The organism is Azorhizobium doebereinerae UFLA1-100 (assembly GCF_000473085.1).
Taxonomy (GTDB): Bacteria; Pseudomonadota; Alphaproteobacteria; order Rhizobiales; family Xanthobacteraceae; genus Azorhizobium; species Azorhizobium doebereinerae.
This window is the reverse complement of sequence record NZ_AXBA01000026.1, coordinates 1-56,184: the sequence shown is the minus strand read 5'-3', so window position 1 is coordinate 56,184 and position 56,184 is coordinate 1. Positions and strand designations below refer to the sequence as shown.

General features: G+C 68.7%; 50 protein-coding genes and 2 pseudogenes (1 of these 52 only partly in view). 25 read left to right on the top strand and 27 right to left on the bottom strand.

Going from position 1 to position 56,184, the window contains the following annotated elements; genetic code table 11:
- From YU1_RS0118090 to YU1_RS0118075, 4 genes are all read right to left on the bottom strand, one after another.
- Window positions 1-863, bottom strand: the 5' portion of a protein-coding gene (locus YU1_RS0118090; protein ID WP_029005284.1) for an NAD(P)-dependent oxidoreductase. The gene continues 49 nt to the left of window position 1, outside the view; 863 of the gene's 912 nt are visible here — the first part of the coding sequence; the start codon lies at window positions 861-863; the stop codon falls past the left edge of the window.
- 3 nt (window positions 864-866) lie between these two features.
- Window positions 867-1,613 (bottom strand): SDR family NAD(P)-dependent oxidoreductase, encoded by a 747-nt coding sequence (locus tag YU1_RS0118085; RefSeq protein WP_029005283.1) that lies wholly within the window; start codon window positions 1,611-1,613, stop codon window positions 867-869.
- Between the two features lie 104 nt (window positions 1,614-1,717).
- A complete protein-coding gene (locus tag YU1_RS0118080) occupies window positions 1,718-3,007 on the bottom strand; it encodes an ABC transporter substrate-binding protein (protein WP_245263370.1) in 1,290 nt (429 codons plus the stop codon).
- A gap of 19 nt (window positions 3,008-3,026) precedes the next feature.
- Complete coding sequence (locus YU1_RS0118075) at window positions 3,027-3,821, bottom strand: HpcH/HpaI aldolase/citrate lyase family protein (protein WP_029005281.1); 795 nt, start codon at window positions 3,819-3,821, stop codon at window positions 3,027-3,029.
- 135 nt (window positions 3,822-3,956) lie between these two features.
- On the opposite strand from YU1_RS0118075, the gene YU1_RS30075 reads away from it, so the two are divergent.
- Together YU1_RS30075 and YU1_RS0118065 are read left to right on the top strand one after the other, a co-directional pair.
- On the top strand, window positions 3,957-4,649 hold the full coding sequence (locus YU1_RS30075) for a GntR family transcriptional regulator (RefSeq protein WP_051357002.1): 693 nt from the start codon (window positions 3,957-3,959) through the stop codon (window positions 4,647-4,649).
- Window positions 4,646-5,227, top strand: coding sequence for a cysteine hydrolase family protein (locus YU1_RS0118065; RefSeq protein WP_035715813.1), 582 nt, complete (start codon window positions 4,646-4,648; stop codon window positions 5,225-5,227). Before YU1_RS30075 ends, YU1_RS0118065 begins: the two co-directional genes overlap by 4 nt.
- A gap of 94 nt (window positions 5,228-5,321) precedes the next feature.
- Here YU1_RS0118065 and YU1_RS0118060 read toward each other — a convergent pair whose 3' ends face one another.
- The 9 genes from YU1_RS0118060 to YU1_RS30070 all read right to left on the bottom strand — a co-directional run bounded on the left by YU1_RS0118060 (window position 5,322) and on the right by YU1_RS30070 (window position 15,086).
- Window positions 5,322-6,353 carry an ABC transporter substrate-binding protein gene (locus YU1_RS0118060; RefSeq protein WP_084539960.1) on the bottom strand — a complete coding sequence of 344 codons (1,032 nt, stop codon included), beginning with the start codon at window positions 6,351-6,353 and terminating at the stop codon, window positions 5,322-5,324.
- A gap of 74 nt (window positions 6,354-6,427) precedes the next feature.
- Window positions 6,428-7,237 (bottom strand): ABC transporter permease, encoded by an 810-nt coding sequence (locus YU1_RS0118055; protein WP_051357001.1) that lies wholly within the window; start codon window positions 7,235-7,237, stop codon window positions 6,428-6,430.
- The gene (locus YU1_RS0118050; protein ID WP_051357000.1) at window positions 7,224-8,057 is read right to left on the bottom strand and encodes an ABC transporter ATP-binding protein; all 834 of its coding nucleotides are present in this window, start codon (window positions 8,055-8,057) and stop codon (window positions 7,224-7,226) included. The genes YU1_RS0118055 and YU1_RS0118050 overlap by 14 nt, the downstream gene beginning before the upstream one ends.
- Before the next feature lie 73 nt (window positions 8,058-8,130).
- Entirely contained in the window at window positions 8,131-9,003 is an 873-nt protein-coding gene (locus YU1_RS0118045; protein ID WP_051356999.1) for an HTD2 family dehydratase, read from the bottom strand.
- Between the two features lie 17 nt (window positions 9,004-9,020).
- Window positions 9,021-10,211, bottom strand: a complete 1,191-nt coding sequence (locus YU1_RS0118040; protein WP_029005275.1) for a CaiB/BaiF CoA transferase family protein — start codon at window positions 10,209-10,211, stop codon at window positions 9,021-9,023.
- Window positions 10,208-11,416, bottom strand: a complete 1,209-nt coding sequence (locus YU1_RS0118035) for a CoA transferase (RefSeq protein WP_029005274.1) — start codon at window positions 11,414-11,416, stop codon at window positions 10,208-10,210. The genes YU1_RS0118040 and YU1_RS0118035 overlap by 4 nt, the downstream gene beginning before the upstream one ends.
- 40 nt (window positions 11,417-11,456) lie before the next feature.
- Window positions 11,457-12,662: an FAS1-like dehydratase domain-containing protein gene (locus YU1_RS0118030; protein WP_029005273.1), complete on the bottom strand. Its 1,206-nt coding sequence runs from the start codon at window positions 12,660-12,662 to the stop codon at window positions 11,457-11,459.
- 218 nt (window positions 12,663-12,880) lie between these two features.
- Window positions 12,881-13,711: an N-acyl homoserine lactonase family protein gene (locus tag YU1_RS0118025; protein WP_029005272.1), complete on the bottom strand. Its 831-nt coding sequence runs from the start codon at window positions 13,709-13,711 to the stop codon at window positions 12,881-12,883.
- A 130-nt stretch (window positions 13,712-13,841) separates the two neighbouring features.
- Complete coding sequence (locus YU1_RS30070; protein ID WP_051356998.1) at window positions 13,842-15,086, bottom strand: CaiB/BaiF CoA transferase family protein; 1,245 nt, start codon at window positions 15,084-15,086, stop codon at window positions 13,842-13,844.
- A 358-nt stretch (window positions 15,087-15,444) separates the two neighbouring features.
- Between YU1_RS30070 and YU1_RS0118015 the strand changes: the two genes are divergently transcribed.
- The 7 genes from YU1_RS0118015 to YU1_RS0117985 all read left to right on the top strand — a co-directional run bounded on the left by YU1_RS0118015 (window position 15,445) and on the right by YU1_RS0117985 (window position 23,015).
- Entirely contained in the window at window positions 15,445-16,347 is a 903-nt protein-coding gene (locus tag YU1_RS0118015; protein WP_029005271.1) for a helix-turn-helix domain-containing protein, read from the top strand.
- 126 nt (window positions 16,348-16,473) lie between these two features.
- A complete protein-coding gene (locus tag YU1_RS0118010; RefSeq protein WP_029005270.1) occupies window positions 16,474-17,757 on the top strand; it encodes an MFS transporter in 1,284 nt (427 codons plus the stop codon).
- A complete protein-coding gene (locus YU1_RS0118005) occupies window positions 17,750-18,652 on the top strand; it encodes an amidohydrolase family protein (protein ID WP_029005269.1) in 903 nt (300 codons plus the stop codon). Before YU1_RS0118010 ends, YU1_RS0118005 begins: the two co-directional genes overlap by 8 nt.
- Before the next feature lie 64 nt (window positions 18,653-18,716).
- On the top strand, window positions 18,717-19,487 hold the full coding sequence (locus YU1_RS30065; protein WP_051356997.1) for an adenosylcobinamide amidohydrolase: 771 nt from the start codon (window positions 18,717-18,719) through the stop codon (window positions 19,485-19,487).
- 588 nt (window positions 19,488-20,075) lie between these two features.
- Window positions 20,076-20,405, top strand: coding sequence for a hypothetical protein (locus tag YU1_RS34235; RefSeq protein ID WP_210163766.1), 330 nt, complete (start codon window positions 20,076-20,078; stop codon window positions 20,403-20,405).
- 160 nt (window positions 20,406-20,565) lie between these two features.
- On the top strand, window positions 20,566-21,906 hold the full coding sequence (locus YU1_RS0117990; RefSeq protein ID WP_029005268.1) for an MFS transporter: 1,341 nt from the start codon (window positions 20,566-20,568) through the stop codon (window positions 21,904-21,906).
- A 140-nt stretch (window positions 21,907-22,046) separates the two neighbouring features.
- Window positions 22,047-23,015, top strand: coding sequence for a VOC family protein (locus YU1_RS0117985; protein ID WP_029005267.1), 969 nt, complete (start codon window positions 22,047-22,049; stop codon window positions 23,013-23,015).
- A 31-nt stretch (window positions 23,016-23,046) separates the two neighbouring features.
- Here YU1_RS0117985 and YU1_RS0117980 read toward each other — a convergent pair whose 3' ends face one another.
- On the bottom strand, window positions 23,047-23,859 hold the full coding sequence (locus YU1_RS0117980; protein ID WP_029005266.1) for a beta-keto acid cleavage family enzyme: 813 nt from the start codon (window positions 23,857-23,859) through the stop codon (window positions 23,047-23,049).
- Window positions 23,860-24,029: 170 nt separating this feature from the next.
- Here YU1_RS0117980 and mhpA point away from each other — a divergent pair, with 170 nt between their 5' ends.
- The 3 genes from mhpA to YU1_RS0117965 all read left to right on the top strand — a co-directional run bounded on the left by mhpA (window position 24,030) and on the right by YU1_RS0117965 (window position 27,400).
- Window positions 24,030-25,559, top strand: a complete 1,530-nt coding sequence (gene mhpA, locus YU1_RS0117975) for a bifunctional 3-(3-hydroxy-phenyl)propionate/3-hydroxycinnamic acid hydroxylase MhpA (RefSeq protein ID WP_029005265.1) — start codon at window positions 24,030-24,032, stop codon at window positions 25,557-25,559.
- 80 nt (window positions 25,560-25,639) lie between these two features.
- On the top strand, window positions 25,640-26,482 hold the full coding sequence (locus YU1_RS0117970) for a fumarylacetoacetate hydrolase family protein (RefSeq protein ID WP_029005264.1): 843 nt from the start codon (window positions 25,640-25,642) through the stop codon (window positions 26,480-26,482).
- Between the two features lie 123 nt (window positions 26,483-26,605).
- Window positions 26,606-27,400 (top strand): DNA-binding transcriptional regulator, encoded by a 795-nt coding sequence (locus YU1_RS0117965; protein ID WP_029005263.1) that lies wholly within the window; start codon window positions 26,606-26,608, stop codon window positions 27,398-27,400.
- A 94-nt stretch (window positions 27,401-27,494) separates the two neighbouring features.
- Here YU1_RS0117965 and YU1_RS0117960 read toward each other — a convergent pair whose 3' ends face one another.
- The 5 genes and pseudogenes from YU1_RS0117960 to YU1_RS0117940 form a co-directional block, all read right to left on the bottom strand.
- Window positions 27,495-28,196 (bottom strand): ABC transporter ATP-binding protein, encoded by a 702-nt coding sequence (locus YU1_RS0117960; protein WP_029005262.1) that lies wholly within the window; start codon window positions 28,194-28,196, stop codon window positions 27,495-27,497.
- A pseudogene (locus tag YU1_RS30060) lies at window positions 28,183-28,966 on the bottom strand (ABC transporter ATP-binding protein). Before YU1_RS30060 ends, YU1_RS0117960 begins: the two are co-directional and overlap by 14 nt.
- On the bottom strand, window positions 28,963-29,919 hold the full coding sequence (locus tag YU1_RS0117950) for a branched-chain amino acid ABC transporter permease (protein ID WP_029005261.1): 957 nt from the start codon (window positions 29,917-29,919) through the stop codon (window positions 28,963-28,965). Before YU1_RS0117950 ends, YU1_RS30060 begins: the two are co-directional and overlap by 4 nt.
- A gap of 2 nt (window positions 29,920-29,921) precedes the next feature.
- Complete coding sequence (locus tag YU1_RS0117945) at window positions 29,922-30,794, bottom strand: branched-chain amino acid ABC transporter permease (protein WP_029005260.1); 873 nt, start codon at window positions 30,792-30,794, stop codon at window positions 29,922-29,924.
- Between the two features lie 240 nt (window positions 30,795-31,034).
- Window positions 31,035-32,171, bottom strand: coding sequence for an ABC transporter substrate-binding protein (locus tag YU1_RS0117940; protein ID WP_029005259.1), 1,137 nt, complete (start codon window positions 32,169-32,171; stop codon window positions 31,035-31,037).
- A 380-nt stretch (window positions 32,172-32,551) separates the two neighbouring features.
- On the opposite strand from YU1_RS0117940, the gene YU1_RS0117935 reads away from it, so the two are divergent.
- Genes YU1_RS0117935 through YU1_RS0117910 form a run of 6 tightly spaced genes read left to right on the top strand, consistent with a single transcriptional unit; the run spans window position 32,552 to window position 37,445 of the window.
- Window positions 32,552-33,838 carry an aromatic ring-hydroxylating oxygenase subunit alpha gene (locus tag YU1_RS0117935; protein ID WP_051356996.1) on the top strand — a complete coding sequence of 429 codons (1,287 nt, stop codon included), beginning with the start codon at window positions 32,552-32,554 and terminating at the stop codon, window positions 33,836-33,838.
- Entirely contained in the window at window positions 33,838-34,371 is a 534-nt protein-coding gene (locus YU1_RS0117930) for an aromatic-ring-hydroxylating dioxygenase subunit beta (protein WP_029005257.1), read from the top strand. The genes YU1_RS0117935 and YU1_RS0117930 overlap by 1 nt, the downstream gene beginning before the upstream one ends.
- A 7-nt stretch (window positions 34,372-34,378) precedes the next feature.
- Window positions 34,379-35,218, top strand: coding sequence for an enoyl-CoA hydratase/isomerase family protein (locus tag YU1_RS0117925; RefSeq protein ID WP_035715803.1), 840 nt, complete (start codon window positions 34,379-34,381; stop codon window positions 35,216-35,218).
- Window positions 35,215-35,952, top strand: coding sequence for an SDR family NAD(P)-dependent oxidoreductase (locus YU1_RS0117920; protein WP_029005255.1), 738 nt, complete (start codon window positions 35,215-35,217; stop codon window positions 35,950-35,952). The genes YU1_RS0117925 and YU1_RS0117920 overlap by 4 nt, the downstream gene beginning before the upstream one ends.
- Window positions 35,953-35,998: 46 nt before the next feature.
- Entirely contained in the window at window positions 35,999-36,319 is a 321-nt protein-coding gene (locus YU1_RS0117915; protein WP_029005254.1) for a 2Fe-2S iron-sulfur cluster-binding protein, read from the top strand.
- Between the two features lie 4 nt (window positions 36,320-36,323).
- On the top strand, window positions 36,324-37,445 hold the full coding sequence (locus YU1_RS0117910) for a CaiB/BaiF CoA transferase family protein (RefSeq protein WP_029005253.1): 1,122 nt from the start codon (window positions 36,324-36,326) through the stop codon (window positions 37,443-37,445).
- Window positions 37,446-37,466: 21 nt separating this feature from the next.
- Here the strand turns inward: YU1_RS0117910 and YU1_RS30055 are convergent, their stop codons facing one another.
- Window positions 37,467-38,378: an alpha/beta hydrolase gene (locus YU1_RS30055; protein WP_051356995.1), complete on the bottom strand. Its 912-nt coding sequence runs from the start codon at window positions 38,376-38,378 to the stop codon at window positions 37,467-37,469.
- Window positions 38,379-38,452: 74 nt separating this feature from the next.
- On the bottom strand, window positions 38,453-39,778 hold the full coding sequence (locus YU1_RS0117900; protein WP_029005252.1) for a phenylacetate--CoA ligase family protein: 1,326 nt from the start codon (window positions 39,776-39,778) through the stop codon (window positions 38,453-38,455).
- Between the two features lie 303 nt (window positions 39,779-40,081).
- On the opposite strand from YU1_RS0117900, the gene YU1_RS30050 reads away from it, so the two are divergent.
- Window positions 40,082-40,783 carry a TetR/AcrR family transcriptional regulator gene (locus YU1_RS30050; protein WP_084539958.1) on the top strand — a complete coding sequence of 234 codons (702 nt, stop codon included), beginning with the start codon at window positions 40,082-40,084 and terminating at the stop codon, window positions 40,781-40,783.
- A gap of 22 nt (window positions 40,784-40,805) precedes the next feature.
- On the opposite strand, the gene YU1_RS0117890 is transcribed toward YU1_RS30050, so the two are convergent.
- Complete coding sequence (locus tag YU1_RS0117890) at window positions 40,806-42,026, bottom strand: NAD(P)/FAD-dependent oxidoreductase (RefSeq protein WP_029005251.1); 1,221 nt, start codon at window positions 42,024-42,026, stop codon at window positions 40,806-40,808.
- A 169-nt stretch (window positions 42,027-42,195) separates the two neighbouring features.
- Between YU1_RS0117890 and YU1_RS0117885 the strand changes: the two genes are divergently transcribed.
- The gene (locus YU1_RS0117885; protein ID WP_029005250.1) at window positions 42,196-43,641 is read left to right on the top strand and encodes a 3-oxoacyl-[acyl-carrier-protein] synthase III C-terminal domain-containing protein; all 1,446 of its coding nucleotides are present in this window, start codon (window positions 42,196-42,198) and stop codon (window positions 43,639-43,641) included.
- Window positions 43,642-43,658: 17 nt separating this feature from the next.
- Window positions 43,659-44,852, top strand: coding sequence for an acetyl-CoA acetyltransferase (locus YU1_RS0117880; RefSeq protein ID WP_029005249.1), 1,194 nt, complete (start codon window positions 43,659-43,661; stop codon window positions 44,850-44,852).
- A 75-nt stretch (window positions 44,853-44,927) separates the two neighbouring features.
- On the opposite strand, the gene YU1_RS0117875 is transcribed toward YU1_RS0117880, so the two are convergent.
- Entirely contained in the window at window positions 44,928-47,057 is a 2,130-nt protein-coding gene (locus YU1_RS0117875; RefSeq protein ID WP_342447002.1) for an FAD-dependent oxidoreductase, read from the bottom strand.
- Between the two features lie 131 nt (window positions 47,058-47,188).
- On the opposite strand from YU1_RS0117875, the gene paaG reads away from it, so the two are divergent.
- Complete coding sequence (gene paaG / locus YU1_RS0117870; protein ID WP_051356994.1) at window positions 47,189-48,019, top strand: 2-(1,2-epoxy-1,2-dihydrophenyl)acetyl-CoA isomerase PaaG; 831 nt, start codon at window positions 47,189-47,191, stop codon at window positions 48,017-48,019.
- A gap of 425 nt (window positions 48,020-48,444) precedes the next feature.
- On the opposite strand, the gene YU1_RS0117865 is transcribed toward paaG, so the two are convergent.
- The 3 genes from YU1_RS0117865 to YU1_RS33555 all read right to left on the bottom strand — a co-directional run bounded on the left by YU1_RS0117865 (window position 48,445) and on the right by YU1_RS33555 (window position 52,512).
- A complete protein-coding gene (locus YU1_RS0117865) occupies window positions 48,445-51,087 on the bottom strand; it encodes an AAA family ATPase (protein ID WP_029005246.1) in 2,643 nt (880 codons plus the stop codon).
- Window positions 51,084-52,205, bottom strand: coding sequence for a metallophosphoesterase family protein (locus YU1_RS0117860; protein WP_029005245.1), 1,122 nt, complete (start codon window positions 52,203-52,205; stop codon window positions 51,084-51,086). Before YU1_RS0117860 ends, YU1_RS0117865 begins: the two co-directional genes overlap by 4 nt.
- Window positions 52,206-52,296: 91 nt before the next feature.
- Window positions 52,297-52,512 (bottom strand): hypothetical protein, encoded by a 216-nt coding sequence (locus tag YU1_RS33555; RefSeq protein WP_156922235.1) that lies wholly within the window; start codon window positions 52,510-52,512, stop codon window positions 52,297-52,299.
- A 338-nt stretch (window positions 52,513-52,850) separates the two neighbouring features.
- Here YU1_RS33555 and YU1_RS0117855 point away from each other — a divergent pair, with 338 nt between their 5' ends.
- The 3 genes and pseudogenes from YU1_RS0117855 to YU1_RS0117845 all read left to right on the top strand — a co-directional run bounded on the left by YU1_RS0117855 (window position 52,851) and on the right by YU1_RS0117845 (window position 55,394).
- Complete coding sequence (locus YU1_RS0117855) at window positions 52,851-54,209, top strand: tyrosine-type recombinase/integrase (RefSeq protein ID WP_029005244.1); 1,359 nt, start codon at window positions 52,851-52,853, stop codon at window positions 54,207-54,209.
- A gap of 333 nt (window positions 54,210-54,542) precedes the next feature.
- Window positions 54,543-55,043, top strand: a pseudogene (locus tag YU1_RS34480) (IS5 family transposase); the annotation flags it as partial.
- A 132-nt stretch (window positions 55,044-55,175) separates the two neighbouring features.
- Entirely contained in the window at window positions 55,176-55,394 is a 219-nt protein-coding gene (locus YU1_RS0117845) for a hypothetical protein (RefSeq protein ID WP_029005243.1), read from the top strand.
- A gap of 12 nt (window positions 55,395-55,406) precedes the next feature.
- On the opposite strand, the gene YU1_RS34050 is transcribed toward YU1_RS0117845, so the two are convergent.
- Window positions 55,407-56,048: a DNA-methyltransferase gene (locus tag YU1_RS34050; protein ID WP_425339164.1), complete on the bottom strand. Its 642-nt coding sequence runs from the start codon at window positions 56,046-56,048 to the stop codon at window positions 55,407-55,409.
- Between the last annotated feature and the right edge of the window lie 136 nt (window positions 56,049-56,184).

The following is a 56,184-nucleotide window of genomic DNA, read 5'->3' as shown; positions in this document are numbered from 1 at the left end:
ATCACGCAGGGGAAATACCGCCCGGAGACGCCCTGCGTCCGGGCCGCCTCGTAATAGCGCCGGGCCAGCTCCACGGCCTTGGCATCGAAGCCGTGCTCCTTGGCCAGCGCGAGCAGGTAGTCGATGTCCTTCAGCACATATTCGGGCGGAAACGCCTTCTCCGGGAAGGCCCGGGGCAACATGGCCTTCATGCCGTGATTGCGCAGGGCGAAGCTGTCTCCCGAGCCCTTGGAGACCGCCTCCAGCAGGACCTGGGGCGCGACCCCCGCCCGCTCTCCGAGCACCATCATCTCGGCCAGCGCGACCACATGCTCGAACAGCAGATTGTTGTTGATCAGCTTCACCGTCTGCCCGGTGCCGATCTGACCGCAATGGGTGACATCGGTGCCCATGTGGCCGAGAAGCGGCCGGATCCGTTCGAAGACCTCCGGGCTGGCCCCCACCATGATGCTCAGTTCCCCCTTGCGCGCCGCCTCGCGCGTCCGGGCGACGGGCGCGTCGGCAAAGCCGATGCCGCGGGCGGCGAGCGCCGCCCCGACCCGGTGCGCCGCGCCGACCGACGTGGTGCTGAGATCCACCACCACCGAGCCCGGCCGGGCGGCGGCAAGGATGCCGTCGGGGCCCGTGCAGACCCGCTCCACTTGCGCGTCGCCGGGCAGGGACAGGAAGATCACATCCGCCGCGCGCGCCACTTCAGCAACGGAAGCTGCGACAGCGGCCTTGGTGTCCGACAGGTCCGCGAGCGCCGCGGCATTGAGGTCGAAGGCGGTCACCGCCCCCTCGTGCTTCTGGGCGAGGTTGCGGCACATCGGTCCGCCCATCACGCCCAGCCCGATGAATCCGATCGTTTCGTGCGAGGTCATTGTTCAATCCATCAACATGCCGCCATTCACGTCGAGCACCGTGCCGGTGATCCAGTTCGACGCGGGCGAGCAGAGGAAAAGAATGCTTTGGGCGATGTCGTCGGGCGTGCCGAAGCGACCGAGCGGGACGCTGCCGCTCGCCGAAGGCGGCGCCTGCCCCGTCACGTTCGCCCACATGGGCGTCTCGACGGGCCCCGGCGCAATGATGTTCGCATAGACGCCCTTGCCCGCCCCGGCCTTCGCGACCCACTTCATCAGGCCGTGGACCGCGGATTTCGCCGCCACATAGGAGGGGCCGGACGCGACACCGCCGATCTTCGCGGCGATGGAGCCGAGCGCGACGATCTTGCCGTAGCCGCGTTCCGCCATCAGCGGGTAGAGCTTGCGGACCGGATGGACGACCCCCATGACATTGACGTCGAAGACGGACTTCCACTCCTCATCGGTGGACTCCCACAGCGGCTTGTTCGAGATGCTGCCCGCGCAGAGGACGAGGATGTCGACGGCCCCGAACTCGGCGCAGACCTCGTCAATCAGCCGCTCGCTGTCCTGCTGGGAGGTGAGATCGCAACGCTTGTAGCCCGCCGCCTGCGCAAGATCCGCCTCCGCGACGATGTCCGTCGCCACCACCCTGGCGCCCGCCTCCGCCAGAACACGCACGACGGCCCTGCCAATACCACCGGCCGCGCCCGTGACGAGCGCGACCTGACCATCCAGACGCGGAGGGCCACTTACGGGAGATCCAGCCATAGACTGATCCTTGATGCATGGGTGGCCGCGATGGGTGAGCCCAGCGCGCGGGCGATGCGGCCGATCGCCCGCGGCACGAAGATGCTGCAAGCCTGCGGATGCAGCTAGGCCGGCTTGGCGTCGAACGCGACGGCCGGATAGGGGCGGAAGTCCCTCACCATGGTGAAGGCACCATCCCGCGCCTGGAGGATCGCCTCCTGGCGCGTCCCCCGATGGTCATTCGCCGTGAAGGTGACCTTCCGCGCGCCGCCCACCGAGGCATCGGTGAGCGTGTTGCCGGCGGCCAGCAGGTTCTCGCGCGTGATCGGCTTGCCGCTGTCGATCAGCGCCTCGAAGACCTTCGCGAACAGCGCCGCATTGCTCCAGCCGTTGAGGCCGAATACGCCGACCGGATCATCGGGATAGTATTTCGTAATGGCGTCCCGATACGCCTTGACCGCCGGATCCTCGCTCGTGACCGGCAGCAGCCAGGACGAGAAGTACACCCCGTCGAGCAGCTTGCCGGCGAGCTTGTAGGTTGAGGGGTCGGCGGTGAAGAACGGCGCGAACCAGTTCAACTTGAGCGCCTGCCGGTCGGCGGCCTTCAGGGCACCCGCCAGGTTCGCATTGGAGCCGAAGAGGATGGCCGCCTGGGCACCGGAATTGGCCACCCGCCGGATGTGGGGCGTGAAGTCCGTCGTCTTCACTTCGAACGGCACGGATTCGGCCGGCGCGAGCTTCTGCGCGTCCATATAGAGCTCGAACCCGCGCTTGGCGGATCGGCCGAGCTCGTCATTCTCCCAGAGCAGCGCGATCTTCTCGAGCTTCAGGTCCTTCAAGGCGTATTCGGCATTCGAGGCCGCCGACCAGCCGTAGTCCGGCAGCAGCGGGAAGACGTTCGGCTGCGAGAAGAACACCGAGGCGCCCCCGATCGGCCCGAACATGCCGAGGCCCGCCTCCTGGGCATAGGGGATCACCGCCACGTTCGTCGCCGTGCCCACGGATGCGACGAGGGCGAAGATCTTCTCGTCCTCGACCAGCCGCCGGGTCACCGCGACGCTGCGCGCCGGATCGTACCCGTCATCCATGGTGACGTAGCGGATTTTCCACCCCTTGATGCCGCCCGCCTCGTTCGCGGCGCGGAAGAAGGCCTCCGCGGCGTGGGTCAGGATCGCATAGAAGGGGACGGGGCCGGTGATCGGCGTGAACCCGCCGATGGTCACGGTCTTGTTCGCCGGATCAACCCCGATCGTATCCGCGAACGCGGATCGCAATGGCAACATGTGTGCGGAGATGGCAGCCGAAGCTAACAACCTGAGCGCTGCGCGCCGGTTCATGATGGCCTCCCTAGGACCATGAGCGGGCTTTTTTTGCCCATTGAAAGGAACGATAGTTGACCAAACTTTGCCGGTCAAACCGAAAGTGCATAATGCATTATTTTTGACCACCGGCGGCTGTGATGGCCCTCGCGCGCTCGACCACGGGCCGATCCACCATTTTCCCATCCACCGCGATCGCACCTGCCCCGCCCTGCGCCACGGCGTCGAGGATCCGCCGCGCCCAGGCGAGATCGGCATCGGACGGCAGGAATGCGGCATTGACCGGGGCGACCTGCGCGGGATGGATGCAGAGCTTGCCCCCATATCCCCTGCCCTTCGCCAGCCGGGCCTCGCGGCCGATGGCATCCTCATCCTTGAGCGCCGCACACACGCCGTCGATCGGCGGAACCAACCCGGCAAAGCGCGATTCGAGCGCGATCTGCACCCGCACGCCGTCGAGCGCGCCGTCGTCCAGGCCCGAATCCATCCCGAAATCCAGATTGCCGAAGGCAAGGCGCACCACGCCCGCCTGCCGGCAGACCTCCCGCAACCGCATGTAGCCGTCGACGGTCTCGACCAAAGCGATCAACCCGACCTCGCCGCCCAGAACGGCGTGGACAGCGGCGAGGCTTTCCGGATCGGCCTTAGGCACCATGATCGTCCGGATATCCGCCCGCGCCGCCATCTCGAGGTCGCGGGAAAACCATTGCGTACCAAATGGGTTGATCCTGAGGATACAGCGCCGGCTGCCGGGCCAGGCGATCACGGCATCCCGCGCCGGATCCTTGCGTTCGAACGGGACGGCGTCTTCAAGATCGAGGATGACGCCGTCGGCGCCGGCGGCCGCGGCCTTCTCAAAGCGCTCCGGCCGGTCGGCCGGGACAAACAGGATGGAACGGGCGGTTCGCATGATCTACCTCAATTATAATGCATCATGCATTATATGTTCTCCTTCTTCACCGGGCAACGATATGGTATGTCATTGCGTCAATGAGCCTCCGCTCCGGAAGGCTCGGGAACGGCAACGGGCGACCCAAGCACGACCATGGAATACCGGACAAAGGAAGAGCAGGTTGCGGACTTCCTGCGCGAAGGCATCATCTCGGGCCGCCTGCCGCGCGGCGCGCGCCTCAAGCAGCAGGAAATCGCCGACGAGCTGCGCACCTCGATCACCCCGGTCCGCGAGGCGCTGAAGCTCCTTGAGGCGGAGGGCTACATCGAGAGCAACTCCTATCGCGGCGCGACCGTGGTCCCGTTCGACGTCAGCGCGTCGACCGAGATCCTCAAGCTGCGCATCATGCTGGAAACCCAGCTCGTCGAAAGCGCCGCCCGCAATCTGGGATCGAACGAGATCGCCGAGCTGAGGGAGATCGCCAACCAGTTCGAGGCGGCGGCGAACGCGGGCGACAGCAGCGCGGCGCGCGGCATCAACTATCGCTTCCATCGCCGGATCTATGACTTCGCCCAGCTCCCGCAGACGCTGCACTTCGTGCAGGTGCTGTGGGCGCGCTACCCGTTCGATGTCATCAATCGCGTCGAGGGCCGCGCCCAGCGCGCCGCGGCGGAGCATGCGGAGCTGCTGCGGAATTTCATCGAGGGAGATGCCGGCGGCGCCATGCTCACCATGCGCCGCCATATCGAGTCCGGCTGGTACGAGTTCCGCCAGTGCTTCGACAGTGCGCGCGCCGCTCCTGCCGCCCAAGAAAGTGAAACCGCGGAGGAGAAAGTACCATCATGACGTCCACCATGTTTCTTGTCATGGACATGCTGAACGACCTCGTCCATGCGAATGGCGCCGGTGCCAAGACCTATGTGCCGCAGATGGCGGCACGCGACGTCATGGGACGCACCCGGGCGGCGATCGACAGGGCACGTTCGGCCGGCGCGCTGATCGGCTATGTCCGGGTGGGCTTCGCCCCCGACTATCGGGATTGCCCCCCTTCCTCCCCGGTGTTCTCGAAGGCGCGCGACAACGGCTTGTTCAAGCTCGGCACCTGGGGAACCGAGGTCCATGAGCAGTTCTCGCCGGCCCCGGAGGACTTCGATTTCGTCAAGCACCGGGTGAGCCCCTTCTACGGCACGGCGCTGGAGCCAGCCCTGCGCGCGCGCGGGATCACGCGCCTCGTCCTCTCGGGTGTCTCGACCAACGGCGTGGTTCACGCCGGCGCGCGCGAGGCGCATGACCGGGACTATGACTGCATCGTGCTGGAGGACTGCTGCGCCGGAGCGACGGCGGAGGAGCACGAGAACGCCCTGCGCTCGATGGCGCGCTTCGTGGCGATCCGCTCCAGCGACGAGGTGGACTTCGCTTCGTGAACCGGCGCGATCAGGCGCGGCTGGCCCGCGCCTGATCGCAGTCGACGGCTGGCCGTGCGCGGCGGCCTGCCAGCCGCCGTCCACGACGGTCCGGTCACACGCCGAGCAGCCGCGGGTCGATGACGTCCTGGTAGGACACGCCCGCCACGTCATGGCCGAAGCGCGCCATGAACTCCAGGTTCTGGTCGAACTGCCGCCGGCTCAATGTGGGAGGCACCGCGGCCGTCTTGCGTTGATCCGCAACAGCGCTCTCGATCAGGCGCAGATCCGTCTGGGCGAAGAACTCCTTCTGCATCAGGCGGCCCGCCTCCTGCGGATTGTCCTGGATCATCCGCGACGCACGCGCCAGGGCCCGCGTGAGCTTTCCGGCGATGTCCGCCTTGTCGGAAGTGTAGCCGGGACGGGCACATAGCGCGGTGTAGAGGAAGTTCTCCAACCCTGGCACTTCGCCCTGCGATGGGCGCGCGACCCATACGGCCAGCCCCTCCTCCACCGCCCGGTTGTTGGCCGGCGCGGTGGTATTGAAGCCGTCGATCTGGCCGGACTTGAGAGCGGAATACATCTGGTCGAGCTTGACCACCGTCAGGGTGACATCGCGATCCGGGTCCAGCCCCCCGAGGGCCAGCAGGTATCGCCAGAGCTTGTCGATCCCGCTGCCGCGCCCCGAAACCGCCAGCACCAGCCCCTTCATGCGGGCCATCCGCTCCTTCAGCGGCATTCCGGGTTCGATACCCACCTTCTTCGCCGCGGACACGCTGATGATCGCGTCGCTGGCATACTGGGACATCAGCGGTGCGAAGGCCTGGATCTTCTGGCCTTTCGCGGCCGCCAGGATCACATCACTCATGACCAGGCCGCTGACCTCGACGCTGCCGCCCAGCATGGCCGCGAGCGTGTTGGTGCCGCTTCCGGTATTGACCAGCGACACATCGAGCCCCTCCTCGGTCAGGATGTTGGCGGACTTGGCCACGAGCAGCGGCAGGTAGGCGAACGTATAACCGCCGATGCCGATCGTGAGGGGAATGCCTTTCGCGACCTGGGCCGATGCGGACCGGGTGAAGGGCGGAAGAGCGGCAACCGCCGTGGCCTGCCCGATGCCGCGAAGCAAGGACCTGCGAGAAATCATAACGACCCTCCCTCTCTGGTTTCGCGTTTCTTCAGCCGACAGGGCGGAAGTCGCCCGGCCGCTCCGCTCAGGGCTCAGCGCCAGCGGAAGATCCAGGCTTCAAGGCGCCCCAGCCCTTCATTGAGCAGGGAGGTGACCACCATGAGCGCGAACAGGGCGGCGAACACACCGGCGGTGTCGAGCTGGCCCGCGGCGTTCTGCGTGAGGAATCCGATGCCGGCGTTCGACGCCATCATTTCCGCCGCCACCGCGCCGACGAACCCGTATGGCAATCCAAGCTTCAGGCCGGTGAATATCCAGGGCATCGCCGCAGGAAGGACGACGCAGCGCTGGATGGTCAGGCGGTCGGCGCCCATGGTCCGCAGCGCCTCCACCATCTTGTGATCGACCTCCCGCACGCCGCTCAGGGTGCTGAAGAACACAAGGAAGAACACGCTGACCGCCGCGAGAACGATTTTCGGCGCCATGCCGATGCCGAACCACATGATGAACAGCGGCGCCAGCGCCACCTTCGGGAGGCCGTAGACCGCCGTCACGAAGGGATCGACCGTTCGGCGGATCGTATCGTTGGCGCCCGCCACGCAGGCCGCGAGCACGCCGGCGGTGGCCCCCATCAGGAAACCGGAAATCGTCTCCTTGAACGTGATCATCAGATTGTACTGCAAGGTGCCCGTGCGCACCCACTCGCTCAATCGCGCGAGGATGGCGCTTGGGCTGCTGATCCAGAACGGATCAGCCAGCCGACCGGACGCAAACTGCCAGAAGGCCAGGAAAGCCGCGGCGAACAGCAGGCGGTAGACCCAGATCCTGCTGACACGCCACGAGGAAGCTGCCATCCCGACGCGCGGCCGGCGACTGGGGGCGGCTACATCATTGCTGGTCATGCGGCTGTCTCCCGATGTCGGTCTCGATCGCCCCCCAGAGGCGGCGGTAGTGATCCTCGAACGCGGGCGCGAACCGGACGTCATGCACGCTGCGCGGACGCCCGATCGCGATCCGCTCGCCGAGCTTGACCCGCGACGGGCGGGGCGACAGTACGACCACCCGATCAGCGAGGGTGATGGCCTCCACGATGTCATGCGTCACGAACACCACCGTCTTGCGGGATTCGCTCCACAGCCGCATCAGCTCGGCCTGCAGCACCAGCTTGAGCTGGGCGTCGAGCGGGCCGAACGGCTCGTCCATGAGGATCGTCGACGGATTGTAGATGAGGGTGCGCGCGAGCATGGCGCGCTTGCGCATACCGCCGGAAAGCTGGCGGGGATGATGGCGCTCGAACCCTTTCAGGCCCACGCTCGCGATCATCGCGTGGACCCTGTCCCTTCGCTCGGAAACGGCCACGCCGCGGATCTCCAGCGGTACCGCGACGTTTTCCTCCACCGTTCGCCAGGGCAGCAGGCTGTCGTGCTGGGTGAGATAGCCGATCTCGGTGTTCACCCCGTCAACGGGCGCCCCGTTGCACGCAATATGCCCCTCGTCTGGCATATCCAGCCCCGCGAGCAGGTTCAGAACCGTGGATTTGCCGCTGCCGCTCGGCCCGACCACGGCAAGGAACTCCCCCTCCGCCACCACAAGCGAGAAGTCCCGCAGGACTTCCAGCGGCCCGCTCCGGGACTGGAAGACCTTCCGCACGCCCTTGAACTCGACCGCCGGCTTCGCGATCTCCAGCACCGCCACCGTTTCCGGTGCGTGACACACCTTCATTGGCTTTCCCTCTCCGATGAACAGGCGTGTTGGCCACGCTTCTGTCTGTTACAGGGCTCCCTCGACTTGCCTCCTAACGCGAGAAGAATGCAGTCGCCCGCATCGCCAGTTCGTCGCGTGGACCTTTCGCCCAGAGTTCGAGCGCCTCGTCGGGATTTTCCGAAAGCTTGGCCTCCAGCGTGAAGGACGCGTTGACGAAAAGCGGATGCACCCCGCGGAACTCGAAGCGCGTCAGGTCGGCGTCGGGCCGCAGCTCGCTTGCGAAGTTCTGGAGCAGCGTCGCCGTCAGCGGCCCATGCACCACCAAGGCCGGATAATTCTCCTCCCGGCGGGCATAGTCCCCGTCATAGTGGATGCGGTGGCCGTTGGAGGTGAGCGCTGAGTAGCGGAACAGCAGAACCGGATCCGGCTCCACGACCGTGCGCCATTGCGCTCCCGCCGGCGCGGGCGTCAGGGCGGGTGCCGGCGCACCGGGCGCGGCGGCCTCGCGATAGACGATGTCCTGCTCCTCGACGATGCACTCCACGTCGCAGCAGGTCGTGCGATGCACCACCGTGACGAACACGAGATGCCCGGCCCGTCCGGACTTCGCCTCCACCTTCGAGATGGTGCTGGTCCGAGTCGCGATCTTCCCGATGGTCAAGGGCTGGCTGTAGAAGACGCGGCCGCCCGCCCACATGCGCCGGGGCAGCGGCACGGGCGGCAGAAAGCCGCCGCGCCTGGGATGGCCGTCGACGCCAAGGGCGCTGCGCGGCACGAACGGATTAAAGAACAGCCAGTGCCAGCCCGGCGGCAGCATGTCGCCGGCCGCCGGAGACATGCCGATATCGAGCGTGGCGGCGAGGCCGGCCACCTTCTCCGCCGACAGCAGTTCGCTGACCGTCTCCTGGCGGCCCACCCATCCCTGCCAGCTTTCCGTTCCCGACGCCTCGATCACCTGGTTCATGCCATCCCGCCTGCCTGCTAGTGGATCACCTGGGCTTCAGCCAGCTCCGCCCGTTTCGCGCGCGACAGGCCGAGCAGTTCGCCAAAGACATAATTCTCGTCCTCGCCCAGTCGGGGCGTGCCTCGCTCCAGACCGGCCTCCGATTGGGAAAAGCGGATCGGAACCGACAGAGCCGCGCGGGTCTTCCCGTCGGTGTCCTCGACATCCACGACGGCGCCGCGGTCACGCAGATGCACGTCACGCGTGAGGTCAGCGGTGGTCGCCGACACCGAGGCCGGCACGCCGGCCGCCTGCAAGCGCGCGACAGCCGGCTCGGCGATCTGCGTCCCCGTCCAGCTCTCGACCTCGACATCCAGATCGGCCGCATGCTTCAGGCGGGATGCGGCGTCCCGGAACCGCGGGTCATCGCCGAGTTCCCTCCGGCCCATCACGCCCAGCAGCGCCGTCCACTCGGCGTCTTCCCGCACTGCGATGGTCAGCCAACGGTCCGCCTGCGATGTCGCATAGACGCCGTGGGGTGCCATTTGCAGGTCCCGGTTGCCCATGCGCGCCGGCGCGCCGCCCGCGGCCGCCAGCAGCAGGGCCTCCCCCGCGAGCGAGGACGCCACTTCGCGGGCGCTGACATCGACATGGCATCCCCGCCCCGTGGCCCGCATCCGGTAGAACGCAGCTAAGGCGGCGACGGCGGCGTTCATGCCCACCGAATGGTCCATCACGTGGCGCATCTCCACAGGCGGGCCATCGGCATATCCCGTCAGGAAGCCAAGAGCACCCCAGGCCCCGAACAGCGGCGCATAGCCCGCAAAGTGAGAATCGGGCCCCGTCTGGCCGGAGGAGGAGACGGAAAGCATGACCAGCGAAGGCTTGACCTGCGACAGGACATCGTAGCCGAGGCCAAGCCGCGCCATGACGCCGGGCCGAAAGCTCTCGGCGGCCATCTCGCTGATGGAGACCAGGCGCTTGGCAAGGTCCACCCCGCGCGGATCCTTCAGATTGATGCGAACCGAGAGCTTGTTCGACGCAACCTGGTCGAAACTCGCCGGGCCCATCCGCCCATAGACGGGATGGGGCTTGCGGAAGATATCGGGCCGCAGGCTGCTCTCGATCTTGATGCACTCGGCCCCGAGCTGGGACAGCATGTGCGTGCAGAAGGGTCCGGCGGCGTGGACGGTGAAGTCCGCGATCCTGAGGCCAGCCAGCGGTTTCATCGCGCGCCCACCGCCAAGCCGGCGGTCTCCCTTCGATTGGTGATGTGCAGGATGGCCTGATGTTCGCCCAAGGCCGGAGGCCCACCACGCAATCGAAGGGAAGCTCCGTCCAGGTGAAACGGCGCGACGAGAACGGGCGCAGGCGTGGCGCCTGGGATATCCACCCGCTGGAACAGGCCCCGCGCCTGCTCGTGCGCGCCGGCCAGCACGTCCGCCGGGCTGCTGTACTTGGCCATGGGCACGCCCAGCTTCTGGGCCCGCGCGACGACGTCCGCCGTCGTCTCGCCCTTGCTCCAGGCGCGTATCCGGGCGTTGATCTCCGCGCCGCGCCGGCCCCGCTCCAGCGGATCCTGAAGGTCAGGGGCAGTGGCCCAGTCCGGCCGGCCCATCAGCTCGACGAGCCCTGTCCACTGCCGCTCCTCCAGGGTGAGCAACTGGACATAACCGTCGGCGCACTCCAACACCCCGCCATACTTGAACGAGCGGGTGACCCGATGCTCAAGAGATCCGTCGCCCAGCCGCTGGATGGCGAACGCACCGACCGCCAGGGCCGCGTCCTGGATCGACACGTCCACCGCCTCTCCCTGCGCCGCCGACCTCGACAGCAGCGCGGCCAGGGCGCCGAGCGCGGCCACCACGCCGCCCTGCATCTCCGCGAAATGGCCATGGATCTTGATCGGCGGCCGATCCGGAAACATCTCGGCCGACAGGCCGTTGGGAAGGAGGAAGCCCTCGCCGGAGGCGTGAATGAGCGTGATCTCCTCGCCCCGCCATCCGGCGTTCGGACCGCTGGCCCCGAACGGGAGAACCGACACATAGGTCAGCGCCGGATTCCTCGCGCGGACACTCGCCTCATCCACGCCCATCGCCGCCCTCTGCGACAAGGGCACGTCGCAGATGAAGGCGTCCGCCGTCTCCAGCAGGCGATGAAAGCTCGCGCGTCCGGCCGGAGACTGCGGGTCGCAGACGACGCTGGACTTGCCGGCGGAGAGGTAGGCAAAGAGCGCGCTGACATCCTCCCCCTCTCCGGCAGGCCGCGGAAGAAAGGGAGGCCTGCGCCGGAGGGCGGAGCCCTCCGGCGGCTCCATCAACACGGTGAGCGCACCCAGGGTGGACAGGAGGCGGCCCGCATAGGCCGCTCCCGCACCCGATGACAGTTCGACGATGGTGAGGCCGTTGAGCGGCCCCTCGACGCACCCGTTCATTTGAACACCGCCACCGATTGGAAGACGTGAACGGACCGCTTCAGCGAACCGTCGGCAGATCGAGGTCGAGTTGCGCGCCATCGAAGAACACGCGGTTCTCCACGGCCCGGGACGGCAGCATGACCGTCGCCAGGCCCGGCGTGGTGAGTTCGCCGCGCTGGTTCTCGCCCCAGATCTCCAGGTCGACGAGGGCAAACCCGTCCTTCACATACTTGCGGGTGACCTTGCCCTTGCACCACGTGCAGTCGCCCATGGTGTTGAAGCGCCGCATCTGGGTGCGCACGCGCTTCAGGAAGGCCGCATCGCCCATCCAGTTGGTGACGAGGCTGCACATCCATGCGGAGCGCTGCGGCCCATAGTCATAAGTGCCGGGCACGCCCACTTCCTTGGCGACAGACTCCCGGTGGTGGCCGATGCCGGTGTATTCGATGCCGCCGCCCGCTTCGGGGTTGCGGAAGAAGTGCCCGGGATGTTTCACGGCCGACATCAGCACGATGCCGTGCGTGTGGCCGCGGCCACAGCCCACCAGGAAGCCCATCGTATCCATGAGCGACAGTGGGCCGCGCACGATCGGGGGCAGTTCCTCCCCTTCCTTGACGTCCTCCCAGTAGCGCACGTTGTTGCCGCGGATGCGCTCTTCCTCCCGCAGGATCGCTTCGTCGATCGCCTCGAACTCGTCCGGCGTGTATTCGTGGGTCTTGATGTCCTTGTACTTGCCCGCGTCGCGCGCCGCCTTGCGCTCGTGGCGCGTGCAGGTTCCGAGCGCGCGGGCCACCAGTTCGCCGCGCTGGTTGCTGTAGGTCGCCTCCACATACTGGAGCACGAGGCGGCCTGAGAATTCGCTCTTCTTCTCCTCGACGCCCACCACGCGCTCGATGGCGGTGATGCGGTCGCCGGGCCGGATATGGCGGAACAGCTCCCAGTCATTGCCGGCATAGAAGCCGTGCACCCCGGAGAGGCCCCAGCGCGTGCGGCCGATCCAGCCGAAGGCCATCGGGAACATGGGGTGCGCCACGTTGCCGCCGAGGCGGCTCTGGCGCCCGTGCTCGGCATCGCGGTACAGCGGGTTCAGATCGCCGATACCGTTGCAGAAATTGCGGATGGTGTCCGGGCTCGCGTCCTGGAGATACGGCCCCTCGGGCCGAAGCTGGAGCCCGATCATCTTCCGGGCATCGGCCACGGCCGCATCGGTGATCTTGCCCTCGGCCGGAGCGTGGCCGACATCCTTTTCCGTCACAGCGTCCATGTCTTTCTCCCGTTGCATCTCTTCCGGCGGCGGCGCGAACGGCCGACGCGGTTCTTCCTTCGCCGTCGCTGACGCGATCGGCGCTCGGGGCTTCCCGCCCTTGAATTCAGCTCACGAAACAGATGCTTAATGCAGAATGCATTCTTGCATCGAGGGCATGGTATCGACGGCGGGCTCCGCCGTCTTCTTCGTTCAGCCGTGTTCTGGTGCGCGCCTGGTCAGGCCGCCTTGTCGCTCGCGGCAGCATGCGGCGGCGCGTCGAAGCGGAGGACGAACCCCTCCAGCTCGGGGCGTGCGGCCGGATATTTCTGGAGGATCAGCGGATCGTGGGCGGGCAGCACATGGTCGTCGCTGTCGGCGAGCGCGCGGATGCGATCGTGGGCCCGCAGCATGTCGGCGATGGAATGCGCCACCGCGAAGGGCACGCCCCGCTCATATTCCTCGTAATAGTGCAAAGCATCCGATGCCAGGATGACCCAGCCACGCCGGGTGAGCACTCGCACGATCGACTGCCCCGCCGTGTGCCCGCCGACCACATGCACCGAAACGCCCGGCGCGACGTCGTGATCGGCGCCGTGCAGCTTCAGCCGGCCGGCATGGAGATACTGCACCAAGCGGGCGATCTCGTCGGATGCATAGGCATGCCGCATCCAGGGATGATGCATGTCGGGCCCGGTCACCGACTGCATCTCGGCCAGCGGCATCAGGAATTCGGCATTTGGATACTGGTCGACGTTGCCGATGTGGTCGTAGTGCGCGTGGGTGAGCACGACCAGGGTCTGAGCCGCCGGGTCGATGCCGAGGGCGCGCAGCCCGTCCGCCGGTTCACGCAGGAAGGTATGGCCGTTGCGCTCGGCCTTGGCCCGCTCCATCCCGGTATCGATGACCACCGTGCGGTCCTCGCCCACCAGCACCCAGGTGAAGAAGTCCATCGTCAACGGAGTATCGGGCGAAGCCTCGATGTTGAAGTTCTGCCCCCGCCGGCGCTTGGCGTTGGTCGCGTAGCGGATGGCATAGATGTCATAGGGCTTTGCCCCGACCTCGCTCATGGCGCCTTCCCTCTTATGTTCTTGTTTCCGCGGAGCTTCGCACGGCGCCGCGCATCTTGACCAGCCGCATCCGGGGCCCTGCATCCGCTCAGGCTCGTGGCCGCCGCCGCCATAATGCAGAATGCATCTCCTAGGCGGGTGCGGGCTGAGCGCGGACCTCCACCGACCGGATGGGGGCCCAGACCGGAGCACCGGGCTCCGGCTCGACCGCCGCGCCGGATGCCACCAGCGCATCACATGCCTCAGCGGAGAAGCCGAGCCCCGCCAGCGTCTCGCGCGTGTGCTCCCCGAGCAGCGGCGGCGGTCGTTCGGCCTGGGTGGCCGCGCCCCATTCGAACGGCAGGTCCGGCAGCACGAAGGGCAGGTCCTGGAAAGCGAAGCGGGTGACCTTGTGGCCATGCCGCGCCTGCGGCGCCTCCAGCACCCGCTCCATGGGCAGCACCTCCGTGAAGCCGAAGCCGGCCGCGGCCAGCAGCGCCGCCAGATTCGCGTAGGAGAACCGGCCCACCGCCTCCCTGACCAGAGCCTCGACCCGATCGCGCTGCTTCTTCCGCGACCTGAGCGTCGCATAGTCCGGATCCACCGGCTGCCTCACCGCCCGCCAGAAGTCCGCCCAATGACGGTCGGTGAGCATCACGAGATAGATCCAGCGGCCGTCCGATGTCTCATAGGCGCCATAGCCTGGCATGCTGAACTCGCCCGACGGCTCCGGGTCCGGCCGGCCGGTCAGGTGCATCTTGAGCTGGACGCCGGCATAGTCGCGCGCCGCCACATGCAGGCCGGTCTCATAGAGACCGACCTCGATCTTGCGATGCTCGGCGCCGAGACCGGGATCGAGCAGGGCGGAGAGGATGCCGATGACCGCGTAGCAGCCGGCGAACTGGTCGTGATACGAGGGGCCGAGCCGGCTGGGACGCCCGTCGACCCGGTGCGCATCCATGACCCCGGTCGCCGCCTCGGCGATGGGGTTGGACGCCAGGTCATCCGCCTGGGGGCCTTCGTTATAGCCCCGGATATGACAGTAGACGACCGCGGGATTGGCCCGGGCGCAGGCCTCGTAGGTCACACCCAGCCGCCGTGCGGATGCGGGCGCCAGGTTGTGAAGGACGATGTCGACGGTGGGGAGAAGCCGCTCCAGCGCTTCGCGCCCGCCCGGCGAGGCGAGATCCACGCACAGGCTCTTCTTGCCACGGCTATAGGCGATGTAGGTGCCGCTGGGGCCACCGCGCACGAGGCTGCGCGTCGGGTCGCCCGCGGGCGATTCCAGCTTGATGACCTCGGCCCCCATCTGCGCCAGCACGTGGCCCGCGAACGGCGCCGCCAGCATCGTGCCGATCTCCAGAACGGTCTTGCCGGCAAGACTGTCGCGCTTCATGGCCTTCTCCCCGGGCGCTCGGCTGGCTTGCGGCGCCCAGACAGCGCCGGCACCGCCGCGTTGAGATAGTGCATAATGCATTATCTACGAGGTTGTCAAACGCCCTCTGCGGATTTCGCCGCGGCCGGGCGGGCGGGCGCGGCAGGTGCCTTGCGTCGGGATCAGGGGACCGGCACTCACGGAGAAAGCCGGGGCGCGGCTGCGCCGGTTCCGGCGGGGCGCCGGTGACGGCGCCATTAGGAGGCGGGGCGCACGGCGGCTATAGCAGGCGCCCGCCGGCGGGCGGACCAAGCGTCCCTTGTGATCGGCGGGTTTCTATGCGGAGAATGAGGCCAGCGAAAACATGCGGTTGTCTCGGATGAGACTGGATCCACTCAAGCACGCGGAACGGGTGACCGGCCACCGGCAGTCGGCCCTGGTGGATCTGTGGTCCACGACCGGATTCGCCGCCACGCTGAGCGACGTCACCGGGCCGCATCTCTATGACTATGGCGACCTGCCGGTCGCCACCGTGGCGATCACGCTCTACGACGTGCGCCGCCATGTGCTGATCGAGAACGGGCGCGTGCGCCGCGACGGCCCGGTGTCCTGCGGGCAGTTCCGCATCGGCCTGCCCGGCCGGACGGTGGTGGTCGATGCCGTGCCGGACGCGAACGCCGGAAAGCTGGTGCTGCTCTATCTGGGCGATGCCCTGCTGCGCGACGTGGCCGCCGCCCACGGCAGCGCCACGCCCATCGAGCTGATGGACCGGGCCTGGGACGTGGACGACCCGATGCTCTCCCTGTGTGCCCAGCGGCTCGTGGAGGCGAGCACGCTGGCGGGCGAGGGCCGCTCGCTGCTGGCGGAACAGTTCGCCTATACGCTGGCCCTGCATCTCGCCGACCGCTATGCCGCGCCCAGGGCGTGCCCGACCGAGCCCGCGCCGGAACTCGATCGCGGCATGCCCGCCCGGATCGCCGACTTCGTGCGCGCCGACCCCGGCCGGGCGATCTCGCTGGCCGACATGGCCGGTGTCGCGGGCCTGAGCCCATCCGCCTTCATCCGCAGCTTCAAGCGCTCCACCGGGCTGACGCCGCACCGCTTCGTGGTGGAGCAGCGGGTGCGGGCGGCGCAGGACCTCATCGCCACCTCGAACATGCCGCTGGCCGAGATTGCGCTGGCCGTCGGCTTCTCCTCGCAATCGCATCTCGGCACCGCGTTCCGGGCGGTCACCGGGGTGAGCCCGGCGCGATTCCGCCGCCTGCGGCCCGGCGGCGAGTGATTTCCTGACAAGCCCCCGCGGCACGGCCCGCCGCGCGGCGATTTCCTGGCAGACAGCACCCGCCGCCGCGCGACACCTTCCTGCCCAAAGATGCGCCCGGCCGAAGGCGCGACACGGGAGGCAGACATGTCGACGACGCCGACGATCGTTCCGATCGAGAACACCAGCCTGACCGGCTTCTACAAGGACATGACGGTCCCGGAGAAGCGGACCTTCTGGGCCTGCGCCACGGGCTGGGCGCTCGACGGCATGGACTTCATGATCTACCCGCTGGTGATCGGCACGATCATCAAGCTGTGGAACGTGGACGCCGGCACGGCGGGCCTCGCCGGCACGGTGACGCTGCTGGCCTCGGCGCTGGGCGGCTGGGGCACGGGTTATATCGCCGACCGCATCGGCCGCGTGCGCACGCTCCAGTTCACCATCCTGTGGTTCTCCTTCTTCTCGCTGCTGTGCGCCTTCGCCCAGGACTTCAACCAGTTGCTGATCTGCCGCGCACTGCTGGGCCTCGGCTTCGGCGGCGAATGGGCGGCCGGCGCCGTGCTGATGGGCGAGACCATCCGCGCGCAGTATCGCGGCCGCGCGGTCGGCTCGGTGCAGTCCGGCTGGGCGGTGGGCTGGGGCCTCGCGGTGCTGGCGCAGGCGGCGCTGTTCTCCTTCCTGCCGGCCGAGCAGGCCTGGCGCTGGATGTTCGCCATCGGCGCGCTGCCGGCGCTGCTGGTGCTCTATCTGCGCGTCTATGTGAAGGAGCCGGAGGTGGCGGCGCAGACCCGCGCCAAGGTTGCGGCCCGAGGCGAGAGCCCCTCCATTCTCGAGATCTTCCACGGCCCGATCCTCAAGGTGACGGTGCTGGCCTCGCTGGTCTCCACGGGCTGCCAGGGCGGCTATTACGCCATCACCTTCTGGGTGCCGCGCTTCCTCACCACTGAGCGCAAGCTCTCCATCGTCGGCTCCACCGGCTATCTCGCGGCGCTCATCGTCGGCTCCTTCATCGGCTATCTGGTCGGCGCCTGGTATGCTGACCGCTACGGCCGGCGGAACCTGTTCCTGGTGTTCTCGCTCGGCGCCATCGTGGTGGTGGCGGCCTATACCCAGCTGCCGCTCTCGAACGAGGTGCTGTGGGTGCTGGGCTTCCCGCTCGGCTTCTTCGCCTCGGGCTATTTCTCCGGCATGGGCGCGTTCCTGACCGAGCTCTACCCCACCCGGCTGCGCGGCTCCGGCCAGGGCTTCTGCTACAATTTCGGCCGCGGCATCGGCGCGCTCTTTCCCTTCCTGGTGGGCTATCTCTCGCAGGCCACGACGCTGGCCAACGCGATCTGCATCTTCGCGGTGATCGCCTATGTGGTGTTCTTCGCCGCGGCCTATGCCCTCCCCGAAACCCGCGGCAAGGTGCTGTACGCCGATGCATGACGAAGGCTCCCGCCCCGCGACCGCCCCGGCCTGCCCGGGGCCGGCGCCCCACCCGCACGGGCCGACGCGCTACCGTGTGCCGGCGGGCGCGGTGGACACCCACGCCCATGTCATCGGCCTGCCGCCGGCCTATCCGTTCGTCGCCGGCCGCAGCTACACGCCGCCGGAGGCGACCGCGCAAAGCTATCTCGCCATGCTCGACGCCACCGGCATGACCTACGGCGTGCTGGTCCAGGTCAGCGTGCACGGCACCGACAACCGGGCGATGCTGGAGCCCCTCGCCGCCCACCGGGAACGGCTGCGCGGCATCGCGGTAATCCCGCTCGGCCTGCCCGACCGGGAGCTGGCGGCCCTGAAGGACGCCGGCATCGTCGGCCTGCGCCTCAATATCCTCTACGGCGGCGGCATCGGCTTCGAGCAACTGGACGCCTATGCCGCGCTCGCCCGCGAGATGGGATGGCATCTCCAGTTCCTGATCGACGCCGCCGACCTCGTGCCCCTGGCGCCCCGGCTCTCCACCCTCCCGGTGCCGTTCGTCGTCGACCATTGGGGACATTTCCCGGTGTCGCGCGGGCTCGACGACCCCGGTTTCCGGACGCTCTGCGCGCTGCTGCGCGACGGCGGCTGGGTCAAGCTGTCCGGCGCCTACCGCAACACGGTCGCGGGGCCGCCCTACGCCGATACGATCCCGTTTGCCCGGCTGCTGCACGAAGCCGCCCCGGATCGTTGCGTCTGGGGCTCCGACTGGCCCCACGTCGCCCATTGGCAGCCGATGATGAATGTGGGCGACCTGCTCGACCTCCTGGCCGACTGGGTGCCCGACGCGGCGGCGCGCGACGCCGTCCTCGCCGGCAATGCGCAGCGCCTCTACGGCTTTCCGCCCGCGGCCGTGTGACAGGCGCGGTGCGGGGAGCCGGCGGCACGGCTCCGGGCACGGCGCGCCCGCACGCCGGATCGGCTTGACGATTCGAACGGCCGATGATCTGGAGGGCGGGCAGAAGCTCCCGGACACGCACGGCGCCATGTTCCAGATCACATGCGAGCGCCCCTGGCTCGTCGCCCGGTTCACCCGGCCCCAGACGATGGTCAGCTGGTCGCTCAACCGGCCGGGTTTTGTCCAGGCCGAACAGGTGGCCTGGCTGGAGGTCGGCAACGAGGAACTGCGTCACGCCCCGGACCCGGTGGCATGGTTCGCGGCACGGCTTGCGGCACGCGGTTTGGCGGATGCCGTCGGCCTCATGACCGCCCGCGACGTTTCCCGTTACGAGCGGCAGTCCGCAGCCGTCGAGGACGTCCGGGCGGATTGCGTCGTGACCCTGGGGCTCAACAATGGAGAGCGGGTGGGCCAGCGGGTGGGCGCCCATCTGCATCCGCTGAATGCGGGGACCATCAACATCCTGTGCGCGGTGTCCGAGCCGCTGACGGAAGCAGCGCTTCTCGAAGCCGCATCCCTGGTGACGCAAGCACGCACGGTTGCCCTCTCGCAGGTCCGCTATCGCCGGCCGGGACGGACAGAGGCCGTGACCGGCACAGGAACGGACTGCATCGTCGTGAGCGCGCCGGCGGGTTCCCCCCGCACGTCGTTCGCCGGCATGCATACCGCAATCGGCGAGGTGATCGGCGCCTGCGTCCTGCGCGCGACGCTGGCGGCGGCAGCCAATTGGTGCGCCGAGGCTCCTCCCGACCGGTTTCCGCGCCGGAGCGACGGAGATGGTCGGCACGCTGTTTAGATATTTTGACACGGCCAAGACCCATTTCTGACACTCGGAGCGCCCGGCTCCGGGCGATGCGGCCAGTTGATCCGTTAGAAACGATCGGCGCGGAAAGATGGATTTCGCTGGCGATATGGCGTTACTCGGCGCGCCGACGAGCGGGTATCGAGCCGCCAGCCGCAGCAGGCTCAAGTTCTTTCGAGCGCCCTGGACAGGGGGCCGGCCCCGTTATTCTGCTTCCTGGGCGAGCATCGCCACGGATTGCCGGGCGCTGCGGTAACAGGGGCTTCAAGCAGGTGCGGCCGATGCTGGTCGCCGACGAGGCCGGTGCCCGGACAAACGGAATCCGAGAGGAATCCGAGAGGAATCCGAATTCACGTCGGTCTCACGATCGAAGCTCGGGTCATGGCAGCGCGACTATGTCTGCCAAGCCGGTATCGAGGCGTGGCGGACCAATGAGGTTCCAATCGATCCGACGACCAACCCGTTTATCGCCTGGCGATGAACAGCGTCTCCACCCTGACGTTGAGAGCCAGGAGCTTCGCATACAGGTCGCCGTTGTATGCCGGCGCGTCGTTGATCGCCCACCCTGCCGCGACGAGGAACATGCAGAGCACAACAGGCGAACGCGATGCCAATGGAACGACCTCACCGCCGACACTGACGCTCCCCGTCACGCACGATGACAGACCATCGCATCATCGATTGCAGCCGGCGAAGGTCCGGCAGGCGGACACGTGCGATTTTCCGCTGTTTCCGCAGGCCGCAGCCGCCTTAAACGAAGAGCATAAGAACATATGGGAGGACGGCATGGGTGCTCAATGCGCCTTCGGGCATGTGAGAGGTATTATGCTAAAGCGTCGCATCTTCGCGCTTTGCAAGCAGGCCTCGCCCCGACCCAGCAGCTTGTGTGTGCAGGTCAGCGACCTGTTCTGAATCTGGACCCCTGATCTTGGGAAGGAGGTTCGGCAGCGTGGCTCGCCATCTGCCGGAACGCTTCCGCTCGCGTCCCCATCGGCGCGGGCATGCTCCGGGCCCGGATCAGGATCGCGCATTCCGCCCCAAACAAGCAAAAGCAGCCGGAGGGCTCAAGGACATGACCATTTCTCAGATCGGCGCGACGCATGCGCCGGCCCGCCTCAGCCGGGACCAGTGGCGTATCATCCTGCTCGCCAGCCTGGGCGGGTCGCTCGAATTCTATGACTTCATCATCTATGGCATCTTCGTTCAGTATATTTCCGCGCAGTTCTTTCCCGTCAACGATCCCTATGTCTCGCTGATCCTGTCCTTCTCGGTGCTGGCGCTGGGCTTCCTCGCCCGGCCGTTCGGCGGCGCGCTGCTCGGCACGCTGGGCGACCGCTACGGCCGGCGGCCCGTGTTCATCGCCTCGCTGGGGCTGACCACCCTCGCCACCATCGCCATCGGCCTGCTGCCGGGCTATGAGCGCTGGGGCCTCGCGGCCCCGCTGCTGCTGGTGGCCTTCCGGCTGGTGCAGGGCATCTGCCTCGGCGGCGAGCTGCCGGGCGCGGTGACCTATGCGGTGGAGGCCGCCCCGCGGCGCGCCGGGCTTGCCTGCGGCTTCATTATCTTCTGCGTCAACGTGGGCGTGCTCATCGCCACCCTCGTCAATCTCGGCATCCAGTATGCGCTGCCGCCGCAGGACGTTGCCGCCTATGGCTGGCGCATCGCCTTCCTCTTCGGCGGCGTCATCGGCCTCGTCAGCTTCGCGCTGCGCCGCAAGCTCGAAGAATCGCCGGAATTCGTCAACCTGCACGGCAAGGCCGCCAAGCACCCGCTGGGCGAGCTCATGCGCAATCACGGCCGCGCGGTGCTGGTGGCCGCCGGCGTCGCGGCGATCATCGCCGGCTTCAACGGCATGCTCTACGGCTTCGTGCCGGCCTTCCTGGTGAAGACCCTCGGCTATCCCGCGCCCGAGGTGGCCCTCGCCATGACGGTGGCGCTGGTGGTCAGCTCGATCGGCCTGATGATCGCCGGCTGGGCGGGCGACTTCATGCCGTCGCGGCTGATCCTGCGGGCCGGCTCGCTGCTGATGCTGCTCACCGTGGTGCCGCTGTTCGCGCTGATGGCCAATCGGGGCGCCAGCATCATCCTCGTGCTGGGCCTCCTGTCGCTGGTCTTCTCCCTCACCAGCGGCATCTGGCCGAGCATCCTGGCCGGCCTATTCCCGACCAAGGTGCGCTTCACCGGCATCGCCCTGTCCTACAATCTGAGCGTCACGCTCCTGTCGGGCTTCGCGCCGCTGGCGGCCACCATGCTGATCGAGCGCACGCAGATGCCGGCGGCGCCCGCGCTCTACATCGCCCTGTGCGCGGCGGTCAGCCTGTGGAGCAGCTTCTTCATCGCGGATCGGGCCTCCGCGGCCGCTCCCGCGACCGGCGAGGCCCAGCTCAAGGCCACCGGCCTCCCGCCGCTCTGAGCCCTGTCCGCCCTGCGGACCCAAGCGAACCGGCGGGCGACGGCGCCCGCCGGTTCCGCCTAAGAGGACAGGCGCTCCGGTCGCCGCATGGAAAGGCCCACCGGAGCCGCCACCAGAACACCCAGCAGGAAGGAACCGCCATGGGCATCATCGCGCTCGGCTATCTCGGCATCCGCTCGGACAGGATGAGCGACTGGCACGACTTCGCCTCCGGCCTGCTCGCCATGCAGGCGATGGACGTGACCAAGGCGGCCCGCACCTTCCGCATGGATGACCGCCGCCAGCGCCTGTTCGTGGTGGACGAGGCCGGTCCGGTGCTCGCCGCCATGGGGTGGGAGGTGGCCGAGAAGTCCGACCTCGACCATTTCGGCGCCCGCCTGGAAGCGGCCGGAGCGATGGTGCGGCGGGGCACCCGCGCCCTCGCCGACCAGCGCTTTGTTGAAGACCTGATCATCTTCGAGGATCCCGACGGCAACCGCGTGGAGCTGTTCTTCAACCCCATGCGAGCCAGCGACCCCTTCGTGCCGGGCCGTCCCATCTCGGGCTTCCGCACCGGCGCCCTCGGCATGGGCCACGCGGTGCTGCACGCCGTGCGCATCGACGCGCTGCTGCCCTTCTATCGCGACGTGCTGGGCTTCCACGTGAGCGACTATGGGCTGACGCCCTACCCGCTCTACTTCTTCCATGTCAACGAACGCCACCACAGCTTCGCCATGGTGGGCTCGGGACAGATCGGCTTCCATCACTTCATGGTGGAGTTCCGCAATCTGGACGACGTGGGCCAGGGCTATGATCTCGCCCAGTTGCAGGAGGGGCGGGTGGCCTACACGCTGGGGCGCCACACCAACGACTACATGACCTCCTTCTATGCCCACTCGCCCTCCGGCTTCTTCGTGGAGAACGGCTGGGGCGGGCGGCTGATCGATCCCGCCACCTGGGAGCCCCACGAGACCTTCGCCGGGCCGAGCTTCTGGGGGCACGAGCGGCTGTATCTGCCGGAGGAGCCCCGGGCCCGCCTGCGCCAGATGCGCCTCGACGCCGCCGCGCACGGCATCCGGGCGCCGGCCGTGGCGGATTGCCCCTGGCTCTACGGCCAACTCGCCGGCTGAGCCCGCCGCCGCGCCGGGCCGGCCGGGGTGCTCACAGCCCCAGCCGCGCCCGCGCTTCCGGCAGCGACAGCGGCCGCAGCCCGAGCGCCTGCGCCGCTCCGGCGAAATGCGCCACCAGCGCCGCATTGTCGGGCGCCACCTGTCCATCCGGCAGGTGCAGATTGTTCTCGAACCCCATGCGCACGTCGCCGCCCAGCAGAGCGGCGGCCATGCAGCAGGCGCTTTCCGTGGGGCCGAAAGCGCACACCGACCAGTCGGGCGTATGCCGCCGGGCGGCGAGGAAGCCGAGGATGGCGGCCGGGGTGGACGGCGGACCGTCACCATAGCGCCCGAGAACGAAGAGTTGCGCGGCGTTGGCGAGCGGAATCGCCCCGGCCTCCGCGAGATGGTCGAAGCGCTGCACGTCGGCCGCGTCATAGAGGATGTATTGCACCGCCATCCCATCCCCCGCGCAGGCCGCGAGGAAGGCGGCCACCTCGCCCGCCAACGTGGGGTCGCTGAACAGCTCGCGCACGGCCACGGAGAATGCCTCCGGGCGCAGCGTCCGCACCAGCGCCATCTGCTCCTCCGGCCGGTAAAGTCCCACCGCCTCGGTGGTGACCTGGAGGATGAGGTCGCCGGCGCCCCGGTGCCGGATCTCGGCGATGGCCTCCGCATAGCGGCCGGCATCGAGGCTGTGGCGGCCTTCGTCGTCGCGCACGTGCAGGTGGATCGCGCTCGCCCCCGCCGCCGCGCAGCGCAGGCTCTCGGTGGCGATGTCCGCCGCGGACATGGGCAGGGCGGGATGGTCCGCCTTGGTGCGGCGGGCGCCGTTGATCGCCGACATGATGAGAATGGGCCGCATGGAACCTCGCTTGCCGTCGTGCCTCGCGTCTTTCTAGCCGAGCACGCCCACGTCGTATGCGCTCCGATGTCCTTGTCCACCTGACGGACGCTCCCGCCGCCCGTGTTGAAGGCGCCCTCCCCCTCTGGGATCAGTCGCGCTCGCAGGACGCCAAGAACATGGAGGGGACGATGCCCGACACCGCCGAAAAGCCCGCAGAACAGTTCGACATCGTCATCGTCGGCCTCGGCCCGGTGGGGGCGACGCTCGCCAACTTGCTCGGGATGCAGGGCCTCTCGACGCTGGTTCTGGAGCGCGAGACCGAAGCCTACCATCTGCCCCGCGCGGTGCATTTCGACGACGAAGTCATGCGCGTGTTCCAGACCATCGGCCTCGCCGAGGCGATCGCCCCCAGCACGCGGCTCAATCCCGGCATGCGCTTCGTGGATGCGGACGGCGCGCTGCTGATGGACTGGCCCCGCCCGCAGGAGATCGGTGCACAGGGCTGGCATGCCAGCTACCGCTTCCACCAGCCGGATCTGGAGCGCACCTTGCGTGATGGGCTGAAGCGCTTCGCCTGCGTCACGGTGCAGGCCCGCTGCGACGCCTTCGCCTTCGAGCAGGACCGCGACGGCGTCACCGTCCGCTATGAGGATCTGGGCACCGGCCGGCTGTGCCGGGCCCGCGCCCGCTATGTGGTGGGCTGCGACGGAGCACGCTCGCTGGTGCGCCGCTTCATCGGCGCCTCCATGGACGACCTCGGCTTCCATGAGCGCTGGCTGGTGGTGGACGTGGTGCTGCGCCGGCCGAAACCCACCCTCGGCGACCACACCATCCAGTATTGCACCCCGGCGCGGCCGGCCACCTATGTCCGAGGCCCCGGCGACCGCCGGCGCTGGGAGATCACGGTGCTGCCGGAGGAGGACAGCCGCGCGGTGGTCCACCCGCAGAAGGTCTGGTCGCTGCTGGCACCCTGGCTCTCGCCGGACGAGGCGGAACTGGAGCGCGCGGCGGTCTACACCTTCCACTCCGCCGTCGCCCGCCAGTGGCGGTCCGGCCGGCTGCTGCTCGCCGGCGACGCCGCGCACCAGACGCCGCCCTTCATGGGACAGGGCATGTGCTCCGGCATCCGCGACGTGGCCAATCTCGCCTGGAAGCTGAAGGCGGTGGTGGACGGCCGCGCCGGCGACACCCTGCTCGACACCTACCAGAGCGAGCGCGGACCCGATGCGCGCGCCTATATCGAGACGGCGGTGCGCCTCGGCGGCCTCATCAACACCTGCGGCACCGAGGCCGCCCTCAACGCCGCCTTCCGCGACGCGGACGGCGTGGTCCGCATCCGCAGCCGGGTGCCGCGGCTGGGGCCGGGCCTCGCGACCGGCCATGTCGATCTCGCCGGCACGCGGATCGCCCAGCCCCGGCTCGGCGACGGACGGCGGCTCGATGACGCCGTGGGCTATGGCTTCGCCCTGCTCGCCGCCGATCGGCTGTGGGCCGGCGCGAGCGAGCACGCCCGGCAGCGCTTCGAGGAGGCCGGCATCGCCGTCGTCACCGAGGCGGACTGCCCGGACCTGACCGCGCTCCTTGGCGCGGCGGGTGCCGCCGCCCTGCTGATGCGGCCCGACCGCTACGTGGCGGGGGCCGCCCGGGACGAAGGCGACCTTGCCGCCCTGTCGGGCTGGCTGGCGCCGTATCTGCCACAGCGTGCCTCCGCGGCCTGATCCGGGCGCGCGTCGCGGTCCGGGCTCCGCCCCACAAGCACTTCATCCCCCCAGAAGACGCTCAAGGAAAAGGTTCCCCCATGAAGTTTGCTTCCTTCACCCATGCCGGCCGCGCCACCTACGGTCTGGTGACCGACGGCGGGTTGGTGGATCTCGCCCCCCGCTTCCCGGAGGCGCCGACGCTGCGGGCCTTCATCGCCGGCGGGCTGGAGCGGGCCGCCGCCTTCGCCACGGCACCGGCCGATTTCGCCCTGGCCGACGTCACGCTCAATCCGGTCATTCCGGACCCGGACAAGATCGTGTGCGTGGGCCTCAACTATCATGACCACGTGACCGAGACCGGGCGCACCGCCACGCCCAATCCCATGCTGTTCGCCCGCTATGCGGGCAGCCAGGTGGGGTCCGGCGCGGCGCTGGTGAAGCCGCTCGAATCCGACGAGTTCGACTATGAGGGCGAACTGGCGGTGATCATCGGCAAGGGGGGACGGCGCATTTCCGAGGCGGACGCCCTGTCCCACGTGGCCGGCTATGCCTGCTACAATGACGGCAGCGTCCGCGACTGGCAGCGCCACACCTCGCAATTCATGCCCGGCAAGACGTTCGCCGCCACCGGCGGCTTCGGGCCGTGGATGGTGAGCGCCGACGAGATCCCCGATCCGACGCAGCTCAAGCTCACCACCCGCCTCAACGGCCAGCAGGTGCAGCAGACCAGCGTGGACCTGATGATCACGCCCATCCCGACGCTGATCGCCTACACCTCCGCCATCCTGCCGCTGCTGCCCGGCGACGTGATCGTCTCCGGCACGCCCGGGGGCGTCGGCGCGCGCCGCACGCCCAAGCTGTTCATGAAGGACGGCGACGTGGTCGAGGTGGAAGTGAGCGGCATCGGCGTGCTGCGCAATCCCGTGGTGGCGGAACGCTGATCACCCCCTGACCTGGAACGGGGCATTTTGAAGCGTGCCGTGCCCGCAAGACGCTGGGCACGGCGCGCCTGCATTCTGTACGATGCAGATGCCAGCGCCGGGGGGCATCCGACGGGACGGGACATGAACGAGGACAGCGGCCTGACGCCCGAGAAAAGCGATGGTGTTCGCGCGCTGCGCCGCGGCCTGTCGGTGCTGCGCCACATCAATGCCTGCGGCAGCACGTCGGCGGCGGACATCGCCCGGGCGCTCGATATTCCGCGTCCCACCGTCTACCGCCTGCTGCAGACGCTGGAGGAGGAGGGGTACGTCGCCTTCTCCGCCTCGTCCGCGCAGGTCCGCGTCACCCGCCTCGCCGCAAGCCTCGGCGAGGGATATGCCGCCCAAGCCCGCATCTGCCAGGCCGCGGGGCCGGTGTTCGGCCAATACGCCCCCCGTCTCGTGTGGCCTCTGGATCTCACCACCTACGAAGACGCGGCCATGGTGATCCAGGAAACCACCCATACGCGCAGCCCCTTGTCCATCGATCGTGGCATGATCGGATTCCGTCTGCCCATGCTCCGGACATCCGCCGGGCGCGCCTATCTCGCCTATTGCCCGCCGGCAGACCGCGAGATCATCCTTGGCCATCTCCGCAGCATCGACGATGTTCAGGATCGCCCCTTCCTCGATGCCGCCTGGCTCACCCGCTGCCTGAACGAGGCCCAGGAGAAGGGCTTTGCCGTGCGTGACGGTGGCGAGTTCAGGCCCAAGACCAACAGCATCGCCGTGCCCGTGATGGTCGGGCAAAGAGTGGAAGCCGTCGTATCCATGATCTGGATCAGGTCGGCGCTCACGCTGCCGGAGGCCATTCGCACCCACGAGAAGACGCTGACCGAAGTCGCCGCAGCCATCGCCGGCCGCCTTGGGGAGAAATGACGGCGGCGGAACGGCGACAAGGCGGCGACAGGCCACGCGCCGCCGATGGGGATCACGATAATAGCCCCATCAGGCGCGCTCTTGGGACCTGGACCTAGAGACCCAGATAGGCCTCCCGGACGCGGGGATCGGCGATCAGTTCGTCGGCCGGGCCGACCATGGTCACGCGGCCGGTTTCCATCACATAGCCGCGGTCCGCCACCGAGAGCGCGCCGAAGGCATTCTGCTCCACCAGCAGCACGGTCACGCCAAGCGCCTTCAGGTTCTTCACCACCTCGAAGATCTGCGCCACCAGGATGGGCGCGAGCCCCATGGACGGCTCGTCCAGCAGCAGGCAGGCCGGCCGGCCCATGAGCGCGCGGGCGATGGCCAGCATCTGCTGCTGCCCGCCGGACAGCCCGCCGGCGAGCTGGTTGCGCTTCTCCTTGAGGATGGGGAACATGGCGAAGGCGTCCGCCATGTCACGCTCCACCCGGTCGTCGGCGAAGATGAAGGCGCCGAGGCGGAGATTCTCCTCCACGCTGAGATTGGTGAAGACCTGCCGCCCCTCCGGCGACTGGGCCAGCCCGCGCGCCACCCGCCGATAGGCGGGAACGGAAGCCAGCGCCTCGCCCCGGAAGGTGATGGCGCCGCCGCTCACCGGCTGCACGCCGGAGAGGCAGCGCAGCAGCGTGGTCTTGCCCGCGCCGTTGGCCCCGACCACGGTGACGATCTCGCCCGAGCCGACGGTCAGGTCCACCCCGTGCAGGACCTCGATGCGGCCGTAGCGCGAGCGCAGCCCTTCAACCGTGAGCATGGAACGCCTCCGTCGTGCCGGCACCGAGATAGGCCGCGATCACCCTGGGGTCGCGGCTCACCGCCGCCGGATGGCCCTCGGCGATCTTCTCGCCGTGGTCCAGCACCACGATGGTGTCGGAGAGGCGCATCACCAGCTTCATGTCGTGCTCCACCAGCAGGATGGCGACCCCGGTCCTGGCCACCTCGCAGATGAGGCGGTCGATCTCCTCCGTCTCCACCGCGTTGCAGCCGGCCGCCGGCTCGTCGAGCAGGAGCACCCGCGGCCGCGCGGCGAGGGCACGGGCGATCTCCAGCCGCTTCAGCGCGCCGTAGGACAGCGCGCCGGCCTCGCGCTCCGCCGCCCGCTCCAGCCCCACCCGCTCCAGCAGAACGCGGGCGCCCTCGGCCGCCGCGCGCGCGCCGGCGCGACCCGGGAAGCCCCAGCAGGTCGCAGATCACCGGCCCCCGCTCATGCATGTGGAAGCCGACGATGACGTTCTCCAGCACGCTCATCTCGTGGAAGATCTGGAGGTTCTGGAAGGTGCGCGACATGCCGCGGCCGGCGAGCAGGTCCGGGCGCATGCCGGTCACCGCCTCGCCGTCGAGGCGCACCGTGCCGGATTGCGGCAGGTAGACGCCGGAGATCATGTTGAACAGCGTGGTCTTGCCCGCCCCGTTCGGACCGATGACGGAGACGATCTGCCCCGCATCCAGAGCGAAGGAGACCTCGCTGACCGCCCTCACGCCGCCGAAGGAGATGCCGAGGCGCTCCACTTGAAGCAGGCTCATTCCCCCCTCCCCCGCAGAAGACGCCGGGCGCTCGGGATCAGCCCCGCCGGCAGGAAGATCATCACCAGCATCATGACAAGGCCCAGCACCACGTGCTCATAGTCCTGGAGCACGGTGAGCACCTGGGGCAGCAGTGTGAGCAGCGCGGCGCCGAAGATGCCGCCGAGCACCGAGCCCGCCCCGCCCAGCACCGCCATGGTGACAAGCTCGATGGAGTGCATGAAGCCGGCGACGTCAGGCGTGATCAGGCGGTTCTGCAACGCCAGCAGCGAGCCGGCCACCGAGGCATAGACGGCGGAGATGACGAAGGCGTTCAGCTTGGCCCGGGCGATGTCCACGCCGGCCGTGCGCGCCGCCACCTCCGAGCCGTGCAGCGCCCGCAGCGCGCGGCCGGTGGGGCTGTCGCGCAGGTTCAGCGCCAGCCAGGCGCCGACGAACAGCACGAGGCCCGAAAAGGCGTACCACAATTGCGGATTGGCGAGCGGGATGCCGAGCCATTCCAGCGCCGCGCGCAGGCCCGGATCGGGCACCTTGACGCCGTCCGGCCCGCCGGTCAGCCAGCCTTCGTTGGCCAGCACCATGGCCACCAGCACGCCGAAGCCGAGGCTCGCCACGGCGAGGTAATAGCCCTTCAGCCGCAGGATCGGCCGCCCCACCCCATAGGCGATGATGCCGGAGAGCACCGCGCCCAGCACCGCCGCCAGCGCGGGGGGCACGCCGAGATGGATCGGCAGCAGGGCGCAGGCATAGCCGCCGATGCCGAGGAAGCCCGCATGGCCGAGGCTGATCTGCCCGGCATAGCCGGTGAGGATGACGATGCCCACCACCGCGATGGAATTGACGAAGACCAGCGAGCCGATGCGGTAGTAGTAATTGGAGGGGAAGAAGAACGGGCTGACGATCATCAGCGCCGCCAGCACCAGCAGGGTGGACTGCTTCGACGAGAGCCGCATGGTCACACCCGCTCTGTCGGATTGCTGCCGTAGAGGCCGCGCGGGAAGGCGAACAGCACCGCGAGGATGACGAAGAAGGCCACCGCATCCTTGTAATGGGACGAGATGTAGCCGGCCGTCAGCGCCTCCATCAGGCCGAGCAGCAGGCCGCCTGCCAGCGCGCCCTTGGGGTTGCCCATGCCGCCCAGCATGGCGGCGGCGAACCCCTTCAGCGCCAGCGAGATGCCGACCTCGAAACTGGTCGGCAGGATGGGGGTGATGAGCACGCCCGCCAGCGCGCCGATGGCGGCGGACAGGGCGAAGGAGAGCGTCATCACGAACTTCGTGTTGATGCCCACGAGCTGCGCCGCCAGGCGGTTGTTGGAGGTGGCGAGCACCGCGCGCCCGGTGAGCGTGCGGGTGAAGAACAGCCAGAGCGCGACGAAGATCGCCACCGCTCCCGCCACCACCCACAGGCTCTGCGGCAGCACGGTGGCGCCGAGGACGTGGAACGGCGCGTCGCCCGAGAAGGACGGCAGGCGGTGCGTGCCCTTGTCGAGCACGATCTGGGTGACGCCGCGGATGAAGATGGAGGCGCCGATGGTGATGATGATGAGCGACACCACCGGCGCCCCGCGCGCCGGCTCGATGGCGAAGGTGTTCAGCGCCACGCCGATGGCCGCCGTCGCCACGATGGCGATCAGCGCGGCGAGCGGCAGCGGCAGCCCGGCGGCGACGCCGGCCACCGAGATCATGCCGCCCAGCATCACGAACTCGCCCTGGGCGAAGTTCACCACGTCGGAGGCGTTGTAGATGATGGTGAAGCCAAGGGCGACGAGCGCATAGACCGCGCCCACCGTCACCCCCGAGGCCAGGAACTGCAACAGATCGGACATGTTCGCTCGCTCCCCGCGGGCGGTTCGAGGCGGCGCGCCGGCCCGAGCCCGAAGGCACGGGGATGGCCGTCTCACCCTGTGTGGAAGGGGCCGCTCTTGCCCGGCGGACGCGATGCGTCCCTGGGGGCGGCTTGTCTTTGTCTCCGTCGCCGCCGCACGCCTCCAGGTTCAGGAGGGCGGTCCGGGCGGCGACGGAGAACACGCGGATCGGTGCTCGGTCCGGCGCCGGGCCGGGCCTTGCTACGGCACCAGCTTCCAGCCGCCGTTGCTGATCTCCAGCATGCGGAAGGCGGACAGGTCGAGGCCGAGATGATCGGTCTTCGAATAGGTGTAGGCCCCGGTGGTGCCGACGAGGCCGGTGGTGGCCTCGATGGCGTCGCGGATCGCCGCGGGCTTGGCGGAGGGCGCCTTCGCCATGGCCTCCGCGAGGATGAGCATGGCGTCGTGGGCGTAGCCGCCGAAGGTGGAGACCGGCGCCCCGCCGGCGGCCTTCTCGAAATTAGCCTTGTAGGCCAGCACCACGGGCTTCTGCGGGTCCTTGGGATCGAGCAGCTCGCCCACCAGCAGCGCGGTCCCCGGCAGGCGCACGCCCTCGGCGTTCTTGGCCCCGGAGAGCTCGATGAAGGCGTTGGAGGCGACGCCATGGGACTGGTACAGCGGCAAGGCGATGCCCAGCTGCGCATAGTTGCGGGTGATGGTGGCCGGCCCCTGGCCGAAGCCGCTGTTCAGCACCGCCTGGATGCCCGGTCTGTTGCGGATGTTGGTGAGCTGCGGGGTGATGTCCGCATCCTTCGGCCCGTAGGTCTCGTCGGCGACGATCTCGATGCCGGAGGACTTGGCGACCGCGAGGCACTGGGCGCGCATGGAGGCGCCGAAGCCGTCGGTGCCGGAGATGAGGCCGATCCGGGTGAGGCCGCGGCTCTTCATGTCCGCGAAAATCTTCAGGCACGCCATGCGGTCGGTGTGCGGGGTCTTGAAGACATAGGGCTTCACCGGATCGATGATCTCGATGGCGCCGGCCAGCGAGATGAAGGGCACCTTGCTGTCCTCCGCCACCGCGAGGATGGCGAGCGAGGTGCCGGTCGTGGTGCCGCCGACCATGGCGACGACGCCGTCGTCCTCCACCAGGCGGGTGGCGAAGGTCTTGGCCTTGGAAGGGTCGCCGCCGTCGTCATAGAGGACGAGCTTCGCCTTCTCACCCTTGATGCCGCCCTTGGCGTTCAGTGCCTCCACCATCATGCGGATGGTCTTGGCCTCAGGATCGCCGAGCGAGGAGGCAGGTCCCGTCTCCGAGACGATGGCACCGATCTTGATGTCGGCGCTGGCGGCGGTGGCCATCAGGGCCAGCGCGACGACGCCTGTCGCAATCCTCTTCATGTGTTCTCCCCAGACTTGCCGGTGACGTCGCCGGAGCGCCGCCCCGCCGCCGTGGCTGGAGGGCATGCGGCGGAAAGGCGATGGCGCGTCACGCTTCCGATCTATTATCATTAGATCGTTCGATCTTTTTTAATTCAGATCGGCTCGCATTTCCATCAGAATTTGCAGCCCGCGTCCACTGGGTCGAAAGTCAAGAATTCCCGTTCAAATTCAAATGATTAAACGATTTTTATTACCACTCGACGTAGCCTCGTCGCCAAAAATAATGCCCACTTCGGTCGGGCCACAGCGCTTGACATGCATCGGTCAGACCGAAATATTTAGATCGATCGTTCGATGAATTTTACGCCAAGCCGACGCAACAATGGGGATGGATCGCCATGCCGCACGCCGCCGTGTCCGAAGCCGCAGCCTCCGCAGGGGCGCGCGACTACCACGCGCTCATTGAGCCCGCGCGCATCAACAGCCGGCTCTATTATGATCCGGCCATCTTCCAGGAAGAGCTGGAGAAGATCTGGTACAAGACCTGGGTCTATGTGGGCCACACCAGCGAGATTCCGAACAAGAACGACTACGTCACCAAGTCGATCGGCCCCATGCCGGTGCTGATGGTGCGCGACAAGGACGGCGAGGTGCGCCTCCTGCTCAACAAATGTCCCCACCGCGGCAACCAGCTGTGCGCCTACCAGAAGGGCAATCGCACCAGCTTCACCTGCCCCTACCACTCCTGGACCTTCTCCAATACCGGCGACCTGATGGGCTATGCCCTCCCGGACGGCTACGAGGGCCAGAGCAAGGCCGGGCTCAACCTCGGCAAGGTGCCGCGCATCGCCGTCTATCGCGGCTTCGTCTTCGGCTCGATGGCCGAGGAGGGCATCTCGATCGAGGAGCACCTCGGCGGTGCCAAGGCCGCGCTCGACCAGTTGCTCGACAATTCGCCCACCGGCGAACTGGAACTCACCGCCGGCTTTCTCCAGCACCGCACCAAGGCCAACTGGAAGTTCATGCTGGAGAACGAGACGGACGGCTATCACCCCGGCTTCGTCCACGGCTCCGTCTTCCAGGTGACGAGCTCGGGCATCGGCAGCCTCTACGGCGCAGACTCCACCGCGCTCACCCGCGACTATGGAAACGGCCACACCGAGTTCGACCTGCGCCCCGAATGGCGCAAGAACGACAAGCCGCTGCAATGGTTCGGCACCACGCCCGAGCGCCTGCCCGACTACGTGAAGTCCATGAACGCGGCCTATGGTGAGGAACGCGCCCGCCAGATCATGATCGACGGCTCACCCCACGTCATGATCTTCCCCAACCTGTTCATCGCCGAAATCCAGATCTTCGTCCTGCAGCCGGTGGCGGTGGACGAGACCATCCAGCATGTCACCGCCGTGCAGTTCAAGGGCGCGCCCGACATCAACCGCCGCCTGCGCCAGCAGACCATGGGCTCGGTCGGCCCCGCCGGCCTGCTGCTCGCCGACGACACCGAGATGTACGAGCGCAACCATCGTGGCGCGCAGATCCTCGATCCCGAATGGCTGGTGCTGTCGCGCGGCCTGCACCGCGAGCGGCTCGACGAGAACGGTTTCCGCATCGCCCATTCCACCGACGAGACGCCGCAGCGCGGCATCTGGCGCCACTACCTCAACCTGATGACCGAGGCCCGCTGATGACCGCCCTCGCCCAATCCTTCGCGGACGTGTCCGCCCCCGATCTCGCCGCCGCCGAGCCCGCGGCGCTGCACCACCAGGTAGCGCAGTTCCTCTATCTGGAGGCCCGCCTCGCCGATACTCACGACTATGACGGCTGGGAAGCGCTGTGGACCGACGACGCCATCTACTGGGTTCCGGCCAATGGCGACGACACCGATCCCGAGAAGGAGATGTCGGTGCTCTACGACAACCGCTCGCGCATCGGCGTGCGCATCCGCCAGCTCAAGACCGGGCGCCGCCACACCCAGACGCCGCGTTCGGAGCTGGCCCGCGTGATCTCCAATATCGAGGTCGCCGAGGTCCGCGGCAGCGAGGTGGACGTCCGCGCCAACGTGCTCATCTACGAGGACAACCTGCGCGGCGACACCCTGTGGGCGGCGCGCAATGTCTACCGCCTGCGCATGGTGGACGGCGCCTTCCGCCTGGTGCGCAAGAAGATCGCGCTCGTGAACAACAACAAGCCCATCTACACCCTCTCCTTCCTGGTCTGAGGCCCCCATGACACAGAGCACTTCCGCGGCCTCCGCCCAGACCGCCGCGCCCGAAACCTGGATCGGCGAAGGGCCGGTCCTGCTCGATTATGCCGAGGGCGTCGCCACCCTCACGCTGAACCGCCCCGGCGCGGCCAACGGCATGAACATCGAGCTGATGCAGGCGCTCTACCGGGCGATCATGGCGGTGCACCGCGCGCCGGATGTGCGCGTGGTGCACCTGCGCGGCGCCGGCGCCAATTTCTGCGCCGGCGGCGACGTGCGCGAGTTCGCCGCCAAGGGCGAGGCGCTCGGCGACTTCCTGCGCGAGGTGACGGCCTATCTGCAGGTGGCCATCGGCGCGCTCATCCGCCTGAAGGCCATCGTCGTCACCGAGGTCCACGGCTATGCCGCCGGCGGCGGCGGGCTCGGCCTCGTCTGTGCCTCCGACATCGTGATCGCCGGCGACGGGGCGAAATTCCTGGCCGGCGCGACGCGCGTGGGCATGGCCCCGGACGCCGGCGCCTCGGTGATCCTGCCGCATCTGGTGGGCTTCCGCCGGGCGACGGAGATCATGCTCTCCAACCGCATCGTCGATGCGGCCGAGGCCCAGGCCATCGGCCTCATCACCAGGTGCGTGCCCGACGACGCGCTCCAGGCCGAGGCGCGGAAGGCCGCGCGCACCTATGCCTCCGGCGCGCCGCTGGCGCTCGCCGCCACCAAGCGCCTCCTGTGGAACGCGCTGGATGTGGAGCGAGCCCTGCCGGAAGAGGCGCGCACCGTCTCCGAGCTGTCCTTCACCGCCGACTCCCGCGAGGGGCTCGCAGCGGTGATCGAGAAGCGCAAGCCGGTCTTCGTCGGCCGATGAGCGGGGCGGGTCCCGGGCGGCGTGCCCTCGTCACCGGAGGCGGCGCCGGCATCGGCGCCGCCATCGTCCGCCGGCTGCGCGCGGACGGCCTCGCCGTCGTGTTTTGCGACCGCGACGGCGCCGCCGGACACGCGCTCGCGTCCGAGACCTCCGCCGCCTTCGTGCAGATGGACGGCACGGACGCGGCCGCTGCCGAAGCGCTGTTTTCCGCCCACGCCCCGTTTGAGGTGCTGGTGAACAATATCGGCGCCGACCAGCATGCCTTCTTCACCGACACCACGGCCGAGGACTGGCGCTTCCTGCTGTCGGTGAACCTTGAGACCGCCTTCCTCTTCACCCGCCTCGCGCTGCCGGCCATGCAGGCGGCGCGCTACGGACGCCTGGTGAACGTCGCCTCCGAGGCTGGGCGGCTCGGCTCGAAGGGCGGCGCGGTCTATGCCGCCGCGAAGGCGGGCCTCATCGGCTTCACCCGCTCCATCGCCCGCGAGAACGCCCGCTACGGCATCACCGCCAACGCGGTCGCGCCGGGCCCCATCCGCACCCCCATGGTGGAGCGGGCGGTGGACGCGGTGGGCGAGAAGATCCTCGACGACATGGCAGCCCTCACGCTGATGCGCCGCATCGGCAAGCCGCGGGAAGTGGCCGCCGCCGTCGCCTTCCTCGCCTCGCAGGACGCCTCCTTCATCACCGGCGAGGTGCTGGGCGTCTCCGGCGGCATGGGGTGTGGCGCCTGAGCCAAGCCGTCCTTAAAGCAAGACCCAATATCCGAGGGGAGCCCCGATGACCCGGATCGTCTTCGTCACGCCCGCTGGCCTGCGCATCGAGATCGATGCGCAGGACGGGCTCAGTGTCATGGAATGTGCCCGCCGCGCCAATGTGCCGGGCATCGTGGCCGAATGCGGCGGCGCCTGCTCGTGTGCCACCTGCCACGTGCATGTGGATCCGGCGTGGTGCGCGCGCGTGGGCGAGGCGGCCGGCATGGAGCGCGACATGCTGGAGTTCGCCGAAGACGTGGGCGAGACGTCCCGCCTCTCCTGCCAGGTGAAGGTGGCGGCGGCGCTCGACGGCCTCGTCGTCCACCTGCCCGCCGGCCAGGGCTGAGCCGATGCCGGGCCCCCTTGCCGGACTGCGCATCGTCGAGTTGGTCGGCCTCGGCCCCGCCCCGTTCGCCGCCATGATGCTGGCGGATGCGGGCGCCGAGGTCATCCGCGTCCACCAGGCCGGCCAGCGGCCCGAAATCCCGCTCATGAACACCCGCTTCGACGTGCTGGCGCGGGGCCGCAGGTCCATCGCCCTCGACCTGAAAGCGGACAGGGACCGCGCGGTGATGCTGGATCTCGTCGCCCGCGCCGACGGCCTCATCGAGGGCTTCCGGCCGGGCGTGATGGAGCGGCTCGGCCTCGGGCCGGAGGCGTGCCTCGCCGCCAACCCGCGCCTCGTCTACGGCCGCATGACCGGCTGGGGCCAGGAAGGCCCGCGCAAGGACGCGGCCGGGCACGACCTCAACTATCTCGGCCTGACCGGCGCGCTGGCCGCCATGGGCCCGGCGGATGCGCCGCCGCCCGTGCCGCTGAACCTCGTGGCCGATTTCGGCGGCGGCGGCATGCTGATGGCCTTCGGCATGGTGTCGGCGCTCCTGGGCGCGCGGACGTCCGGCGCGGGCCAGGTGGTGGATGCCGCCATGACCGACGGCGCCTCGCTGCTCGCCGCCATGTTCTGGGGCTTCCGCGCCGGCGGCCTGTGGGGCGGCGAGCGGCAGGCGAACCTGCTCGATGGCGGGGCCTATTTCTACAGCACCTATGCCTGCGCGGACGGGAAGTTCCTCGCCGTGGCGCCGGTCGAGGGCCGGTTCCATCGCAACCTCATCGACGGGCTCGGCCTCGACGCGGCCGAGTTCACCCACGCCGCCGATCCCGCCGCCTGGGGAAAGCTGCGCGCCCGTCTCGCGGCGATCTTCCTGACCGAGCCGCGCGACCACTGGGCCGGCCTGTTCGCCGGCACGGATGCCTGCGTCACCCCCATCCTCGACTGGGACGAGGCCGCCGCCGATCCTCACGCCCAGGCCCGCGGCGCCTTCGTGACGGTGGACGGCGTGGTGCAGCCCGCGCCGGCGCCGCGCTTCTCGCAGACGCCCTCCGCCGTTGCCCACGGGCCGGCCGCGCCGGGCGCGCATGGTCGCGAGATCCTCGCCGACTGGGGTCTTGATCCGGCCCGGCTCGATCCCTGAGCGACCGGCGCAGGCGACCGTTCAGAGGGCGCGCAGGAAGGCACCGATGCGGGCGAGGGAGAGAGCCGCCTCGGGCAGTTCCTCGAACACCTGGAAATGGTGGCACATGCCCTCGAACACCTCGACCTCCACACGGCTCCCCCGTGCCGCCGCGCGGTCGGCAAGGAGATGGCTGTCGTCGAGCGTGATGTCGTGGCCGCCCGCATGCACCAGAATGGGCGGCAGGCCGGAAAGATCGCCCAGCACCGGCGAGGCGGCTGGATCGGCAGGCATGTGGTCGCGGCCGAGATAGGTGCGCGCCATGGCCCTGAGCTGCTCGGGGCGGGAGAAGATGTCCTTCTCCGCCAACACCCTGTAGCTCTCCCCGCCCATGGTCAGGTCGAGCCAGGGCGAGAGCAGCACCAGCGCCTTCGGCAGCGGCAGGCCGGCATCCCGCGCCCGCATGACGGTGCCAAGGGCGAGCCCGCCGCCGGCGGAATCCCCCACCAAGGCGAGCGGCACCTCGCCCGCCTCCGCCAGCGCGCGGTAGATGGCGAAAGCATCGTCGGGCGCCGCAGGAAAGCGGTGTTCCGGCGCGAGGCGATAGTCGAAGCCCAGCACCCGCATCCCGCTGGCCTCGGCCAGGCGCGCCATCAGCCCGGCATGGGAGCGCACCGAGCCGATCTGGAAGCCGCCGCCGTGGCAATAGAGCAGCGTGCGGCCGGCCTCCCCGCCGGGAGCATCGAACGTGCAGGCGGGAAGGCCGGCGAGCCTGTGCGGCGTGCGCCGCACGCGGGGCGCCCCCTCGCCCGCGCCGAGGAAGGCCTCGAAGCTGGCGCGGATCTCGGCGAGGCTCATGCCCGCCGCCCAGGCGGAGGTCGCGGCCGCGATGCGCGCACGGACCCGCCCGAAGGCCTCGGCGCTGTCGGGAAGGCAGGGAACAGGCTCAATCATCACGGCATCCGGCGCATGGGCGCCGACGGCGGAGCATCCCGCCGCCGGCCCCGCAATTGTGGGAAGGGCAAGCCTCAGTGCGCGGCTTCCGCCCGGTGCAGCACGCGCGTGGCCTTGGCCTCGTAGCGCGGCAGCACGCCTTGGGCGTGGCACTCCACATTCACATTGATGCCGAGGCGGGCCTTGATCTCGCGGCGCACGTCGGCGGCGGCATCCTCGCCGGGCCGCTGCGCGGCCGCGACGGCTTCCACCGCCACGGTCATCTTGCCGATGGTGGTGGCCTCCTTGTCGACGTAGATCTGCCAGGCTTCCTTGACGAGGCCGGGCGTGCAGGCGATCACGTCCTCGATCTGCGAAGGGAAGACGATGACGCCCTTGAACTTGATCATGTCGTCGGTGCGGCCGATGATCCGGCCGATCTTGCGCATGCCGATGCGGCCGGAGGGGCAGTCGTAGGGTCGCGGGGAGAGGCGCACGAGATCGCGTGTGCGCCAGCGCACCACGGGCGAGGCCTCCTTGCGCAGGGTGGTGATGACGATCTCGCCCACCTCGCCCTCGGAGACCGGCTTCATGGTCTTGGGATCGAGGATCTCGACGATGACGGTATCCTCGTTGAGCAGCTGCAATTCATCGTCGGCATGGGTATGGGGCGTGGAGATGGCGAGGACCGGCCCGCCCGCCTCGGTGGTGCCGTAGATGTTCTGGCTCATGAAGCCTTCCGGCATCTCCGCTTCCAATTGCGCGCGGAACTCGGCGGAGACCGACTGGCCGCCGAGGATGGCCACCTTCAGCGTCCAGTCCGTGCGCGGATCGATGCCCTGGTGCTTGGCCGCCTGCACCAGCGTCATCAGCCACAAGGGCGACATGGAGGCCACGTCATAGGCGTGGTCGCGCAGCCAGCGGGCGGCAAGCTCGCCGCGGCCGGGGCCGATGGGGAAGTTGGTGCAGCCCACAGCGGAGAAGCCGGCATCGAGCGCCGGGCCGCCGATCCACAGGCCGTAGCCATAGCCCTGATAGGCGCGGAAGCCGGGGCGCACGCCCGCGGCGGTGAGCAGGCGCGCCATCTGGTAGGGCAGAAGCCCGTGCAGGTCGTTCTTCGTCATGCCGAAGGTCACCGGCAGCCCGGTGGTGCCAGAGGTGGCCACGAAGCGCTCCACGCGCTCCATGGGCACGGTGAGGAAGGGGAACGGATAGCGGTCGCGCAGCAGCGACTTGTCCATGAAGGGGGCGTTGGCGAGGCCGTCCTCGGCGGCGAGGTCCTCCGGTTTCATGCCGGCTTCGGCGAAATGCGCCTTCCAGGCGTCGCACTGCGCCAGACGCGCACCGAGCCCGGCAAGGCCTTCGCGCTGGAGTTTCAGAATACCGTCGCGGTCGAGCGACTCCACCTCGGAATGCTGCATCTGCGTCCTCCCATCCGACCGTTGAAACACGCGGCTCTTGCGGCCACTCTCGGTTGGCAAATTAATAGACCGAACGAATGGTCTATGTAAACGACCCATTTGATCTGCATCAAAGCCCGGCGGCACCGTCCCTCCCCGCGCGCCAGATCGGCCACGGCCCTGCGTCGGGAAATCCCCGGGGGGCGTTGCAGCCTGGGCACCGAAGGACTGGGCACCGAAGGGCTTGGCACCGGAGGACTTGGCACCGGAGGCCTTCGCGCCTATAGACCGAATGATCGGAACATTTTTTGCAGGTATGACGCCGTGGCGAGAACGCGCTCAGCCGAATACGACAATATTCACGACACCATACTCGAGCGGGCGGCATCCGTCTTCGCGCAGCGCGGCTATGCGGCCACCTCCATCGGCGACATCGCCGAGGCGTGCGAATGCTCCAAGTCGCGCCTCTATCACTATTTCACCTCCAAGGAGGCGATCCTTTCCGACATGCTGACGTCGCATGTGGAAAGCCTCCTGATGAAATGCCGGCAGACCCTCTATGGCTATCAGGACCCGGAGGAGCGTTTTCGCCAGCTGACGCGCCTGTTCCTGGACGTCTATTCCGTCTCGCGCGACCAGCACGTGGCGCTGCTCACCTGCTCGGAGTTCCTCGTCCCCGAGACGCGCAAGGTGCTGGTGGCCAAGCAGCGCGAGCTCATCGCCTATGTGCGGGACATCCTGCTGCAATTGCGGCCGGACCTCGCCAAGGACGCCACCATGGCTCACGTGGATACCATGCTGTTCTTCGGCATGATCAACTGGACCTACACTTGGTACCATGCCGATGGCGCGGTGACGCCCGGCGAGCTAGCCGACCGCACCGTCGACCTGTTCGTGAACGGCTACGCCCACGCGGCCGCCCCGTCCGACGGCGGCCAGCCCAACGCGCGCCAGGATGCCCGACCGGAGCGGCGCCCCGCCGCGCGACAGGACGGCCGGGCCGAGCCGCGCTCCGGCAAGACCTGACGGCACGACGGCCGGCGCCGCCTCACACCGCGGGCTGCCGCATCCGCGCCACCGGGTCGAACCCCTCCCGCGAGGCCTCGTCGCGGGAGATGACGATGCCGCCCTCCAGCAGCTTCTTCGCCGCCATGTAGGTGCGCGCATCGTTGAGGGCGTCCACCGCGATCATGCGGCCCTCGCGGAAATACCAGAGCGATTCGCCGCGCTCCGAGCGGCGGCGGAGCACCGCGTCATAGCCGCGGTTGAGGCCCACGATCTGGAGCTTCATGTCATATTGATCGGACCAGAACCACGGCACCGGGGCATAGGCGCGGGGCCGGCCGAGCATGTCGTCGGCCACGCATTCCGCCTGGTCCACCGCGTTCTGCACGCTCTCCAGCCGGGTCGGCATGCCGGCCAGAGGAAAGGCGGCGCAGTCGCCGGCGGCCCAGATACCCGGCGCCGAGGTGCGGCCATGGACATCCACCTCGATGCCGTTGTCGCAGGCGATGCCAGCCGCGCGGGCCAGTTCGTCGCGCGGCAGCACGCCGATGCCGACGAGCACCGCATCCACCTCAAGGCGCGTGCCGTCGTCCAGCGTCACCGCGCCGACGGCACCGCCGTGCGCCTCCACCCCGGCCACGCAGCGCCCTTCCAGGATGCGCACGCCGTGGCCCGCATGCAGCGCGCGGATGGCATCGGAGGTCTCGGCGCAGGCCACCCGCTCAAGGATGCGCGCGGCGCGCTCCACGACGGTCACGGTAAGTCCGGCCTTCGCCGCCACCGCCGCCGTCTCCAGCCCCACATAGCCGCCGCCGAGCACCAGGAGGCGCCGGCCGGGACGGATCTCGTCCTGCAAGCGCTCGGCATCGGCAAGGCTGCGCAGTTCATACACGCCCTTGAGCCCCGAAAATTCCGGCGGCAGGGGACGCGGGCGCGTGCCCGTCGCCAGCGCCAGCCGGTTCCACGACACTACGCGGCCTTCCACTTCGAGCGTGCGCGCCGCCGGATCGAGCCCGGTGACACGCGCGCCCATCTTCAATTCGACGCCGAGGCCGCTCCAGAACTCCTCCGGGCGCAGGTAAAGCCGATCAACCGTCCATTCTCTCTTTAGGTAAGCCTTGGAGAGCGGCGGGCGCTGGTAGGGCGGATGCCCCTCATCCCCATAAAGCGTCAGGGCACCGCCATATCCGCCATGGCGCAGATGGATAGCGAGGGATGCGGCAGCCTGCCCGGCGCCGACGATGGCAATGTGCTCCTGCTCCATGGCGTCCCCATTTGGATATTTATTGACCGAACGTTCTGGTTATTATAGTGCGGCTGAAGTAGGTGGCAATCGGGTTTCGCGCGTTTCGGCCCCGCCGGCGCGCGCGGGCCGACCGGGCAGCCTCCTCCCGGCCGGCTGCCGCAATCATAGCAATGGGCGAGGAACCAGGGTGACGGGCATCACAGCAATCGCAATCCATCTGCCGCGCCTGCGCCTCCAGCGCGCGAGCATGGCCGCCGCCATGGACTGGCTCTGCCCCCGGTCCGACACGCGGGGGGCCCGCACCCTCGCCTTCTGGGACGAGGACCCGGTGACCATGGGCGTCGCCGCCGCGCGGACCTGTCTTGCCGCCGCGCCGCAGGCGCGGGCGGCCGTCCGCGCCCTTGCCTTCGCCACCACCACCCCGGTGTTCGCCGAGCCGCAGCAAGCGAGCCTCATGCATGCCGCCCTCCGCCTGCCCGAACAGACGCTGGCCCAGGACACCGGAGGCACCCTGCGGTGCGGCCTGCTCGCCCTCCAGCAGGCGCTCGAAGGCGCGAACCCGGCTCTGGTGATCGCCGCCGACATGCCCTCGAACACCCCCGGCTCGCTCGCCGAGTTCCGCTATTCGGACGGTGCTGCCGCAGCTCTCGTCGGCGGCGGGCCGGTGCTGCTGGACTATCGCGGCGGCGCCAGCCTGTCCGCCCCCTTCATCGAGCGCTACCGCGACCCCGGCCACGCCCTCGCCACCGATTGGGAGGAGCGCTGGGTGCGCGAGGCGGGCGTCCTGGAACTGGTGCCCCGCGCCATCGCCGAGGCCCTTGGACGCGCCGGGCTTTCGCCGGCCGACATCCACCACGTGGTGCTGCCCTGCGTCATCCCCGGCGCCGCCAAGGCCGTGGCGCAGGCGGCCGGCCTCGGCGGCGCCCGCCTCGCCCCGCCGCTGGACACGGAATGCGGCGATACGGGTTCCGCCCATGCGCTGGTGATGCTCGCCCGCGCCATGGAGGACATGCGCCCCGGCGAGCGGGTGGTGGTGGCGCAGTTCGGCCAGGGCGCGACGGCGCTGGTGCTGGAGGCGACCTCCGCCATCGCCGATTTCGCGCCCCTCGCCTCGGTCGCGCTGTCGGCCGGCATCGCCGAAACCAACTATCTGAAGCTCCCGGTCTTTCGCGGCCTGATGCCATGGGAGCGGGGGCTGCGCGGCCGCCTGCCGGTGAACGAAGCGCTGACCACCGCCTACCGCAATTCCGAGGCGCTGCTGGGCTTCGTCGGCGGCCGCAGCCGGGAGACCGGCCAGGTGCAATTCCCGCCCTCGCGCCTTGCCGTGGCGGAGACCGGCCTCTTCGCGGAACCGCAGGAGCCGTGGCCGCTCGCCGACCTCGGCGGCACGGTCGCCACCGCCACGGCGGACCGGCTCGCCTTCTCGCGCAGCCCGCCCAATTGCTACGGCCTCGTGGACATTCCCGGCGGCGCCCGGCTGATGATGGACTTCACCGACCCCGACGCGGCGCGCCTCGCGCCCGGCGACGCGGCGCGTTTCGTCTTCCGCATCAAGGACAAGGACGAGCGCACCGGCTACCGCCGCTATTTCTGGAAGGCAGTCGCGGCCTCCGCGCTGCCGGCCACAGCCTGAACGGAAGGCGACGCACAATGGCCAAGGGTATCAAGGACAAGGTCGCCATTCTCGCCATGGGCTGCTCGCGTTTCGGCGAGCGGTGGGACGTGGGGCAGGAAGAGCTGATGGCCGAAGCCTATCTGGAGGCGCTGGGCCATGCCGGCATCGCGCCCGGCCAGATCGAGGCCGCCTGGTATTCCTCCCACTATGACGACATCGGCGCCGGCAAGGCCGGCACACCCATGGCCCAAGCCCTGCGCCTGCCGGCCATCGGCGTCACCCGCGTGGAGAATTTCTGCGCCGGCGGCACCGAGGCGTTCCGCGGCGCGGTCTATGCGGTGGCCTCCGGCGCGGTGGACATCGCGCTGGCGGTCGGCGTGGAGAAGCTGAAGGACACCGGCTTTGCCGGCCTGCCGCCCGCCTCGCGCGGCACCTTCGCGCCCATGTACCTGCCCACCCACACCAATCCGGGCAACTTCGCCCAGCTCGCCCGCGCCTATGGCACGCGGCACGCCGTCTCCGCCGGCGACCTGAAGCGGGCCATGGGGCACACCTCCATGAAGAGCCACGCCAATGCGGTGAAGAACGGCAACGCCCACCTGCGCAAGGCCATCACCATCGAGCAGGCGGTGAACGCCCCCATGGTGGCTGAGCCTCTCGGCCTGTTCGACTGCTGCCCGGTCTCCGACGGCGCGGCCTGCGCCATCGTCACCACGCCGGAGATCGCCCGCAGCCTCGGCAAGGCGCCGGTGCTGGTCAAGGCGATCCAGCTGGTCGCGTCCAACGGCTGGGAGGTGCAGAGCAGCGGCTGGAACGGCTCCTATGTCCACACCGCCCGCATCGCCGCGCGGCGGGCCTATGCGGAGGCGGGGATCGCCGATCCACGCACGGCACTCAGTTTCGCCGAACTGCACGACTGCTTCTCCATCACCGAGCTGGTGACGCTGGAGGATATCGGCCTCGCCGACGAGGGGACCGCCTGGAAGCGGATGCTCGACGGCGCGTTCGATATCGACGGCGCCATGCCCTGCCAGGTGGATGGCGGCCTGAAATGCTTCGGCCACCCCGTCGGCGCCTCGGGGCTGCGGATGCTCTACGAATGCTGGTTGCAGCTGAGCGGCCAGGCCGGGGAGCGCCAGTTGGCGAGCCCCAGCCTCGCCCTCACCCACAATCTGGGCGGCGCGCCGGCCCAGAATGTCTGCTCCATCACCATTGTCGGTGCCGCCTGACCCGACCGTGGCGGCCCGCTGACTGCCCCGCCGCCCGGCCTGCGCCGGCGGCGGGGCTTTTTTGACCGAAGTCCCCTATGCCGTCTGCCACGCGGCGAAGGAGCCTCCTTCGCGGGCGAGCCGGACGAGCAGCGCAGCCGGTTCGGAGCCGGTTCCGCCGGCGGCGTGCGCGGCTTCGACCTCGGCGAGGACGGCGGGGAGGCCCGCGGCGTCGGCGGCGAACATGGGGCCGCCCTTGAGGCGTGGGAAGCCGTAGCCATTGACGAAGGCAAGGTCGATGTCTGAGGCGCGCAGCGCGATGCCCTCGGCCAGCGCCTTCGCCCCCTCGTTCGCCATCACCGCCAGCAGCCGCCGCCGGATCTCCTCCGGCGTGAAGGATCGCGGCACGATGCCCCTGGCGGCGCGCGCCGCCGCGATCACGCGGGCGACGGCGGGATCGCCGGCGCGATGGCCGGCGCCGTCATAGTCGTACCAGCCGCCGCCCGTCTTGCGCCCAAGCCGGCCCGACGCCACCAGATGGTCGGCGATGGCGACGTAGCGTTCGTTCGGGTCACGCGTCGCCGCCCGGCGCTGCCGCATGGCGAAGGCGATGTCGAGGCCGGACATGTCCGAGACCGCGAAGATGCCCATGGCGAAGCCATAGGCTTCGAGCGCCGCATCCACGGCCTCGGGGCTCGCCCCGTCCTCCACCAGATATTCCGCGTGCCGGCGGTAGACCGCATAGATGCGGTTGCCGATGAACCCGTCGCAATTGCCCGCCACCACCGGCTGCTTGCCCATCCTCTTGGCCAGGGACAAGGCGGTGGCGAGCACGTCCGGCGCGGTGCGGGCGGCTTTCACCACCTCCAGCAGCTTCATGACATTGGCGGGCGCGAAGAAGTGCAGGCCCACCACGTCGTGCGGGCGCGAGGTGAAAGCGGCGATGGCGTCGAGGTCGAGATAGGAGGTGTTGGTGGCGAGCACCGCGCCCGGCCTCGCCACCTGGTCGAGGCGGCGGAAGATGTCGCCCTTGACCGCCATGTCCTCGAACGCCGCCTCGACGACCAGGTCGGCCTCGGCGAGGGCGGCGAAGTCGCAAGCGGGGGTGAGGCGGGCGAGGCGCTCGTCCTTCTGCGCCGCGCCGATGCGGCCGCTGGTCACCTGCCGGGCATAGAGATCCGCGATCCGCGCGCGGCCCGTGGCCGCGGCCTCGGCATCGCGCTCCACCAGCGTCACCGGATACCCGGCATCCAGCAAGGCGGCGGCGATGCCCGCCCCCATGGTGCCGGCGCCGATGACCGCGACGGAGGAGATCGGCCGCGCCCTGGCGCCCTCCAGCCCCGGCACCTTCACCGCCTCGCGCGCGGCGAGGAAGAGATGGCGCAGGGCCTTCGCCTCGGGGCTCTCCCGAAGCGCGAGGAAGGCGGCGCGCTCGCGGGCGAGGCCCGCGGCGAAGTCGCCGTCGCGCGCGGCGCGGATGACGCGAATGGCCGCGGCGATGGCCGGAACCCCCTTCGCCCCCTTCAGGGCCTCGGCGGCCGCGGCCTCCTCCTCGGCGCACTCCCCTGCGGGCACCGGCCGCGTCGAAAGCCGGCGCTTGGCTGTCCCCGGCGCGCGGGCGATGGCCTCGGCGAGGACATCGCCCTCCACCACCCCATCGAGGAGGCCGAGAGCAAGGGCGTCATCGGCCTTGAGCACCTGCCCGCCGCAGACCAGCTCGATCGCCTTGGCGATGCCCGCCAGCCGCGCCAGCCGCTGCGTGCCGCCGGCGCCGGGGATGAGGCCGAGCCGGGTCTCGGTGAGGCCGACCAGCGCCCGCGGCGAGCCGAGCCTCATGTCGCAGGCCAGCGCGATCTCGCAGCCGCCGCCCAGCGCCGCGCCGTCGAGTGCGGCAACCACCGGCTTGGAGCAGCCGTCGATGGCCGCCACCACCTCGGGCAGGACGGGCGCGTCCGGCGGCAGGGCCATCTCGCGCAGGTCCGCACCGGCGATGAAGCGCCCCGCCCCACCGCTGATGACGATGGCCGCGACGGCGGGATCGGCATCGAGCGTCCGCACCGCGGCCAGCAGCCCCTGCCGTACCGGCTTCGACAGGGCATTCACCGGCGCATGGTCGATCCGCACCACCGCGACCGGCCCATGCCGGGTGACGGAGACGGGGGAATCGGCACCGTCCCGGCCATGCATAGGCCCGCCGCGCAATGCCGCATGCGCCTTGTCGTCCATCCGTCTCTCCCTGGGGGCTGAAGTGCGCGGAGCGCGTTGACAACGGCTCCGGCTTATTTAAAGACTAATCGATCGGTCTTTTAATTCAAGAGGGCTCGCAACCGGGCTCGCACGAGCCGGAGCGGCCCCTCATGACCCCATCGTCCGCCGACGCCGAGCGCCCCGTCGATCCGCTGCTCGTGACCCGTCACGACGGCTGGGTGGAGCTCACCCTCAACCGGCCCGGGCGGCTCAACGCCTTCAACGAGGACCTCCACCGCGCCCTCGCCGACGCGCTCGACGAAGCGGCCGGCGAGGCCTGCCGCGCCGTGCTGCTGACCGGCGCCGGGCGTGGCTTCTGCGCCGGGCAGGACCTCGCCGCCCGCGCCGGCGGGAGCGGGCCGCCGGACCTCGGCGCCAGCCTGGAGGCGCATTACAATCCGCTGGTCCGCCGCATCCGCGCCCTGCGCAAGCCGGTGGTCTGCGCCGTGAACGGGGTCGCCGCCGGAGCCGGGGCCAACATCGCCCTCGCCTGCGACATCGTGCTGGCGGCGCGCTCGGCGACATTCATCCAGTCCTTCGCACGGATCGGCCTCGTCCCGGATTCCGGCGGCACCTTCTTCCTGCCGCGGCTGATCGGCGATGCCCGCGCCCGCGCCCTGGCCATGCTGGCGGCGCCCGTGGATGCCGAGACGGCGCTTAACTGGGGCCTCATCTGGGAGGCGGTGGACGACGCCGGGCTGATGGACCGAGCCCGCGCCCTGGCGGCCGATCTCGCGGCCCGGCCGACCCAGGGCCTCGCCCTGATGAAAGAGGCGTTCAACGCCTCCGCCGCCAACAGCCTCGATGCCCAGCTCGATCTGGAGCGGGATCTCCAGCGCGCCGCAGGGCGGACGCCGGACTATCGGGAAGGCGTCCGCGCCTTCATCGAGAAGCGCGCCCCTTGCTTCACCGGACGGCCGGGCGACGGCGGCACGGCCTGAAGTGAACCGGCCCGGGTCCGCCGGAGGCTCCAACTCCCTGGCCGGCGGAGCCATGAGGGACAGGACGACGAACCCGTTCTCCCCCGGGGTGGGCGAGCAAGCGGTGCGGCCGGTGCTGGATCACGCGGCTGAAACATCCCCCGCGCGGGCAGGCGATCCGATCGATCTCCGCGAAGATCGACCGCCCGGAGCATTCACTGAACCCGTGGCTGGAGAAGGCTGAGGCCGGCAAGCGGGCCGGCGTGTCGACGGACATGGCACGGCCTGCGGAGAAGCCGGGGTCGCGATCGATCCCACCGTCTCGCAGTACGGCTAGGGCGCGATCCGATCAGATTGAATCAATCTGATCGGTGAATCGCCCTCTAATACTTTGATAGAGAACGTTTTACCGTTCAAATGGCGATGCCATTTGAACGGAACGTGCTCTAGTCGCGCGCCCCGAGTGCGATACGGTGCCCCGATACATGGCGAAATGCCTTGGCCCGACACGTGAACAGGATCACCTGCATGCGGGCTGCCGCCTCTACCAAGATGTCCGTCATCGCCTCGAACCGGGCATCGTCGGAATAGACCAGCGGATCGTCGAGTATCAGCGAAACCGGCACCCCCTTCTCCAGCAGCAGATCGGCAAAGGCGAGCCGGGTGAGCACCGCCAGTTGTTCCTGCGTGCCGCGGCTGAGGTCGCTGGAGGCTTCAACCGTTCCCCCTCGCGCGATCCTGGTCAGGTTCATCTCCTCGTTGAACATCGGAGTGCTGCCCGGCAGAATCCGTTCCACATAGCGGGCCGCCCGGCGCGTGACAGGGCCCAGGAACGTGCGCGAGGTTTCGTCGCCAACCTCCCGCAGCGTCTTGCGCAACAGCTGCAAGGCATCGGCTTCCTCGACCAGCCGCGCCAGTCTCGTAATCGCAGCCTGCTCACGTTCCGCCGCTTCGCTCGCCATGGTTGCCGGGCCCTTGGGGCCATCGCCGGCGATGCTGGTTTCCAGCGACGCGATCCGCGCCGCCAGTTCGAGCCGCTCCTCGCGCCCGCGCACCTGTTCGTGGTCGATATTGGCGATGCTCTTGCGAATTCGCTCGGCGTCAAAGCCCGTGGTGGCTTGCCGCGCCTGTTCGAGCGCCTCGGCCCGCCGGGCGAGTTCCTCGCTTGCGTCCTTGCGCGCCTGCTCGGTCGCGTCGCGATCCGCTTCCGCCTGCATGGCGAGAAGGCTCTGGTTCGACGCCTCCGCTTCGCGCGCCGCACCCGCCCGTTCCGCCTGGAACTGCACGAGGCTCTTTTCCTGCTCATGGGCCGCCAGTTGCGCGGATTCAAGATGAGCGAGCGCGACGCTTTCTTCCTCGCGGACGGCCTGGAGCGTCGCATCGAGCGCCGCTACATCTATGCCCGCATCATCGGCGACGTCATCGCTTGCATCGGTCAGGTCGCCCAGCAGTGCCTTCAGCGCGGCCGATCCCGGCGCCAGCTTCAGCACCAGCTCGCCGGGGCAAAGTGTCTCGACCTGTCGCTTGAGAGACGCGATCTCTTGGGCTGCCGCAAGCGCGCGTTCCGCGCGGCTGCGCGCCGCGGCGTAAGTCCGGACGTCCAGCGCCTTGAGTGCAGCCGTGAGCGCTTCATCGGCCGAACGGAGATTCGCCTCGGCCGACAGGCCGCCCACGCTCGGCGGGGTCACGACGATCCGCGCGACGTTGTGCAGCAAAATCTCGGTCGGGCGCACCAGATCCCGCCGGCCAGCGGATGCGCCTTCGCCGTCGATTTGCATCGCCACATCGCCCAACAACGCGATATCGACGCCGACTGCGCCTGCCGCGAACAGGATGCGCGCCTCGGTGGCCTTGCGATCGAGCATGGCAAGCGTGGCCAACGCGTCTTCGCCGATTGCGAGCTGCGCCGCTTCCTCCCGTTCGGCGACGAGCGCTTCGATGCGATGTACCTCGACAAGCTGAGCACGGGCACGCTGGAGCGCGCTCGACCGCTCGCGCCGCAGCAGGATCGCGCGCGCGCGGTCGAGGGCAGCCTCAGCCTCGATCTTGCGTGCCCGGACGCGAGCCACGATCGCACGCTTTTCGGCCACGGCATCAAGGGCCGCCGCGTTTGCCGCGCGGCGCTCGCTCACGATGCCGTCGGCCGCCGCCAGCGTTTCCGCGCAGCGTACCGTTGCGCGGAATGCGGCGTCATAGCGCTGGAGCCATTGCTCGGCGCTCCGCAGCGCCGCCTCGGTCTCGCCATGACGCGCGGCCGCATTGGACAGCCGAAGCTGGGCGGTTTCGGCAATCTTGAGATCCTCGCCCAGTTGGCGCCGTCGTTCGGCCAGCTCGGGGTCGGCCAGGTCGCGCTCGACCAGACGCTTGGCGGTCCTGGCGTCCTCCAGATGAGAAAGCGCCTGCTCATAAGCTCGCAACGTCGCCGCCGTGGCCTCGCGTTGGGCCGCCGCACTCTCCAATGCGGCCTCCGCGGCGGCAAGTTTCCCGGTGGCCTTGCCGGATTTGCCGGTGCGGTAGGCGGCGTACGCTTCCTCGATCCGGGCCGTCACGAGCTCGAAGCGGCGGCCGCCGAGCACCATGCCGACCTCGGCCTCGAGCGCGCTTCGGATATTGTCCCGGACAAGCCGGTTGGGCGCCTCCAGGGAGAGCGCGCTGGCCTGCTCGACCCACAGCAGTCCCAGCGCGCCGCGGACCTCGGGATCATTGCCCCGGTTGTTGTTCTTTTCGAAGCCGAGCAGGGTTTGCAACCGGTCTTCGGCCGCATCGCTCCCGGTCCGGCCATCGGGTCCGGTGAGCGCGGCATAGGGCGCTTTGAGAAACTGCTTTTCGATCCGCCACCGCGCACCGTCGATCTCGAACGCGACGGCGATTTTGGGGGCGACGTCGTCGCCGAACGGGCAGAAGGAGCGCACCAGCTCGCTTTTGGCCGAATGGCGGATGAAGAAGGCGGCGCGAAGCGCCTCCAGCAGGGTCGATTTTCCCGTCTCATTGGGCTCGACCACGATGTTGAGCCCATCCTTGAAGCCCGTGACCGTGATCGGCTCCCTGAATTTCCTGAAGTTCGCGAGTTCGATCGACAGCAATTTCATGCCGACGCCTCGTCGCGAACGCGCAGCGCTTCGACATAGAGCCGCTCGAGCGCGGCCCGCGCGGACAGCCCGCCGGGGCCGCCGGCAGCGGCTGCCGCCCGCAACCGCTCGGCAACGACCGCCAGCGTGCCCTGAACATCGATGTTGGCGAGGTCATCGTCCGTGGGGCTTGCCAGCAAGCCTTCGCTCGAAAGTTCGAGCCAGCGCACCTCATGCGCCAGGCCGTCCTCGATCCGGCGGAGAACAGACACCCGATCGCCGAGCGACAGCGAGCCCGTCAGGCTCAGGTCGAGCAAGGTCTGCGCCGGCGAACAGCTGGCGTTGAACGCCTGCAATTCGCGTGCGAGATCATCGGCCTGGGCGAGTTCCCATTGGCGCGTCAGCCAGCGGAACCGCCCGGTCTCGATCCGTTCGAGCCTGGGGGGCCCGCCGGCGAGCACATCCGCCACGATGACACTGCCCGCCTCGTCGCGGCCGAACCGATCGACCTCCGGCGTGCCGCTATAGGCGGTACTGGCATTGACCAGCAGATGGCCATGCCAATCGCCCAGCGCGAGATAGTCGAGGCCGGACTTCCGCGCGCGATCCGGCGGAATGAGATTGGTCGCCTCGCTCGATCCGCCGAACTCGGTGATCGAGCCATGAGCCAGCCCGATCCGAACCGCGCCGGCAGGGGTCGCCATGTCATCGAACTGCTCGGTCGGATCGTCGCGGGTGCGGCGATGGCCGAGAGGAGCGGGCAACAGCCACGCGCCGTCTTCGAGCATCATCGCCTCGGCGGCGTCCGCGACGTGGATATTGCCGGGCGCCTTGGACCGCACGCGCGACCACAGGCCGCCCGCGCGCGCATGATCGTGATTGCCGGGCATCAGCCACCATTGCAGCGCAGTGCGCCCCATGCGCGACAAGGCCTGGACGAGGACGCGATCGCCGGGCTCGATGTTGTCGAACACGTCGCCGGCGACCAGGACATGGCCGGCACCGTTTTGCATGGCTGCGTCCGCGATCCGGTCGATCATGTCGAGGCGAGCTTCGGCCAGGGCCGCCCGCACCTCGTCTGGAAAGCCGCCGAACGGTTTGCCGAGCTGCCAGTCGGCGGTATGCACGATCTTGACCATCAGCCCTCTATTCCAGACAGCGCCTCCACACCCATCCGAACGGCCCGTTCCCGGATGTTCGGCTCGGGATACGGGCGCGTGACGCAGGGGTTCAGATCGGCGCCGCGCGACCCGGCCCCGCTGAGCCGCCCTTATACGGGAAGCGGCGCGTTGCTTTGACGATAGACGGTGCTGCCGGGAAATTCGACGTCCAAGATCGGCTGACGCGCGCGGCGATATGCGCGTCGGCGCGGGCAAAGCCGGTGGAGACGGGCAGCGTGTCCTTGGAGGCCGGGACGGTCCGGGGCCGGTCGAGCATGTGGCGCAAGGCGCCTTCCGCGTCGGGCCGTATCTGGGATGCCCGGAGAAGATGCGGTGCGCCGGATCGGCCGGCCCGGCGCGCGCAACTGCGCCGCGCTCATTGGCCCTGGGCGATTGAAATGGCGCACCCGAAGGGATTCGAACCCCTGGCCTCTGCCTTCGGAGAGATTACTCGTAGCGCTGTCGAAGTTGCGATGGAGCGCGAGATGATACGCTATCATACTGTTTCTAAAAAAGAATTTTTAACATTCCCTACCCGAGGCTATCCTGCTTCGCGCTCCGATTTTCGCCCTAGTGCTTACGTGGTGCTTACGCGAGACGGGGCGACCGGGGTGGAGGAAGTCCATGGCTAAGCTCACAAAAAGGGCCGTCGATGCCGCAGAAGCAGGCTCCAAGGATTACGTGATTTGGGATGACGAACTCCCTGGCTTTGGCCTGCGCGTGTTCACGTCTGGCAAGCGAAGCTACGTTCTTCAGTATCGGTCGGTCGGCCGATCGCGCCGGTTCACGATCGGGCTCCACGGCGTATGGACCCCGGAACGTGCACGACAGGAGGCCAAAGCGCAGTTGGGCCGGATCGCGCAAGGCGACGACCCGGCCGAAGAACGACTGCTGGATCGCAAAGCGCTTACGGTCAAAGAACTTTGCGATGTCTATCTGGGCGACCTTCAAGCAGGCCTCATCCTGGGAAAGGGTGGGCGTCCCAAGAAGCACGGCACGATCGTCTCCGATCTTGGCCGTATCCACCGTCATATCGTTCCCCTCCTCGGCTCGCGTCGCGTCAGGGACCTGACGAAAGCAGACATCACGAAGGCCATGAAGGACATCATGGCGGGGAAGACGCGCGTCACCGTCAAGACGAAGAAGCTGCGCGGCAAGGCCATGGTGAGAGGCGGTGTCGGCACAGCCACTCGGACCATCGGCCTGCTGGGCGGCATCCTCACATATGCGGTCGAAGCCGAGATCATCGAGACGAACCCCGCACACGGGGTGCGGCGGCCGAAAGACAATGTCCGAGCCCGGCGGTTGAGCGAAGCGGAATACCGAGTCGTTGGCGACCTCCTCAAGTCGGCCGCCGAGAACGAGAGCTATTGTATGTCCGTCGAGATCATCCGCCAGATCGCGCTCACCGGATGCCGCCGGATGGAGATGGTCACGCTTCGATGGCGGGAAGTCGATACCGATTCGAGCTGTCTCCGCCTGATCGATAGCAAGGAGGGAAGCTCCGTCCGGCCCATGGGGCTGCCCGTGGTAGAATATCTGGAGAAGCGTCGGAAAGAGGCGGTCGGAGATTATGTCTTCCCCGCCCGCGGCGGCGAAAAAGCATTTGGCGCCTTCCCGAATCATTGGAGGAGGATCTTCGCGGGCTCGTCCTTGGCCGACGTAACCCCTCACATCCTACGCCACAGCTTCGCCAGCGTGGCGAACGATCTTGGTTTCACCGAGGTCACAATCGCCGCCCTGGTCGGCCATGCGAAGGGATCGGTCACCAGCAACTACATCCATACGCTCGATACCGCCCTGATCATGGCCGCAGATACGATCTCCGGCTACATTCAGGGGCTGCTCGACGGTGTTCAGTTCAAGCAGACCGTCTATGCGCTGGATCGCGACTCCCGAAAAGCGGCCTTGGTGCGGTTTCTCCGGAGGCTCGCCGGTGATGAGGATCCAGAACAGGATCAAAGCGAGCATCTCACCGCATGAGTCGGCCCACTTCCCCAGAGCATCCTGCGCCCCAACCCGTGAGGGGCCCTCCTACCATGGGGCTCCTCGCCCTGTTGGCCGTCTCCAGTTATGCTGACGGGCTGCCTCTTTTTCGCAGGAAAGCTTCTGCACCCGGGATGGTATCGACCCGGCCGCTCGAACATGGTGGACGGATGGGACAGGTCGGCTCCCACCGGAGCCGCTCACCGACCGTGTCCCTCAGAAATCCGCGCCGATATGCAAGAGATCAGCTGCGCGAGATCGGCTGCCTAGGCTCAGGACCTATTAATTTGCCTTGAGTTGTGATTCACAGTCTCCATTGAGGAGGCTGTGATGAGCGATTTGTTCCTGCTGAGCGAGCGGCAGATGTCTCGGATCTCGCCCTTCTTTCCCTTGGCCCATGGCGTGCCGCGGGTCGATGACCGCCGGGTAGTGAGTGGCATCGTCTATGTGATCCGCAACGGGTTGCAGTGGAAGGNTGCCCCCAAGGACTACGGCCCGCACAAGACGCTGTACAACCGCTTCATCCGCTGGAGCCGGCTCGGGGGTCTTCGACCGCATCTTCGCCAACCTCGCCGGCGAAGGGCCCAGGCCGGAACGCATCATGATCGATGCCACCCACCTGAAGGCCCACCGCACGGCAGCAAGCCTGCTTAAAAAGGGGATGTTCCCCGTCGTATCGGGCGCACCAAAGGCGGCTTGAACTCCAAGCTACACACAGTCTGCGACGGCNAGGGCCGGCCAATCATCATGGTGCTGTCGGAAGGCCAGATGAGCGACCACAAGGGCGCCCGCCTCGTCCTCGATGCCTTGCCGCCGGCCAGAAGCCTGATGTAGCGCGCAAGATCGAATGTCACCGCGCGCAAGATCGGATGTCACCCCCTTAGCCCCCTGGAAACGGCCAGTGCCGCGTTGACTGTGGGCGGCAGCAGAGCGTGTGTGATGCTCCTTAACGGGAGACCTCACATGGACCGCACGACCGCCGCCCTCACCGCCAATATCGCCGCCCTGGCCGACCTCCTCGCCGAGGCGGCCAAGCATGCGGCGGAGGCTGCCGAGGCGATGGCGGTTGGCAACCGCAACCTCGCGGTTGGCACTCTCCTTCAGATCCAGCAGACGGTGCCGGACGCCAAGGCGATCATGGATGCCACCTTCGCCCTTCACCGCGTCGCCGGGCAGCGCTGAGGGGGAAGCCCCTCAGCCTTTGCCTCCCTCTTCAAGCCGGTTCAAAGCGATTTTGTAGTACGCGGGCTCGACCTCGATGCCGATGTACGGCAGCCCCCGGCGGGCGCAGGCGAGCCCCACGGTCCCGGACCCCATGAAGGGGTCGAGCACCGGCCCGTCCATGATGCTGAGAAGGCCCTCCATCAGCTCCACCGGCTTGCCNGCNATNTGGTGCTTCACATGCGGGATGGGNGCGCGGAAGACGCCCGGCGCNACAGGCCCCTTGAGCGGCCGGGCGCCNTTGGTGCCCCACACCACATATTCNGCCTGCGCCCGGTAACGCCCCATCTGCGGCCGGCCGCGCTCGGTCTTGTCCCAGGGCGCNACCCCNCGCCACACCCAGCCNGCGCACTGGAGCGCGTCGGAGGTCACCGGCAGCTGCCGCCAGTCGGTGAAGACGGCGCAGAGCGCGCCNGGCGCGGCGAGCATCCGCGCCCGTGACAGCCAGAGGGTGGACCAGGCCAGGTAGCTGCGCTGGTCCCGCGTATCGCCCTGGAACTCCGGATAGAGCCCGCGGTGTTCGCTGGACTGGTACTTGGCACTGGTCGGCCGGGACCGATCCGTCAGCGAGGCGCCGCCGCTCGAATAAGGCGGATCGCACAGGACGGCGCCCACGCTGCCGGCGGCCAGGGTGGGCAGGATCTCCAAAGCGTCGCCGAGATAAAGGGTGGCCCCGCCTATTTGCTTGCGGTCGAGATGCACGAAACGTCTCCATGTGAAGGACGCTCGCGGCGCTCGGGTTTGGGCTCGG

Bases quoted from the DNA above. Each gene is read 5' to 3' on its own strand.
- YU1_RS0117915 (WP_029005254.1), top strand. From the start codon at position 35,999: ATGACCCGGATCGTCTTCGTCACGCCCGCTGGCCTGCGCATCGAGATC.
- YU1_RS0117910 (WP_029005253.1), top strand. From the start codon at position 36,324: ATGCCGGGCCCCCTTGCCGGACTGCGCATCGTCGAGTTGGTCGGCCTC.
- YU1_RS0118025 (WP_029005272.1), bottom strand. From the start codon at position 13,711: ATGAGCGAGGTCGGGGCAAAGCCCTATGACATCTATGCCATCCGCTAC.
- YU1_RS0117985 (WP_029005267.1), top strand. From the start codon at position 22,047: ATGGGCATCATCGCGCTCGGCTATCTCGGCATCCGCTCGGACAGGATG.
- YU1_RS0117880 (WP_029005249.1), top strand. From the start codon at position 43,659: ATGGCCAAGGGTATCAAGGACAAGGTCGCCATTCTCGCCATGGGCTGC.
- YU1_RS0117890 (WP_029005251.1), bottom strand. From the start codon at position 42,026: ATGGAGCAGGAGCACATTGCCATCGTCGGCGCCGGGCAGGCTGCCGCA.
- YU1_RS30055 (WP_051356995.1), bottom strand. From the start codon at position 38,378: ATGATTGAGCCTGTTCCCTGCCTTCCCGACAGCGCCGAGGCCTTCGGG.
- YU1_RS0117855 (WP_029005244.1), top strand. From the start codon at position 52,851: ATGGCTAAGCTCACAAAAAGGGCCGTCGATGCCGCAGAAGCAGGCTCC.
- YU1_RS30075 (WP_051357002.1), top strand. From the start codon at position 3,957: ATGGAATACCGGACAAAGGAAGAGCAGGTTGCGGACTTCCTGCGCGAA.
- YU1_RS0118040 (WP_029005275.1), bottom strand. From the start codon at position 10,211: ATGAAACCGCTGGCTGGCCTCAGGATCGCGGACTTCACCGTCCACGCC.
- YU1_RS0118060 (WP_084539960.1), bottom strand. From the start codon at position 6,353: ATGATTTCTCGCAGGTCCTTGCTTCGCGGCATCGGGCAGGCCACGGCG.
- YU1_RS0117940 (WP_029005259.1), bottom strand. From the start codon at position 32,171: ATGAAGAGGATTGCGACAGGCGTCGTCGCGCTGGCCCTGATGGCCACC.
- YU1_RS0117925 (WP_035715803.1), top strand. From the start codon at position 34,379: ATGACACAGAGCACTTCCGCGGCCTCCGCCCAGACCGCCGCGCCCGAA.
- YU1_RS0117950 (WP_029005261.1), bottom strand. From the start codon at position 29,919: ATGCGGCTCTCGTCGAAGCAGTCCACCCTGCTGGTGCTGGCGGCGCTG.
- YU1_RS0118050 (WP_051357000.1), bottom strand. From the start codon at position 8,057: ATGAAGGTGTGTCACGCACCGGAAACGGTGGCGGTGCTGGAGATCGCG.
- YU1_RS0117980 (WP_029005266.1), bottom strand. From the start codon at position 23,859: ATGCGGCCCATTCTCATCATGTCGGCGATCAACGGCGCCCGCCGCACC.
- YU1_RS0117920 (WP_029005255.1), top strand. From the start codon at position 35,215: ATGAGCGGGGCGGGTCCCGGGCGGCGTGCCCTCGTCACCGGAGGCGGC.
- mhpA (WP_029005265.1), top strand. From the start codon at position 24,030: ATGCCCGACACCGCCGAAAAGCCCGCAGAACAGTTCGACATCGTCATC.
- YU1_RS0118015 (WP_029005271.1), top strand. From the start codon at position 15,445: ATGAGACTGGATCCACTCAAGCACGCGGAACGGGTGACCGGCCACCGG.
- YU1_RS0117935 (WP_051356996.1), top strand. From the start codon at position 32,552: ATGCCGCACGCCGCCGTGTCCGAAGCCGCAGCCTCCGCAGGGGCGCGC.
- YU1_RS0117990 (WP_029005268.1), top strand. From the start codon at position 20,566: ATGACCATTTCTCAGATCGGCGCGACGCATGCGCCGGCCCGCCTCAGC.
- YU1_RS0117970 (WP_029005264.1), top strand. From the start codon at position 25,640: ATGAAGTTTGCTTCCTTCACCCATGCCGGCCGCGCCACCTACGGTCTG.
- YU1_RS0118075 (WP_029005281.1), bottom strand. From the start codon at position 3,821: ATGCGAACCGCCCGTTCCATCCTGTTTGTCCCGGCCGACCGGCCGGAG.
- YU1_RS0117965 (WP_029005263.1), top strand. From the start codon at position 26,606: ATGAACGAGGACAGCGGCCTGACGCCCGAGAAAAGCGATGGTGTTCGC.
- YU1_RS0117845 (WP_029005243.1), top strand. From the start codon at position 55,176: ATGGACCGCACGACCGCCGCCCTCACCGCCAATATCGCCGCCCTGGCC.
- YU1_RS0117960 (WP_029005262.1), bottom strand. From the start codon at position 28,196: ATGCTCACGGTTGAAGGGCTGCGCTCGCGCTACGGCCGCATCGAGGTC.
- YU1_RS0117875 (WP_342447002.1), bottom strand. From the start codon at position 47,057: ATGGACGACAAGGCGCATGCGGCATTGCGCGGCGGGCCTATGCATGGC.
- YU1_RS30070 (WP_051356998.1), bottom strand. From the start codon at position 15,086: ATGAAGCGCGACAGTCTTGCCGGCAAGACCGTTCTGGAGATCGGCACG.
- YU1_RS0118030 (WP_029005273.1), bottom strand. From the start codon at position 12,662: ATGGACGCTGTGACGGAAAAGGATGTCGGCCACGCTCCGGCCGAGGGC.
- YU1_RS0118055 (WP_051357001.1), bottom strand. From the start codon at position 7,237: ATGACCAGCAATGATGTAGCCGCCCCCAGTCGCCGGCCGCGCGTCGGG.
- YU1_RS34235 (WP_210163766.1), top strand. From the start codon at position 20,076: ATGCAGAGCACAACAGGCGAACGCGATGCCAATGGAACGACCTCACCG.
- YU1_RS0117860 (WP_029005245.1), bottom strand. From the start codon at position 52,205: ATGGTCAAGATCGTGCATACCGCCGACTGGCAGCTCGGCAAACCGTTC.
- YU1_RS0117945 (WP_029005260.1), bottom strand. From the start codon at position 30,794: ATGTCCGATCTGTTGCAGTTCCTGGCCTCGGGGGTGACGGTGGGCGCG.
- YU1_RS0118065 (WP_035715813.1), top strand. From the start codon at position 4,646: ATGACGTCCACCATGTTTCTTGTCATGGACATGCTGAACGACCTCGTC.
- paaG (WP_051356994.1), top strand. From the start codon at position 47,189: ATGACCCCATCGTCCGCCGACGCCGAGCGCCCCGTCGATCCGCTGCTC.
- YU1_RS0117865 (WP_029005246.1), bottom strand. From the start codon at position 51,087: ATGAAATTGCTGTCGATCGAACTCGCGAACTTCAGGAAATTCAGGGAG.
- YU1_RS0118035 (WP_029005274.1), bottom strand. From the start codon at position 11,416: ATGAACGGGTGCGTCGAGGGGCCGCTCAACGGCCTCACCATCGTCGAA.
- YU1_RS0118005 (WP_029005269.1), top strand. From the start codon at position 17,750: ATGCATGACGAAGGCTCCCGCCCCGCGACCGCCCCGGCCTGCCCGGGG.
- YU1_RS0118045 (WP_051356999.1), bottom strand. From the start codon at position 9,003: ATGAACCAGGTGATCGAGGCGTCGGGAACGGAAAGCTGGCAGGGATGG.
- YU1_RS0117930 (WP_029005257.1), top strand. From the start codon at position 33,838: ATGACCGCCCTCGCCCAATCCTTCGCGGACGTGTCCGCCCCCGATCTC.
- YU1_RS0118010 (WP_029005270.1), top strand. From the start codon at position 16,474: ATGTCGACGACGCCGACGATCGTTCCGATCGAGAACACCAGCCTGACC.
- YU1_RS0118085 (WP_029005283.1), bottom strand. From the start codon at position 1,613: ATGGCTGGATCTCCCGTAAGTGGCCCTCCGCGTCTGGATGGTCAGGTC.
- YU1_RS0117900 (WP_029005252.1), bottom strand. From the start codon at position 39,778: ATGCAGCATTCCGAGGTGGAGTCGCTCGACCGCGACGGTATTCTGAAA.